Raw genomic sequence first — 55397 nt, 5'->3', positions numbered from 1 at the left:
CCGCCTTCTCCAGCACCGGGCCGGCGCCGTGGAACTCGACGTAGCGTTTCCGGATCAGGCCGCTGACCGTGGTGAAGTCGCCGACCGCGCTGACCGATCCGAGGCGGGCGCTGGCCGCCAGGTCCCGGGTGCCGGCCACCCCGTTGGCCTGCGGCGCCCAGTCGAGCAGGTTGCCCTCGCGGTCGACGGCGGCGAGTTTGCCGCGGGCCACCGACCCGTCGGTGCAGATGCCGCGGGCCCCGTTGTTGGTGGTGGTGCAGGCGGCGTCGAAGTGGCCGCCGACGTAGACGGTGCCGTCCAGCACGGTGATCGCCTGGGCGTCGCCGTCGAAGACCCGGGTCCAGCGGGTGCGGCCGTCCCGGTCGTAGGAGACGGCCCGGCCGCCCTGCCCGCCGAGCGCCGCGTACACCCCGTCGTCGTCGGCGGCCAGCGCGAGCACCTGGGACACCGGTTTCGGCAGGAAACCACGGTCCAGTTCGCCGGTGACCGGGTGGACGGCGGTGAGCCGCAGGCTGGAGCTCACGGCGTTGGTCTTGTGGAAGCTGCCGCCGACGTAGATCCGGTAGTCGCTGACGGCGATCGCGTTCACGGTGTCGTCGGTGGCCGGCTGCCAGAAGGTGTCGAGGTTCCCGGTGGCGGCGTCGAAGGCGGCCAGGTTGGCCCGGGGCACCCCGTCGACCGCGGTGATCCGCCCGCCCAGGTAGATCCGGCCGTGCCCGGCGGCGATCGCGCTGGGCTGGCCGAGCACGGTGTGGCGCAGCGCGGTGACCCGGCCGTCGACGCCGTCCAGCCCGGCCACCGCGTCCCGGGGCTCGCCGTTGATCACGTCGAAGTCGCCGGCCGCGTAGACGACACCGTCCGCCACGGCCAGGGCGCGCACGTTGGCGTCGGCGGTGGGCCGCCAGTCCAGCAGTTCACCGGTTCGGGCGTCGAAGGCGGCGAACCGCGTCCGCGGCGAGTTGCGGCCGTTGACCGAGGCGAGGGTGAAGTTGCCGCCGACGTAGACGGTGTTCCCGGCGTAGGCGACCGCGTACACCGGGCCGTTGAACGACGGCGACGAGGACGGTTCGGAGGACACGACTTCGGCGTACGCCGTATCCCCGGCGGCGGCGACGATCGTGGCGACCGCGGTGACCAGCACACGGCGCAGCGCTTTCTGCAAAATTCTGGGGATGTCTGCCACAACTGGGACTAACTCACGAGATCCGCAAAAGTGGCGGCGGGACTATGCTCCCCCGTACGCCATCGAAGGGTTTGAGTATGTCGCACCGTCGCCGCATCGCCTTGGCCGTCGCGATCCTGCTGCCGCTCGCCGGTTGTGACGGCATCGAGATCGACGTGCCACCGGGTTCGGTGCCGGTCCCGGTCAGCATCGCGCCGATCCCGTCGGCCTCCGCCGGGCAGCCGGAATATGTGTGCACGGCCGTCTACCGGACGCTCACCGAGGGCGCGGTCCGGCTGGCCGAGTTCACCGTCAACGAGGACGCCGAGGGGCTGAAGAAGCAGTTCGCCGCGATGGCGGCCGAGATCGCGGCGGCCGGCGAGAAGAGCACCGACCCGGCGCAGCGGGCGGCGGTCGGGGAGATCGCCGACGCGCTGACCGAGGGCGCCCAGCGGCCCGACCCGAAGGGTTTCCTGAACGGCGAGTTCGCCACCATCGGCCAAAAGCTCGACGGGACGTGTGCTTAAGCGCGGAATCCCTGGATGGTCAGGGCGGCGAACCGGCGCGAGTCGGCCGGGCGCAGGCCGCCGTTGGCCCGCAGCACCAGGATGAAGTCGTCGACGGTGAAGTCGGCGCGCAGCTTTCCGGCGGCCTTGGCCCGGGCGGCCAGGTCGGCGACACCGAGATAACCCTGCTCCAGCACGGTCGCCCGGTCGACGGCCTGTGGGTACGCCGCGAGGAACGCCGCCGTGAACCCGCGGTCCCGGGCGTGCAGGTCGAACATCTCCTCGACGAGCCGGCACAGGCCGCGCCAGGCGTCGGTGTCGGCGACGGCCCGTTCCAGCACCACCTCACAGGCCCGGGACTGCTCCTCGAACGCCTCGACGACCAGCGACTCCTTGGTCGGGAACCGCCGGTAGAGGGTGGCCGGGCCGACGTCGGCCCGCCGGGCGATCTCCCGCATCGGCACGTCGAGGCCGCCCTCGGCGAACAGCTCGCGGGCCGCGGTCAGGATCCGCTCCCGGTTGTCGCGGGCGTCCGAGCGGAGCGTCTGAGTCATCTTCACCGTCACGGCTCTCACTTTAGCCAAGTGGACGGGGCGTTCCGGATAGCGTGCCGGGCATGAGAGCACTGCAGTTCTTCGAGTACGGATCCGCCGACGTGCTGCGGGTCGCCGAGATCCCCGAGCCGCACCCCGGCCCCGGCGAGATCCGGATCGCGGTGCGTTCCTCCGGTGTCACCCCGGCCGACTGGAAGCTGCGCTCCGGCGCCTTCCAGCAGCTGATCCCGCTGACCCTGCCGCACACCCTCGGCATCGACGCGGCCGGCGTGGTCGACGAGATCGGCGACGGCGTGACCGGGGTCGCGGTGGGCGACGAGGTCTACGGCATGGCGAGCCTGGAGCGGATGGGCGGCGCCAACGCCGACTTCGCGATCCTCACCCTGTGGGGGCCCAAGCCCGCGGCATGGAGCTGGGACGAGGCCGGCGGCGCCGCGGGCAACACCGAGACGTCGGTACGGGTCCTCGATCTGCTGGCGATCGGGTCCGGTGACACCCTGCTGATCGAGGGCGCCGCCGGCGGGGTCGGCAGCATGGCGGTGCAGCTGGCCCGGGCCCGGGGCGCGCGGGTGATCGGCACCGCGAGCGCCGGCAACCACGAGTTCCTCGCCGGGCTGGGCGCGACGCCTGTCACCTACGGCCCGGGGCTGGCCGGCCGGCTGGACGGCCCGGTCGACGCGGTGTTCGACTGTGCCGGCTCCGGATCACTGGCCGAGCTGGTCGCGATCGCCGGCGGGCCGGCGCGGGTGGTGACGATCGCCGACTTCACCGGCGCCGAGCACGGGGTGCGGATGTCCCGGACCGGTGGACCGGGCGCCGAACCGCAGTCCCGGGACGCGCTGACGATCGCCGCCGCGGTGCCCGGCCTCACGGTGCCGCTGGCCGGGGTGTTCGCCCTGGAGGACGCCGCCGGGGCGCACCGGCTCAGCGAGACCGGTCACGTACGGGGGAAGGTCGTTCTGAGGTCTTCGCCACCAGTGTCCTGAGGTCGTCCTCGGTGATCTCCTCCAGCAGGAAGACCACCCGGTAGACCACGTAGCCCAGCCGGGCGCGGGCGGTGACCGGATCGCCGGTCACCGCCGTCAGCGCCTGCTCCCACGGGTGCAGGATGTCGCGCAGGTCGGCTCGCCCGGCCTCGCCCCGGCTGCTCATCGCGGCGGCCACCACACTGGCGTCGCCATAGCGGGTCAGGGCGGTGACCAGGGCTTTCAAGATTTCAAGATCATCTGCTGGTACGTCGTCCGGGGCCAGCCGGTCACGGACCGCGTCGGTGACGACCGCCGCCTTGTTCGGCCACCAGCGGTAGAGCGTCATCTTGGCCACACCGGAACGCTCGGCGATCTTCTCCATCGTGACCCGGTGGTAGCCGATCTCGATCAGCAGCTCCTCGGCCGCGGCCAGTGCCGCCCGGTGTGCCTCGGGGTCTCGTTTCCGGCCGGCCATCGGTTCCCTTCACCGTCATCGCGCGAATCACAGGGTCCTTATACCTGTACGAGACGTACCGTACAGGTATTGCTTCTTCCAGGGGGACCGTGATGGCACGACTGACAGGCAAGACCGCACTGGTGACCGGAGCCGCCGGCGGCATCGGCAAGGCGACCGCCCAGCGCTTGGCGGCCGAGGGCGCGACGGTGATCGTCGCCGACGTACAGGACACGCTCGGCAAGCGGACGGCCGAGGAGATCGGCGGGCTCTACCTGAGCCTCGACGTCACCAGCGAGGCCGCGTGGGAGCGGGCGGTGGCGACCGTGCGGGAGACGTACGGTGGGCTGGACATTCTGGTCAACAACGCCGGCATCAGTGACCGGGACGTGCTGGAGAACACCGATCTGGCGACGTACGAGAAGGTCGTCGCGGTCACCCAGACCAGCGTCTTCCTCGGCACGAAGGCGTTCGCGCCGCTGCTCAAGGCCGCACCGGCCGCCTCGGTGGTCAACATCAGCTCGATCTTCGCCGCGTCCGGCGGGTTCGGCGCGTCGCCCGCCTACCACGCCGCCAAGGGCGCGGTCCGGACGCTGACGAAGAACATCGCCATCGAGTGGGCGCCGCTCGGGGTCCGGGTCAACAGCGTGCACCCGGGCTTCATCGAGACACCGATGATGGGCGACACCGACCGCACGCCGCTGGTGGAGGTGACCCCGCTCGGCCGGGTCGGCCGGCCGGAGGAGGTCGCGAACGCGGTGCTGTTCCTGGCCAGTGACGAGGCGTCCTTCGTCACCGGTTCCGAGCTGTACGTGGACGGCGGCTACATCGCCCGCTGAACGGCTGTTTTCAAGAGGCGATGGACTTTTCCAAGTCCATCGCCTCTTTCATTCACTTCGCGTTACACCGCATCCAGTTGAAGTGGTAGATCGTCTGGATGCTGCCGTCGGTGGAGTCCATCGTCAGATAGCTGACGTCGGTCGACGAGCCCCGGGCGACCCGCAACTCGGTGTTGATGTTGAGGTTGCGCTGCTCACCACAGGGGCGGTAGACCTGTGAGGCGATCGGGACCTCGTCGGTGATGAGCCAGTTGTCGTCCAGCGGCGCGCCGATCGCGTGGTTGGCGTAAGCGCCGACCGTCATGCCCTGGAAGTAGTAGTTGGCCCGCTGCTGCGCGGTCGCGCCGGACCGCAGGTAGCCGTAACCGCGGTAGTCCACCTTGGCGATCGCGAAGGTGAAGCCGGCCGGGGCGTTGACCGACACGTTGAGCTGGCAGTTCTTCCGGTTCTCGGTCACCGGGATGTTCGGGCCCGCCTGGGCGAGGTAGGCGCTGTAGATCGCGGTGAACGCGGAGTTGTCCGGCGAGATGGCCACGTCGGCGGTGCCCGGGGCGCAGCCCGAGCCGGCCATCGCTACCAGCTGGATGGTCATCTGACCGGCCGGCGGCGGGTCGACGATGACGATGACCGCCTGGGCCGGCGTCGCGGCCAGCAGCGATGACGCGAGGAACGCCAGCACCACGCAGCCACGGGTTAACAAACTTCTCATTTTTATCCCCTTCGGGATCGGGAACGGTCGGCTCAAGCTATTGATGCACTTCAATAGAAGTCAACAGCTGTAAACGTCGATGGGGGATTTCTTGCCGCCGTACGGTAAAGAGGAATGCCGGGCAGGAACCCGACAAATGCCGCGCACGATGTCCTTTTGCGGAGGTTTGGCCGGCCGTTTTTCCCGAGTTCCTAGATCAATAGCAATTCATACTTGTGAATGTCGGATGGCCGCCACTACGGTGGTCGCCGATGCGCCCGTTCCCCTTTGGAAGGACCCCCATGAAAAGCAGCAATCGTGTGCTCGCGGCCGTGCTCGGCGCGGCCCTCGCGCTCCCACTCGGCGCCGCTCCGGCCCAGGCCGCCCCGGCCATCACCGTCGAGGTGATCGCCGCCAACGGATCCGGCTGCGCCCCCGGCACCGCCTCGGTCGTGCCCAACGCCGACGGCACCGGCTTCCGGGTCCGCTACCGCGACTTCACCGCCTCCGCCGGCGGCAGCGCCGACATCGTCGACCGGCGCAAGAACTGCCAGCTCGGCGTCCTGGTGTCCATCCCCGACGGCTGGACCATCGCGATCGCCTCCGCCAACTACCGCGGCCGGGCCGCCCTCAAGTCCGGCGCCACCGCCCTGCAGCGCACCAGCTACTACTGGCAGGGCGCCTCCGCCACCGAGCGCAAGGACGTGACCTTCACCGGGCCGTACAACGGGCTCTGGACCACCTGGGACGTGGCGCCGGTGATGACGTACGCGGAATGCGGCTCGCAGAGCGTCCTCAACGTCAACACCGAGCTGCGGGTCGACGCCGGCACCTCCACCTCCACCAGCACCATGTCGATGAGCAACACCGAAGCCGATGTGGAGACCCTCTTCAACTACAGCGTCTCCTCCTGCTGACGACTGCCCCCACCCACGTCCCGCATTCCACCCCCGGCGCCTTGCGATCCGCCACGACACGGCCGCACCATGGTCGCTGACATCACTGGCGGGGCGTCGGGGGGAGGAACCGGTGAGCGTCCACGGCGCGCAGTTCGGCAACAACAACACCCAGAACAACGATTTCAAGATCATGCTCAATGGCGAAAAGGTTCTGGTCGGTTTCACCGAGGAGCTGGAGAACACCCCGAAAGATCGTTCCTTCGCCACGGCAGCGCTGGAAGCCGCGGCGATCCCCCTGGCCACATCCGGTGCGAGGCTGGGCTCGAATCTGACCGCCCGGCAGTACCGCGATCGGATGAAGGAGATCCAGAATTACGTCTTCGTGGTCGGCCTCCGCTACGGACAGCGGGTTTGGGGAAGGCCGTGGAAATCGTATCCACAACTCGGGATCGAGATAGCTCGCCGGAGCGGCAAGCCATACCTGATCATCCTCATCAGCGGGAACGGCAACTTTTCCCGGGCAGATGACTTCAACGCCGGGGACACGAGCGAGAAGCACCGGCAGAATCTCTTGCGGGACGCTCTCCGGGAGAAGCACAGCCCGGTCGTGGTCGACAGCGTGGCGGAGCTGGAGACCGAGATGAGGAAATTCCTCCAGAACCCGCAAACCGGATCGCGGTCACGACCACGGCTGCACGGCGATCACCCGCTGGCCATCGCCGTGCTGCTCGGTGGCGCCGGATTCGCGGGACTGTGGCAGTGGGCCGGCCAGCCGGTGGGCCAGGCCGCCCTCGCCGCCGGACTGGCCGGATTCGTGACGTTCATGGGTGGCCGGAAATGGTCAGGCTGAGCCCAGCACCTGGCTCATGATGTTGCGCAGGGCCTGACTGTTGCTGCTGCTCTCGGCCGCCTGACCGGAGACGCCGCTGCAGTTGGCGTACTGTTCCAGCGCCGCGGCCCCGTCCCGCTGCTGCTCCGCGGAGTAGATGCCCGGGTCGTAGTGGATGGTGTGCACCGGCACGTCCACCCTGTTCTTCTTCAGATGGGCGCAGACCGCGGCGTCGGAGATCCCGTCGTTCCAGTCGTTGACGCCGTCACTGAGCACGATCAGCACGTCGAGGGTGCCGCCACCACCGCTCGCGTGCCGGGCCGCGACCCGGTCGTACAGGTCCCGGACGGTGGTGTGCACACTCGACCGTTTCGTGAGCGTCTCGTCCCTCGGCGCGGAGCCCAGCCGGGCCGCCTCCGCCGCCCAGCCCGTTCCCACGTCGGCGAGGTCCCGGATCGACCAGTACGGGCTGCGATGGCTCTCCGTACCGGCGAACTGGAAGATCTCCACCTGGTCGGTCGGCCGCATCAGCCCCACCCCGTCGGCCACCGCCCGGGTCGCCTCCCGCAGCCGCTCGTCCCGCATGCTGCCGGAGACGTCCATCGCGATGGTGATCCGGCGCTTCGACCGCAGGTCCAGCCAGCGCCGCACCATCTCGGACCGCACCGTGCCGTCCGGCAGCGGCAGCGAGACGACCGCGGTCTCCCCGGGGCGTGCCGGTGCGCAGCCGACCGACCCGTTGCCGACCGGGGAACGGAACCCGGCGTCGCAGAGGACGTTCCAGTTCTTCATCACGTACGACAGGAAGTGCTCGGCAATGGCCTTCTCGTCGTCTCCGGCGGTGTCCAGCGGAACCCAGGGGTGATCGGCCACGATCGACTCGGCCATCCCGGACGGCCCGACCGGATGGATCGCCACCAGGGGCACCTCCGGTTTCCGCCCGGTCTGCCGGCTGTCCAGGTAACGCGGGAACAGTCCGTCGTTGAACCCGTACACCATCTGCTCCTGCACCATGATCATGGTGTTCGCCGGGATGTTGGCGCTTTGGTTCCACCCGCGCAGGATCTCGACGGAGTCGTTCAGGAAACCGCCCTTGGCCGCCGACTGCACGGTCCGCACGAACCCGCTCAGCGACGGCAGCCCCTCGGCGGTCAGAGTTGCCGGAGCCAGTTCACCGTCCCCGGCGGCGGCCGCGGCGTACGTCAGGAAGGTGGCCATCGCCCCCGACGTGGACGTCCGCGGATTCTCCTGGGTGTAGAACAGGTCGTCGCCGAGCGCGTCCATCGCCTGCCGCCAGGTCGGCGGCCGGTCCAGCCAGCCCAGCGGCCCGGCGGTCGCCTCGGTCATCGCCAGCACCAGCGGGCTGGCCGCCAGCGAGCGCACCGGACGCTGGCCGTAACCGGATCTGCTGTCCAGGTCGAGCTGCTCCAGCCAGACCACCGACGACGGCGCCCAGACGTGCGCCGACCTGACCGCGGCCCGGTCGGCCTCGCTGATCGCCGCGTCCTGGTGATCCGGATCGGCCAGCAGCTCCTCGGCGATTCCCGAGGAGACCTTGTGCACCCTGATCTCCCCGCACCGGATCTCCGGGTCGTGAGCCGCCGCGTTGTACCGGTCGGCGAGGGTGGCGAGCGGCCCGGCCTTCTCCGTCGAGGAGACCACGTTCACCGTCACCGGGTCGGCGCAGACCCTCAGCTCGGGCACCGTGTCCAGCGGGTGGACGAGCAGGGCCAGCACGATGACGATCACCCCGAGTAGCGGGCCCAGAATCCGCCGCCATCGTTCGTACCAGCCGGACATCCCCGTCACCGCCCCGAATCCGCTTCCCGCGTGACCGGCGATGGCGCGACATCGCCGGGATTCAGAAAGCCGCCGCATCGCCCGGCTTCAATCCGCGAGGTTAACAGTCCGGGCCCGCCCCGAAAGCGTTCCGCCCCGGCGAGTTCACCGCCCCGGCCCGGCGCCGGACGTAGGCTCGCCCCTATGACCGAGAGGCCGATTCGCATCGGACTGCAGCTGCAGCCACAACACATGGACTACGCCACCATCCGCCGCACCGCCGCCGAAGCGGACGAGCTGGGCGTGGACATCCTGTTCAACTGGGACCACTTCTACCCGCTGTACGGCGAGCCCGACGGCCTGCACTTCGAGTGCTGGACCATGCTCGCCGCCTGGGCCGAGTCCACCAGCCGGGCCGAGATCGGCGCCCTGGTCAGCTGCAACAGCTACCGCAACCCGGAACTGCTCGCCGACATGGCCCGCACCGTCGACCACATCTCCGGCGGCCGCCTCATCCTCGGCATCGGCTCCGGCTGGTTCGAACGCGACTACACCGAATACGGCTACGAATTCGGCACCGCCGGCGGCCGCCTCGACGACCTCGCCGTCTCCCTGCCCCGCATCGAATCCCGCTGGGCCAAACTCAACCCGAAACCCACCCGCGACATCCCCGTCCTGATCGGCGGCGGCGGCGAGAAGAAGACCCTGCGCCTGGTCGCCCGGCACGCCACCATCTGGCACAGCTTCTCCGACGCCGAAACCCTCGAACGCAAACTCGGCGTCCTGCGCGGCCACTGCGAGACCATCGGCCGCGACCCGGCCGAGATCGAGGTCTCGGTCGCCTCCAGCCCCGACACCCGCGAGAAGATGTACGAACTCGGCGCCCGCCTGTTCACCATCGGCGTCGGCGGCCCCGAACCCGACCTCACCGAACTCCGCGAGGCCCTGACCTGGCGCGACAAGCGCAACGGCTAGTCACCTCGGCTGGGGTGGGCCGGAAGATTCAGCCGGGGGAGATGTCCGGCCTCAGTGCTCGGATCGAGTCAGCGGAAGCAGGTGACCCGCTGACTCGCCGGGTACGGGCTCTTCTCTGCTGGAGAAAGCCGGCCTGGTTCGTCCCGAAGCGCAGTTGGGCGGGAAACGGGGTGCCCGAGCGGGAATGGCACAGAGATGATTGAGTCTTGAATATTTGCTGGTCAATGGGGTGCGCCGATGTTGGTATGGTGCCAGATCACGGCGGCCAGGGCGAGTAGGCGTTGATCGACGCGGGCGAACAGGCCGTCGTGGCGTCGGGCACCGTGTCGTTCCAGGGAGAGCCGGCCTTTCCGGGTCTGGAAGATCGACTCGATCCATCGGCGGGCTCGGAGCAGGGCCTTCTCTGCGGGGGTGCGTACGGCGTCGGCTGTGGCGTTGGCGCGTTTCGGGCGTACGAGGTGGATGTCCTGCCGGTCGCAGAACCGGTCGAACTCCGGGCTGGCGAACCCGCGGTCGGCCAGGATGACCTGCCCGGTGGTGATCAGTGTTGATGTCAGCTGTCACGAGCAGACAACGACACCCTTCTCCATGTCGATACGTCCGCACGCCAGAACGTACATCCACCAGCAAATACTCAAGACTCAATCAGCTAGCCTCGCCGGGTGACCGACGAGCTGCCGCACTACTGTCTCGCCTTTCCCGGCCCGCTGCGCGACAAGCTGGTCGCTGCTGTGCTCGATGGGCGCAAGACCAGCACCACCGGCCTGCTGCAGGACTACGAGGTCGAGCCGGAACCGCTGCCCGCCGTGGGTCAACGCTCGGCCTTGATCGACTCGGCCGGCCAGCCGGTCGCCGTGCTCGAAGTGACCGAGGTTCGTATCGCCCGGGTCGGGGACGTCGACCTGGCGCACGCCATCGACGAGGGTGAGGGCTTCACGACGGTGGCCGAGTGGCGTGCGGGCCATGAGACCTACTGGCACAGCGAGGACTACCGCGGCTGGCTGGGGGATCCGGCCTTCACGATCACCGACGACACCCAGGCGGTGCTCGAACGCTTCCGCGTCGTGACGCGCCTCTGAGACCGGCGATCCGGAGTTCACGTTTCAGGCCAGGGCTCACGGCCACCTGGGACGTCGATCGTGCGGTCACCCGCACCGTCCTCGCCGGCGAGCACCCGCCCACCGCGGCGAGCCGAAGCCGCTCGGGTTGTGGTGATTCAAGGTCGACCGGTGCCGGCCGGCGGTTTCGGCATCGAGCGCACGTTCCGCCTCGGCGCGGGACGCGCTGATCGCCGATCTTGGCTTGCCGGGTTCTCCGACGTGTGCGCCGTGCGCCGGTCGGGGGCGGTTGCTGAACGGGAAACGTGTGCCGGTCGGAAGGCCGGCACACGTCTCACACAGCTCGCCGGGGGAGGCCGGCGGTGGGCTTCTCCGCCGTCCGGACCGGGGAGAGCGAATGCGTGGATCACGGCCGAGGACGGAGGCCGGTGAGTCGCGCTGACCGGACGGCGCAGAATCGAAGGCCATCGTTGCAGCCGTGTTGCGAACACGCAACAGGGTGTTTCAGGCCGGCACCGCGGCTTCGGCGGGCGCCTGTTCAGAGGTCGCCGCCGGGATCGCCGCGTCGCGGGGCAGGAACGTGGCCACCAGGGCGCCGGCCGCCAGGATCGCGGCGCCGGTCAGTACGCCGGGGACCGCGCCGTCGACGAACTCCTGCGGGCCGGCGAACCCGCCGAACGTGCTGAACACCGACGACAGCGCGGCCACCCCGGCCGCCACCCCGAACTCGCGGATCGTGTTGTTGGTGCCGGATGCCACGCCCCGCTGCAGGTCCGAGACGCTGGCCAGGGTGATCGTGCTGATCGGTGCGAAGGTCAGGCCCATGCCGACACCGGCCAGCAGGAACGCGCCGACGAACTCGGGGTAGGTGGCGTCCGGTGACAGGATCAGGCCGATCCAGAGCATCCCGCCGGCCAGCAGCACCTGACCGGCGACGACCAGGTTGCGCACGCCCAGCCGGGCCCCGAAGATGCCGGCCAGCGGCGCCACCACCATCGGCGCGGCGGTCCACGGCAGGGTGCGCAGCCCGGACTCCAGCGGGCTCAGCCCCTGGGTCACCTGGAAATACTGGGCGAGCAGGAAGACCGAACCGAACGCGCCCGCCGAGAACGTCAGCGACACCGCGTTGACCAGGCTGAACGAGCGGGACCGGAAGAGGGTCAGGGGCAGCATCGGCGTCCGGTTGCGGGCCTGCCAGACCAGGAAACCGGCGAGCAGCGCGACACCCGCGCCCAGCATCACCGGCACCCGGCCGGTGGTCCAGCCGCGCTCCGGGCCGTCCACGATGCCCCAGATCAGCAGCAGCATGCCGGAGGCCGACAGCAGCAGGCCGAGCGGGTCGAGACGGCGGGCCCCGCCGCGGGAGTCGTCGAGCACCACCGCGGCCAGGATCAGCGCGCCGACGCCGATCGGCACGTTGACCCAGAAGATCCAGTTCCAGGTGAGACCGTCGACGACCGCGCCGCCGACCACCGGGCCGACCGCGACGCCGAGGCCGGTGATGCCACCCCAGATGCCGACCGCCGCGTTGCGCAACCGGTCCGGGACCGCGCCGGCCAGCAGGGTCAGCGACAGCGGTGCGATGGCGGCGCCGCCGATGCCCTGGATCGCGCGGGCCGCGGTGAGCTGCCACGGCTCGGTGGAGAGGGCGGCCGCGGCGGAGGCGGCGGTGAAGAGGGCGATGCCGGCCAGGTAGACCCGGCGGCGGCCCAGGCGGTCGCCGAGCGCGGCGGCGGTGAGCAGGAAGGCGGCGAACGGCAGCGTGTACGCGTTGACGAACCACTGCAGGTCGGAGATGGACGCGCCGAGCTCGGTGCGGATCACCGGCAGCGCGGTGCTGACGACCAGGTTGTCCAGCGCGCCCATGAAGGCCGGGATGCCGACGGCGGCGATCACCAGCCCGAAGGGGCGGTGCTTGGTGGTGGCCACGAGTTCCCCCGTAAGTTGTTATCGACTGATAACTAAACACGGTAAGCATCGACTGATAACCTGTCAACATGGTCCGCACCCGCCTCACCGCTCCGGAACGTCACGCCCAGCTGGTGGCCGCCGCCGTCACCGCCTTCGCCGGGGGCGGTTACGCGGGCACCACCACCGACCAGGTGGCCAGGCTGGCCGGGGTCTCCCAGCCGTACGTGATCAGGCTCTTCGGCTCCAAACAGGAGCTGTTCCTGGCGACCGTGCGGCACGCCGGCGACCGGGTCGGCCGGATCTGGCGGGACGCGGCCGCCGAGGACCCCACCCTGGCCGGGCTGGGCGCCGCCTACAAGACGCTGCTCGACGAGCGTGACCTGCTGGTGGTGCTGCTGCACGGGTTCGCGGCCGGGTCCGACCCGGGGCTCGGCGACGCCGTCCGGCGCTGTTACGGCGAGCTGTTCCAGCTGGTCCGGGAGCTGACCGGGTGCACCGCCGAGGAGGCCCGCGACTTCTTCGCACACGGCATGCTGATCACCGTGCTGGGGGCGATGCGGGTGCTCGGCCCGGAGGCGGTGCCCCCGGACCCGTGGATGATCGACCTGCTGCGTGCCCTGCCGTACCAGAAATAGCGGTTGGAGCCGGTGAAATCCGTCCGGGCGCGCGGCGACGCCGGGACGGTGGCCGGACCAGGTCTCAGATGTTGTGCCTGGTGTAGACGGGCTCGCGCCAGCCCAGCATCGCCTCGGTCATCCGGACCGCGTCGTAGTGGGCGCGGACGTCGTGGACCCGCAGGATCCGGGCGCCGTGCAGGATCGCGAAGACCGCGGTGGCCAGGGTGCCGGCCAGCCGCTCCTGCTGGGGGCGGTCCAGGGTCTCGCCGATGAAGTCCTTGTTGCTGAGCGCCGCCAGCATCGGGTAACCGATCGCCGCGATCTCGTCCAGCCGCCGGGTCAGTTCGAGGGAGTGGTGGGTGTTCTTGTTCAGGTCGTGACCGGGATCGATGATGATCTGGTCCGGCCGGACGCCCCGGGACAGCGCGAGCGCCACCCGGTCCCGCAGGAACGCGCCGACCTCCTCGGTCACGTCGCCGTAGCGCGGGCTCGGGTAGGCGGTCCGCGGCGCCGCCAGGCTGTGGCAGATCACCAGCTGAGCGTCGGTGCCCACCACCGCGTCGGCCATCGCCGGATCGCGCAGCCCGGACGTGTCGTTGACGACCCCGGCGCCGGCCTCGATCACCGCGCGGGCCACCTCCGGCCGGAACGTGTCGACCGAGACGACGGCCAGCCCTCGGGCGGCCTCCACCACCGGCATCACCCGGTCGAGTTCCTCAGCCGCGCTGACCTCGGGCCCGGGCGCGAACGGCACCCCGCCGATGTCGATCCAGTCGGCGCCCTCGTCGGCGGCCCGTTCCACCGCCTCGGTCGCCTTCGCCAGCGCGAACGTGCGGCCCTTGTCGTGGAAGGAGTCGGGCGTGCGGTTGACGATCGCCATCACCACGATCCGGCGGGAGAAGTTGTAGGTCCGGCCGCCGATGATCCGCTCGCTCACGAACACCGACCCTAACAGCAGCGTTTGCCCCGCTCATCCGTGGGAACCGGGGCGTCATGAGGATCGGATACAAGCTCGCGGCCGAGGCCTTCGGCCCCCAGGAACTGGTCCGGCAGGCGGTACGCGCCGAGCAGGCCGGGTTCGATTTCGTGGAGATCAGCGACCACTTCCACCCCTGGCTGGACGTGCAGGGGCACTCGCCGTTCGCGTGGAACGTGCTGAGCGCCATCGCCGCCCGGACCGAGACGCTCGGCCTGGCCACCGGGGTGACCTGCCCGACCGTCCGCTACCACCCGGCGATCATCGCGCAGGCCGCCGCCACCCTGGCGCTGCTGTCCGACGGCCGGTTCACGCTCGGTGTCGGCTCCGGCGAACGGCTCAACGAGCACGTCGTCGGCCAGGGTTTCGGCAGTGTCGACGAACGGCACGAGCGTCTGCGGGAGGCGCTCGACATCATCAACCTGCTCTGGCAGGGCGGTTACCGGTCGTACGACGGACGGTATCTGCGCCTGGAGGACGCCCGGGTGTTCGACCTGCCGCCCGAGTTGCCGGCCATCGCGGTGGCCGCCGGGGGCCCGCGTGCCGCCGAACTGGCCGCCACCCACGGCAGCGGGCTGTTCGCCACCGACCCGGACGCCGAGCTGGTGAACACGTTCGTGGAGAAGGGCGGCAAGGGGCCGCGGTACGCGGAGGTGGCCGTGGCGTGGGCGCCGGACGAGGAGGCGGCCGTCCGGGAGGCGCACCGCACCACCCGCTGGGCGGTCACCGGCTGGAAGGTGATGGCCGAGCTGCCCAACCCGGTCAACTTCGAGGCGGCGTCGGCGACGGTCACCGAGGACGACATCCGCGCCAACTTCGTCGTCGGGCCGGATCCCGCGGCGTACGCGGAGGCTGTCACGTCGTACCGCGAGGCCGGTTTTGATCATGTGGTCCTGATGAACGCCGGCCCGGACCCGGACGGCTTCCTCGACTTCTTCGCCACCGACCTGCGCGGCCGCCTCACCAGCCGGTAGGTGGCGCCTCCAGGTGGGCGGCGGTGACCGCGGTCATCTCGTCCAGGAGTTCCGGGCCGTAACCGAAACCCTGCCCGCTGGCCCGGCGCGGGTGCGCGGAACCGCCGGGGGCGCCGCCGAAGACCGCATTGATCTTCACGGTGCCCGCCGGCAGTTCCCGCCAGGCGCGCTGGGCGTGGCTCATCGAAGCGGTGAGCACGGTGGCCGCCAGCCCGTACGGCGAGTCGGAAGCCCTGGTCAGAGCCTCCTCGAAGGACTCGACCACGGCCGTCGCGGCGACCGGCCCGAAGGTCTCCTCGCGCATCACCGCCATGTCGTCGGCGCAGCCGGTGAGGACCGTCGGCGGATACCAGGCGCCCGCCCCGGCCGGGATCTGTCCGCCGTGCAGCGCGGTCGCGCCGGCCCGGACCGCGGCGCTCACCTGCGCGTGCACGGTGTCACGCAGCCGCCGGTCGACCAGCGGCCCGATCCGTTCACCCCAGGCCGCGGCCTCGGCGGTCAGCGCGTCGGTGAACGCCTCCGCGACATCCCGGTGCACGTAGATCCGCTCGACGGCCACGCAGATCTGGCCCGAGTTCGCGAACGCGCCGAGCGCAGCCTGCCCGGCCGCCCACTGCGGATCCACCCCGGCGTCGACGATCAGCGGGTCGCTGCCACCGTTCTCCAGCAGCGCCTTCGCCCCGGTGCCGGCGCACGCCGCGGCGATCGACCGGCCGGCCGGCGTGGAGCCGACGTGCGCGACCACGTCCACCGGCGACGCGGCCAGGGCGGCGCCGACCGGGCCGTCACCGTGCACCACGTTCAGCACCCCCGGCGGTACGTGCGGGGCGACCAGTCCGGCCAGCCGCCAGCCGGTCGCCGGGGTGCGCTCGCTGGGTTTGTGGACCACCGTGTTGCCGGTGACCAGGGCCGCGCCGAGCAGTCCGCAGGCGACGGCGACCGGATCGTTCCACGGCGTGATCACCGCGACCACCCCGCGGGGACGGAACGCCATCAGGTCGATCGCCGCGTCGTCCCCGGCCAGGGTGCGGCCGCGATGGGTGGGGCCGAGTTCGGCGTACTGCCGCAGGGTGCCCACCCCGGCCATGATCGAGTCTTGCGCGTCGGCGACCGGTTTGCCCATCTCGGCGGCCATGATCCCGGCCAGCTCACCGGCCGCCGCCTCGATCGCGGTCGCGGCGGCGTGCAGCGCGCCGGCCCGGGCCGAGGGGGAGGTCCGGGCCCAGGCCGGGGCGGCACCCCGCGCGGCCCGGACCGCCGCCGCCACCTCGTCCGCGCCGGAGACCGGCATCCGGGTGACCGGGGTGTCGTCGCGGGGATCCGTGACGGTCAGGACACGTCCGGAGGTGCCGGCAGACCAACGTCCGTCGATGAACTGAGCGGCTTCATACATGCGCGCAGGCTTCCCGCGCTGCCGCCGATAAAACTTTACGGGCAACAAATATCCACTTGAGGATGACAAGTATCTTTCCAGCTCAGTGTTGATTTTGAAGCTTTCCGGAGAAGTCGGTGATCGAGCGAGTAGTCGGCCGAACCAGGGGTATCCGCCGCCCCATGCGAGTTCTCGGGATCAACGCGATCTTCCACGACCCGTCGGCGGCGGTGATCGTCGACGGACGGGTGGTGGCCGCCGCCGAAGAGGAACGGTTCAGCCGCCGCAAGCACGGCAAGCGACCGGTGCCGTTCGCCGCGTGGGAACTGCCGGAGCTCGCCGCCGCCTGGTGCCTGACCGAAGCCGGACTGCGCCCGGAGGACCTCGACGCGGTCGCCTACTCGTTCGACCCGGCGCTCTGCCGCGACGAGGTGGCCGGCGACCCGTGGGACCACCTGCGTGTCGACTACGCCCGGCGGGCGCCCGCGTTCCTGGCCACCGCGCTGCCCGGACTCGACCCGGACCGGGTCCGGTTCGTGCCGCACCACGTCGCGCACGCGGCGTCCGCCGGGCTCAGCGTGCCCGAGGACAACGCCGTCCTGGTCCTCGACGGCCGCGGCGAATCCGCCAGCCACCTGGCCGGCGCCTACCGCGGCGGGCGGCTGGAGGTGCTGCGCGGACAGGAACTGCCGCACTCGCTCGGCCTGCTCTACGAGGACCTCACCCGGCACCTGGGCTTCCTGCACTCCAGCGACGAGTACAAGGTGATGGCCCTCGCCTCGTACGGCACCCCACGGCACCTCGGCCTGCTCCGCGAGCTGGTCCGGCCCACCGGCGACGGTGGCTTCACCATCGAGCGCATCGACTGGGACGCCCTCGCCAAGAAGCGTGCCGACGGCGAGGAGATGACCGACGCCCACGCCGACCTGGCCTCGAGCGTCCAGGTGCGCCTGGAGGAGGTGATGCTGGAGCTGGCCCGGTGGACGTACCACGCCTCCGGGGGTCTGCGGACCTTGACCATGGCCGGCGGGACCGCGCTGAACTGCGTCGCCAACGCCCGGGTCGCCGCTGAGGGACCGTTCGACCGGGTGTGGGTGCAACCCGCCGCCGGGGACGCCGGCACCGCCCTCGGCGCCGCCCTGGCACTCGGCGAGGAGGTGGTCCCGTTCACCACCGCCGCCCTCGGCCGCGGCTGGACCGACGACGAACTGGAAGCCGAACTGCGGCGGGCCGCGGTGCCCTACCACCGGCCGGAATCGATCGCCGCCGAGGCCGCCCGGGTGCTGGCCGGCAACGGCATCGTCGCCTGGTACCAGGGGCGCAGCGAGTACGGGCCGCGCGCCCTCGGGCACCGCTCGCTGCTCGCCCACCCCGGCGACCGGGACACCCAGACCCGGATGAACGACGTCAAGGGCCGCGAACAGTTCCGCCCGATCGCCCCGATGGTCCGCGCCGAACGTTTCCACGACGTCTTCGACGGCGTCTACCCCAGCCCGTACATGCTCTTCGTGCACCGGGTCAGACCCGGCTGGCGGGACCGGATCCCGGCCGTCACCCACGTGGACGGCACCGCCCGCGTGCAGACCGTGCACCGCGAGGACGAACCGCTCGTCGCCGCGATGCTGGAGACGTTCGAGCAGCTCACCGGGCTGCCGGTGGTGGTCAACACGTCGCTGAACACGGCCGGTCGCCCGATGGCCGACACCCCGCGGGAGGCCCTGGAGATCTTCGGCTCGGCCCCGGTCGACCTGCTGGCCCTCGGCCCGTTCGCCGTCCCGAGGGCCACCGGGGCCGGCCGGTGATCAGCATCGTCGTCCCCACTCTCGGGCGGACCTGCCTGCGAACCCTGCTGGAGGCGCTGGGCCCGCTGCCCGCCCGGGTGGAACTGATCGTGGTGGACGACCGGCCGGACCGCGCGGTCCCGCTCGACCTCCCACCGCCGGCCCGGATGGTCGCCGGGTCCGCCGCCGGGCCGGCCGCCGCCCGCAACCGGGGCTGGCAGGCGGCGAAGCACGAGTGGATCGCCTTCCTGGACGACGACGTGATCCCCGAACCGGACTGGATCGCCCGTCTCCAGGACGACCTGCGGTCGGCGCCGCCCCGGACCGGGGGAGTGCAGGGCCGGGTGTGGGTGCCGCTGCCGTCCGGCCGCCGCCCCACCGACTGGGAACGTGTCACCGCCGGGCTGGCCGACGGCCGCTGGATCACCGCTGACATGGCCTACCGCCGGGCGGCGTTGATCCGCACCGGTGGTTTCGACGAGCGCCTGCCGCGCGCCTTCCGGGAGGATGCCGAGCTGGCCCACCGGGTTCAGCGCGCCGGTTGGCGGTTGGCGGTCGGTTCACGATCGATAGCCCATCCGGTACGTCCGGAGAACAGCGTCGTCAGCCTCCGCACCCAGCGCGGCAACAGCGACGACGCCCTGCTGCGCCGCCTGTACGGCCCCCGGTGGCGCACCCTGCTCGACATCCCGCCGGGCCGCCGCTCCCGGCACGCCGCGATCACCGCCTGCCTCGTCACCGCCGTCGCGATCGCCGCGGTCCGGGCCGTCGGCGGTCGCCGCTCCCGGGCCTGGACGGTGGCCGGAGCCGTGGCCGCCGCGGGATGGGCGGCCGGCACCGCCGAGTTCGCCGCCGCCCGCATCGCACCCGGCCCGCGGGACCGTCGCGAGGTCACCACCATGCTGCTGACCAGCGCGGTCATCCCGCCGCTGGCGATCGCCCACTGGGTGCGCGGCTGGTTCCGCTGGACGGGGGCGCGGCCGCTGCGTGACACCCCCGGCGGCCCGCTGCGGGTGACCGCCCCGACCACCGCGATCACGATCCCCGGGGGCGGGGTCCGCCGGTGAGCGGGCGGCTCTTCGACGCGGTGCTCTTCGACCGGGACGGGACCCTCGTCGTGGACGTGCCCTACAACGGTGATCCGGCGAAGGTCGTGCCGATGCCCGGCGCCCGGGCCGCGCTCGACCGGTTGCGGGCCGCCGGGTTCCGGCTCGGGGTCGTCACCAATCAGTCGGGGCTGGCCCGCGGGCGGTTCGGCGCTGAACAACTCACGGCGGTCAACCGGCGGGTCGAGGAGTTGCTCGGGCCGTTCGACGACTGGCAGGTGTGCCCGCACGGCGAGGACGACGGCTGCCGGTGCCGCAAACCCGCGCCCGGCCTGGTCGAAGCCGCCGCGACCGCGCTCGGGACCGTCGCCGCGCGCTGCGTCGTGGTCGGGGACATCGGCCGGGACATGGACGCCGCCCTCGCCGCCGGGGCCGCCGGCATCCTGGTGCCCACCGCGATCACCCGGAGCGAGGAGATCGCCGCCGCCCCTTTCCAGGCCGCTGACCTGGCCGGAGCGGCCGACCTGATCCTGGCCCACGAGGCGTTGCTGCAACCGGTGCCGGCGGGATCCCGGGGAACCGTTCTCGCGGTCCGGGCCGATTCGGTGGGGGACGTGCTGGTCACCGGGCCGGCGATCCGGGCCCTGGCGGCCGGGGCAGAGCGTGTGGTGCTGCTGTGCGGGCCGCGCGGGCGGGCCGCCGCTGACCTGCTTCCCGGCGTGGACGAGATCGTCGAACAGCGGCTGCCGTGGATCGACCCGGAACCGCAGGCGGTCGACGACGCGGAGATGCGGGCGCTCGTCGAACGGCTGCGCGGGATCGGCGCGGACGAGGCCGTCGTCTTCACCTCGTTCCATCAGTCGGCGCTGCCACTGGCGCTGCTGCTGCGGATGGCGGGCATCGGCCGGATCACCGCGATCAGCGACGACTATCCGGGGTCGCTGCTGGACGTTCGGCATCGCGTACCGCAGCAACTGCCCGAACCGGAACGGGCCCGCAGTGTCGCGGCCGCCGCGGGGTTCGCTCTTCCCACCGACGACGACGGCCGTCTGCGGGTGACCGTGCCCCCGGCGCCGCGCGGCGACCACCTGGTGGTTCATCCGGGCGCGAGCTGCGAGGCCCGGTCCTGCCCGCCGGAGAACCTGCGCGCGATCGTCGCCGCGCTCGCCGCCGACGGGCACCGGGTGATCGTCACCGGCGGGCCGGGGGAGCGGCGGCTGGCCGCCTTCGTCGCCGGGGACGCCGGGCACGACGCCGGCCCGATGACACTGTCCGGCCTGGCCACGCTGATCGCCGGCGCGGCCGTCCTGATCACCGGGAACACCGGCCCGGCCCACCTGGCCGCGGCGGTCGGGACACCGGTGATCAGCCTGTACGCCCCGACCGTGCCGTACGGACGCTGGGGGCCCTACCGGGTTCCGGCCGTCCGCCTCGGCGACCCGGCCGCCCCCTGTCGCGACACCCGGGCCACCCGCTGCCCGGTCCCCGGTCACCCCTGTCTGTCCGGGGTCGGCCCGGACGACGTCCGCACCGCGGTACGCCTGCTCGGCGTCACCGTCCCACGACCGATCCACGGCGAGGTGGCCGCGTGAACATCCTGATCTGGCACGTGCACGGCTCCTGGACGACCTCGTTCGTCCAGGGCAAACACCGGTATCTGGTGCCGGTCAACGACTCCCGCGACGAGTGGGGCCGCGGCCGGGCCCGGACCTTCGACTGGCCGTCCTCGGTGGAGGAGACCCGGCTCGACCTGATCGGCGACGTCGACGTGGCGATCGCGCAGCGGCCCGGCGAACTCGATCTGATCCCGCCGCACGTGCCGGTGATCTACGTCGAGCACAACACCCCGAAGGGCGACGTGCCGAACACCAGGCATCCGCTCGCCGACCGGGACGACGTGCTGATCGTGCACGTCACCGACTTCAACGACCTTTTCTGGGACTGCGGGGACACCCGGACCGCTGTCGTCGAGCACGGCGTGCCCGAACCGGCCGCCCGCTGGACCGGCGAACAGGAACGTCTCGCGATCGTCACCAACGAGCCGGTCCGCCGCGGCCGGGTCACCGGCACCGACCTGTTCGGCCGGTTCACCGGTGTGGCTCCGGTCGACGTGTTCGGGATGGGTGTCACCGGGCTGGCCGGGGTCACCGTGCACGACGACCCGCCCCAGCACGAGATGCACCGGGAACTGGCGCGACGTCGCGCGTACCTGCACCTGTGCCGGTGGACGTCGCTCGGGCTGAGCCTGATCGAGGCGATGCGGATGGGCATGCCGGTGCTCGGCCTGGCCACCACCGAAGCCGTCGCCGCCGTCCCGCCGGGCGCCGGAATCCTGTCCACCCGGGTGGACACCCTGATCGAAGCCGCCCAGTGGCTGATCGACGAACCGGACGAGGCCGCCCGCCTCGGCGAACGGGCCCGCCAGGTGTCCGCCGTCCGCTACGGGCTCGACCGGTTCCTCGCCGACTGGGACCGCCTGCTGGAGGAGGAGACATGCGGATCGCGCTGATCTCGGAACACGCCAGTCCGCTCGCCGCCCTCGGCGACGTGGACGCCGGCGGCCAGAACACCCACGTCGCCGCCCTGGCCGGCACGCTCGCCGGACAGGGCCACGAGGTACGCGTCTACACCCGGCGCGCCGATCCGGTGACCCCCGAGGTGGTGCCGATGGGGGAGCGGGCCGAGGTGGTGCACGTCCCCGCCGGCCCGGCCGTCGAACTGCCCAAGGACGAGCTGCTGCCGCACATGGCGGAGTTCGCCGCGTGGCTGACCGCCGACTGGCGGGACCGGTGGCGCCCGGACGTGGCACACGCCCACTTCTGGATGAGCGGGATCGCCGCCCTGGAAGCCGGCCGGGCCTGCACGGTGCCGGTGGTTCAGACGTTCCACGCCCTGGGCACCGTCAAACGCCGTCACCAGGGCGCCGCCGACACCAGCCCGGAGCAGCGCATCGCCTGCGAACGACTACTCGGCACCAGCGCCGACCGGATCGTCGTCCAGTGCCGCGACGAGATCGGCGAACTGCTCCGGATGGGTGTGCCCCGGTCCCGGATGGTGCTGGTGCCGTCCGGAGTCGACACCGGGCGGTTCCATCCGTACGGCCCGGCCGTCCCGCGGCACCCCGGACGTCACCGGGTGCTCACCGTGGCCCGGCTGGTCCCACGCAAGGGCGTCGAGGACGGTATCCGGGCCCTCTCCGCGGTGCCCGGCGCCGAACTCGTCGTCGTCGGCGGGCCGCCACCGGAACGGCTGGCCGCCGACCCGTACGCCCGCCGGCTCCTCGCCCTCGCCGAGCACTGCCGGGTCGCCGACCGGGTGCTGCTGGCCGGTGCGGTGCCCGCCGCCGAGATGCCCGACTGGTACCGGTCCGCCGACGTGGTCGCCGCGACACCCTGGTACGAGCCGTTCGGGCTCACCCCGCTGGAGGCGATGGCCTGCGGCGTGCCGGTGGTGGCCACCGCGGTCGGCGGCCTCACCGACACCGTCGTCGAAGGCGTCACCGGCGACCTCGTCCCACCCCGGGATCCCCGGAGCCTGGCGACCGCGTTACGGCGGTTGCTGGGCGACGAGGCACGACGATTCGGGTACGCCGCGGCAGCCGCCGACCGGGCCACCGCCACCTACTCGTGGCCGCGCGTCGCGGAACGCCTCACCGAGGTGTACGCCACGGTCGGCGCCGCCCGTATGGAGGTCGCCGTATGACCGCGAACGATCCCGTCGAGCATCACCTCGGCGGCCTGATCCGGGCGCTGCTGCCGTACCGGGCCGAAGCGGTGCTGCTCGCCCGCTGGGGCGCGTACCTGGCCCGGCACCTGTCCGGCGGCGGGCGGCTGCTGGTGGCCGGCAACGGCGGCAGCGCGGCCGAGGCCCAGCACCTGGCCGCCGAACTGGTCGGCAAACTCCGCGAGGACCGGATGCCGCTGTCCGCGATCGCCCTCACCGCGGACTCGTCGGCGGTCACCGCGATCGCCAACGACTACGGGTTCGACGAGGTGTTCGCCCGGCAGGTCCGTGCGCACGGCCGGCCCGGTGACGTCCTGATCGTGTTGTCCACCAGCGGGCGCAGCCGGAACCTGATCGCCGCCGCGCACGCCGCCCGGTCGGCGGGCATGCACACCTGGGCGATGGTCGGCGAGCACCCCAACCCGCTCGCCGACGTCTGCGACGAGGCGCTGCGCTGCCCGTCCGGCGACAGCCAGGTGGTCCAGGAACTGCACCTGGTCTCGGTGCACCTGATGTGCGAGTACGTCGACCGGCACCTGCCCGGCGAGCGCCGCCTCCCTTTCGGCGCGGACCGCGACGACCTGGGGGAGATGGTGCGGCTATGAGGCTCGTGATCGTCGGCGACACCCTGCTCGACCGGGACGTCGAGGGCAGCGTCACCCGGATCGCCCCGGACGCCCCGGCCCCGGTCCTCGACGAGGAGACCACGCGGGAACGGCCCGGCGGGGCGGGGCTCGCGGCCCTGCTCGCCGCCGGTCAGGGCCACCACGTCGCGCTGATCACCGCGCTGGCCGGGGACGCCGCCGGGGCCTGGCTGAGCGAGGCGCTGACCGCGGCGGGCGTGACCGTCCACGCGCTGCCACTGCCCGGCATCACCCCGGAGAAGATCCGGATGCGGGCCGCCGGGCAGGTCCTGCTCCGGCTGGACCGGGGCGGGCCGCCGCAACCGCCCGGCGACGCCCCGATCGCGGTCCTGGACGTGCTGCGGGACGCCACCGCGATCCTGGTCAGCGACTACGGCCGGGGCATCGCCCGGCATCCGGAGCTGCGCGCGGCGATCGAGGAGGCCGGAGCCCCGGTGGTCTGGGATCCGCATCCCCACGGGCCGCCGCCGGTTCCGAACGTCCGGCTGGTCACCCCGAACGAATCCGAGGCCCGGCGGCTCGCCGGCGACGCGGGCCGGGGCTCCGGACTGTCCACCGCCCGGCGGGCCGGTCACCTGCTGCGGCAGCGCTGGCAGGCAGGTGCGGTGGTGGTCACCCGGGGCGCCGGGGGCGCGGTGCTCTGCCAGGGGAATCCGACGCCGATGGTGGTGCCGGTCCCGGCCGCGTCCGGAGGTGACACCTGCGGTGCGGGGGACGCGTTCGCGGTCGCGGCCGCCGTCGCCCTGGCCGGGGGAGCGCTGGTGTCCGAGGCGGTCCAGACGGCGGTCGCCGCGGCGAGCGCCTACGTGGCGGGCGCGCCTGATACCGCTACCCGGTCCCAGGACGGGCCTGGGACCGGACAGCTCGGGGCTGATGCCGCCGGTGCGCTCGCCGCGGCCGTGCGCGCCCGCGGTGGCACCGTCGTCGCCACCGGCGGCTGCTTCGACCTGCTGCACACCGGGCACCTGGCCACCCTGCGGGCCGCCCGGTCCCTCGGCGACTGCCTGGTCGTCTGCCTGAACAGCGACGACTCGGTACGCCGCCTCAAAGGCGACGGCCGCCCGCTGACCGGACAGGACGACCGGGCCCGGCTGCTGGCCGCCCTGGACTGCGTCGACGCCGTGGTCACCTTCGACGAGCCGACACCCGAACCGGTGCTGGCCTGGCTGCGCCCGGACGTCTGGGTCAAGGGCGGCGACTACGCCGACGGCGGCCCGGCACTGCCCGAGGCGGAGGTCGTCGGGCGCTGGGGCGGGCAGACCGTGATCGTGCCGTACCTGGACGGCCGCTCCACCACCAGGACCATCGCCGAAGCACGCGGGAGGTAACCATGGATGCGGTCATCGTCAGTGGAGGGTCCAGCGGACTGGGAGCGGCGGTCGTCGACGCGGTCGCCGAAGCCGGAGGCCGGCCGTACGTCATCGACCGGCAGCCCCCGCGGGACGGGGTGGAGTGGGCCGAGTGCGACCTGGCCGACACCCGGGCCGCGGAGGCCGCCACCCAGGAGCTGATCGCGCGGGCCGGCGGCGGTGTGGACGGGGTGGTGACCGCGGCCGGCATGGACGTGCCCGGCACCCTCGCGGACGTTCCCGGCCTGGTCTGGGACCGGATCGTGGCAGTGGACCTGCTGGCCACGGCCGCGGTGATCCGGGCCGCGCTGCCCGCACTGAAACGGTCCCGCGGCGGGATCGTGACCGTGTCGTCGACGCTGGGGATCAAGGCGGTGTCCGACGCGACCGCCTACTGCGCCGCCAAGTTCGGGGTGGTCGGGTTCACCCGGGCGCTCGCGGCGGAACTGGCCGGGCAGGTCGGCGTCACCCTGCTGATCCCCGGCGGGATGCGGACCCGGTTCTTCGACGAGCGCGAGGACCGCTACAAGCCCGGGCCGGACGCGGTGCTCAACGACCCGGCACACGTGGCCGCCACCATCGTGTTCGCGCTGCGGCAACCGCCCGGGTGCGCCGTCCGGGAGATGGTGGTCGCGGCGGAGACGGAGAGCTCGTACCCGTGATCCTCGCCCTGCGCGCGCTCGGCGTGGGCGATCTGGCGACGGCGGTGCCCGCCCTGCGCGGGCTCCGGGCCGCCTTCCCCGCCGAGACGCTGAGTCTGGCCGCCCCCACCTGGCTCGGCCCGTTGATCGCCACGATCGGGGGCATCGACCGGATCGTCCCGGCTGCCGGGCTGGAACCCCTGGCCGGGGCGCCGGACCGGCCCCGGCTGGCGGTGAACCTGCACGGCCGGGGGCCGCAGTCGCACCGGCTGTTGACGGCGCTGCGGCCGGCGGAGTTGTGGGCGTTCGCCACGGGATCTCCGGACGGGCCTTCTTGCGACGGACCTTTTTTCGACGGGCCGGCTTGGGTTGCCGACGAGCACGAGGTGACTCGCTGGTGCCGGCTGATGCGCTGGTATGGCGTACCGGCGAAAGAATCGGACCTTGATCTGGAAGTGCCGGACGTGGACATGCCCGCCGGTGTCACGATCGTGCACCCGGGTGCCGCGTCGCCGGCGCGGCGCTGGCCTCCGGAACGCTTCGCGTCCGTCGCACGGCGTCTGGCCGATGCGGGCCATCACGTCCGGGTCACCGGTTCCCCCGCCGAGCACGATCTGTGTGTACGGGTGAGCGAACTCGCTGGCCTACCCGGCGCGGTGATCCGAACCGGACTCGGCGAACTGGCCGCCCTGGTGGCCGCGGCCCGGCTGGTGATCTGTGGCGACACCGGCATCGCGCATCTGGCCACCGGGTACCGCACCCCGTCGGTGGTGCTGTTCGGCCCGGTGTCCCCGGAGCACTGGGGGCCGCCCGCCGACCGCGCCTACCACCAGGTGATCTGGCACGGCACGCACAGCGGCCGCGGCGACCTGCCCGGCCCGGTCCACCCCGCCCTGCTCGCCGTCACCGAGGACGACGTCCTCGCCGCCGCGGAGAAGGCCCGGGCCGCGGCGGTGGAGAAGGTTCGGGACGCCGCTGCGGGGAAGGCATAGGGCGCAGCCGCGGGCAACGCTCGGGACGCGGCTGCGGGAACGGTTCGGGATGTGGCTGGGGGAGGATCAGGATGCGGCTGCGGCGTAGTGACCCGGCCAAGCCCGGACTGACCAGAAACGGACGGCGTGTCGTCGATGCCGCCGGTGAACCGGTCCGGGACCGGGAGACCCTCGACCGGATCGCCGCCCTGGTCATCCCGCCCGCCTGGCGGCAGGTGTGGATCGCCCCCGACCCGCGCGGCCACATCCAGGCGGTCGGGGTCGACGCCGCCGGGCGCAAGCAGTACCTGTACCACCCGGTGTGGCGCGAACAGCAGGACCGGGCCAAGTTCGACCGGGTCCTCGAACTGGCCGAACGCCTGCCCGAGGTCCGGGACCGCCTGGACACCGACCTGACCGGCCGCGGCCTCACCCGGTCGCGGGTCCTGGCCGCGGTCGTAGGGCTCCTGGACATGGGCATGTTCCGGATGGGCGGCGCCGAATCAGCCGCCCGGGACGAGGACCCGTCGTACGGCCTGTCCACGCTGCGTCCCGAACACGTCCGGATCCGCGGCGCGGTGGCCGTCCTGGAGTTCGTCGGCAAATCCGGCGTCGAACACGAGGTGGACGTGGTCCACCTGGAGATCTGCGCCGTTCTGCGCGGCTTGAAACGCCGCCGCCGGGGTGCCGACCGGCTCTTCGCCCACTGGGATCCGTCGGCACGCCGCTGGCAGCCGGTGCACGCCGGGACGATCAACGAATACCTGCGCGAGATCAGCGGCGAGGACATGACCGCCAAGGACTTCCGCACCTGGCACGGCACGGTCCGGGCCGCCGTCGCCCTGGCCGACGCGGGCCCGCAGCCGACACCCGCGAAGCGCCGGAAGGCGGTGGCCGAGGCGATGCGGGAGGCGGCGACCTTGCTGGGCAACACGCCGGCGGTGGCCCGGGGCTCCTACGTCGACCCGCGGGTGGTCGAGGCCTACGAGCAGGGCGACGTGGCCACCCACGAGGCCGAGGTGAGGGCCCTGCTGAACGACGGCCCCACCTGACCCCGCCCACTGCACTTCCGCCTACCTCTTCCTTCCACTTCTTCCCCCACCTCCTCGCGCCACCTCCTCGCGCCACCTCCTCGCGCCACCTCCTCGCGCCACCTCCTCGCGCCACGGTCCCCCTTCGGAGCCTGCTTGCCCGCAGCCTCCCTCCTGACCCAACCGGGTTGCCTAATTGGCTTAGGTAATTCATGATGGGTTTAAGGGAAGGGGGCGTGATGGTGCGCGCGGGACTGACGACCGAGCGGGTGGTGCAGGCGGGGGCGGAGCTGGCCGACGACCTCGGGTTCGCCGAGCTGACCGCGTCCACTCTGGCCCGGCGGTTGGGGGTGAAGGTGCCCAGTCTCTACTCGCATGTCGGGGGCACCCAGGACCTCAGGACCCGGGTCGCCCTGCTGGCGCTGGCCGAGCTCGCTGACCGGGCGGCACTCGCCGTGGCCGGCCGGTCGGGTAAGGAAGCTCTGGTGGCGCTGGCCGAGTCCTACCGGGGTTATGCCCGCGAGCACCCCGGGCGATACGCCGCCACCAGGATGCGCCTGGACACAGCTACCGCGATGGCCAGCGCCGGGCCCCGGCACTCCCAGCTGACCCGGGCCATTCTGCGCGGCTACCACCTGGCCGAGGCGGAGCAGAACCATGCGGTCCGGTTGATCGGCAGCGTGATCCACGGATACATCGAGCTGGAGTCGGCCGGCGGCTTCGACCACAGCCTCCCGGACGCCACCGAGTCGTGGAACCGGGCCCTGGACGTCGTGGACATCGCGCTCCGCAACTGGCCCTGAACTGGCGAGAATCCGCCGGCGGCATGTGCCGCCGGCCTGATGGACGAGGTCTACGAATGATCACCACCCCGATCACCGAGGCGCTGCTGTTCGGTGCCGCCGAGCTGGAGACCACCGGGAGCGGTCTGCTGCCGCACCGGCTGCCGGGCTGGGCGCGGGCCCACACCGACGACCCGCAGCTGGCCATGGTCGAGGCTCAGCCCTCCGGGGTCCGGCTGCGGCTGCGCACCCGGGCGACGGTCGTCGAACTGGACACGCTGCCGACCCGGCGGTCCTACGCGGGACTGCCGGACCGGCCGCACGGCGTCTACGACCTGCTCGTCGACGGGCGGCTGACCGCGCAGGCGACCGCACCCACCGCCACCGTCATCACCGTCGACCTGGCCACCGGCTCCGCCGGGGTGGAGCCGGGCGTGCCGGGGACCGTCACGTTCGCCGGGCTCGGTGACGCCGACAAGACGGTGGAGATCTGGCTGCCGCACAACGAGGTCACCGAGCTGGTCGCGCTCCGTTCGGACGCGCCGGTCGAGCCCGCGCCGCCGGCCGGCCGTCCGGTCTGGCTGCATCACGGCAGTTCGATCAGTCACGGGTCGGACGCCGCGAGCCCCAGTGCCACCTGGCCCGCGATCGCGGCCGCCGCGGCGAACCTGGAACTGATCAATCTCGGTCTCGGCGGCGGTGCGCTGCTGGATCCGTTCACCGCCCGGGTCATGCGGGACACCCCGGCCGACGTGATCAGCGTCAAGATCGGCATCAATCTGGTGAACGCCGACCTGATGCGGCTGCGCGCGTTCGGCCCGGCCGTGCACGGGTTCCTGGACACGATCCGGGACGGGCATCCGGGCGCGCCGCTGCTGGTGATGTCGCCGATCCACTGCCCGATCCACGAGGACACCCCGGGGCCGGGCGCGTTCGACATGGACGCGCTGCGCGAGGGCCGGGTGATGTTCCGGGCGACCGGCGAACCCGCACCGGGCCTGCTCACGCTGCGGGTGATCCGGGAGGAGCTGTCCCGCATCGTCGCCCAGCGCGCCGGGCGCGACCCGAACATCCACTACCTGAACGGCCTGGACCTCTACCACGAGGGTGACGCCCCGCTGCCGGACCGGCTGCACCCGGACGCCGCCACCCATCGCCTGATCGGGGAGCGGTTCGCCTTGCGCGTGCCGGGGCTGCTGCTCTAGCGTTCCCCTATTGTGTTAAAACGTTTCACAGCCGACGCCGCGATCGTTGACGGGAACCATCCGGTCCGGTCGCTGCTGCTCCTGCTCCGTCGACGTCCCTGGCGCATCACCATCGCGATCGGCTCCTTCGTGCTGAAGGAGATCCCGCTGTGGATGCTGCCCGTCATCACCGCCGAGATCATCGACACCGTCGCGAAGCACGGTGACGTGGACCGGGTTCTGATCTGGCTGGGCGTCGCCGCCGTCCTGCTGGCCCAGAACTATCCGAACCATCTGATCTACACCCGCAACTTCATGGTCGTCGTACGGGACACCGGCGCGGGCCTGCGCAACGTGCTCGCGGCACGGCTGCAGAGCCTGTCGATCGGCTTCCACACCCGGGCGAGTTCGTCGATCGTACAGAACAAGGTCATCAGAGATGTGGAGAACATCGAGCTGATGCTGCAGCAGGTGGCCCACCCGCTGCTGTCCGCGATCATGGTGCTGGCCGGTGCCGTGACGATGACCGCGATCATGGTGCCGCAGTTCCTGCCGGTCTACCTGTTCACCGTGCCGCTGGCCCTGGGGGTGCGGTGGGCCGTCGCCCGCCGCGCCCGGACCCGCAACGAGCGTTTCCGCAAGGAGACCGAGAAACTCGCCGCCCGGGTCGGGGAGATGGCCTCGCTGATCCCGGTGACCCGCGCGCACGGCCTGGAGCAGACCGCGGTGTCCCGGGTGGCGACCGGGGTGGAGGGGGTCCGGCAGGCCGCGCTGCGACTGGACATGCTGAACGGCCAGGCGGCGTCGATGTCCTGGGTCAGCATGCAGTTCCTCGGGGTGGCCTGTCTGGGGCTGGCGGCGGTCTTCGCGCTGACCGGCGCCCTGCCGATCGGCCCCGGCGAGGTGGTGCTGCTCTCCACCTACTTCGCGCTGCTCACCCAGGGGCTGATCCAGCTGCTCGGCCTGATCCCGGTGACCGCCCGGGGTGTCGAGTCGGTGCGGTCGATCGCCGAGGTCCTCGAGGAGCCCGACCTGGAACACAACGAGGGCAAGGACGAGGTCACCGACGTCACCGGCCGGATCACCCTGGACGCGGTCACCCACCGGCACCCCGGTTCGGACCGGCCGTCGCTGGACGCCGTCGACCTGGACATCCGCCCGGGGGAGACGGTCGCGTTCGTCGGCACCTCGGGCGCCGGCAAGTCCACGCTGCTCAACCTGGTCCTCGGGTTCATCCGCCCGACCGAGGGCCGGATCCTGCTGGACGGGGTCGACCTGGAGACCCTCGACCTGCGGACCGCGCGGCGGTTCGTGTCCGTCGTACCGCAGGAGTCCGTGCTCTTCGAAGGCACCATCCGGGACAACGTCACGTACGGGATGGACGGTGTCACCGACGACCAGCTCCGGCAGGCGCTGGAGGACGCGTACGCGCTGGACGTCGTCCAGGACCGCCCGGACGGCTGGGACACCGTGGTCGGTGAGCGTGGCGCCCGGCTGTCCGGTGGCCAGCGTCAGCGGATCGCGATCGCCCGCGCCCTGATCCGGGATCCGCGGGTGCTGCTGCTGGACGAGGCGACCAGCGCCCTGGACCCGGAGTCGGAGAGCCGGGTGAAGCAGGCGCTGAACCGGCTGATGCGCGGGCGGACCACCCTGGTCGTCGCGCACCGCCTGTCCACCATCCGGCAGGCCGATCGCATCGTGGTCCTGGACGCGGGCCGGATCGCCGAGATCGGCACCCACGACGAGCTGCTCGCCGTCGGCGGCCGTTACGCGGGTCTCTGGAGCCTGACCACCCAGGAGGCCTAGAAGTCCATCCAGCCGTCGAGGGGCGGTCTGCGCAGGTAGGGCGCCTCGTCGTAGTCGATCGCGGTGAGCCATCGGGTGCCGGGGAGGAGCCGGTGCCCGAGGTTCCCGGTCAGCTCGCGGACCACCAGGGGCGTGTGGGCGGCGCCGAAGACGATCGCCACCTCCATGTCCTCGGCCGCGAACTCGGTGTCGATCTCGCGGATCACCCCGATCAGCAGATCGTCGCGTTCCTCGGTCGCCGGGTCACGGTCGACGACGGTGTGGTCGTGGAAGGTCAGGTCGACGCCGGTCAGCCAGTCGTCGCCGCCGCGGTACATCTCCCAGGCCAGGAACGGGGTCTCCACGTGCGCGCTGATCCGGTGCTCGTCCGGCATCCGCCGGTCCGGTCCGGCGGCCAGACCCGGCACCGCGTCCGGGAAGATCACCGGCACACCCAGCGCGCCGTAGTCGATGTCCTGGTGCACCAGATCCCGGCTGGCCCGTTGCCGGGCCAGCCGCATCGCGTTGGCGTAGGCGAGCCCGGTGGAGCTGGGCCCGTCGTACTGCTCGGCGATCACCGCCTGGGCCGAGCGCAGCCGCTGCCAGATGGCCCAGTAGTAGTCCGGGTGGGCCATGTGGATCGTCGGGATCACCACCCAGCGGATCCCGCCGGTGGGCCGGCGGAACTCGGCCACCACGGTCCGGAATCCACTGGCGCTCATCTCGGTCAGCCGCACGCCCCGAATGTAGCTACGTGATTCGAGTCCGGAGCATCTCGACGCCCGGACCGGACAGATCGGACAGTGCCGCCGGACGCCCGGTCGCGGCCATCCCCAGCGCCTCCACCGGCCCGCTGACCGGGGCGCCCTCACCCGCCGACCAGTCCAGGTCGGTGGCGGTCAGGCGCAGGCCGGCGAGCCGGCCGGGTGGCGTCAGCGCGGGCGCCGCCCCGGGCGCGGTCAGATAGCCGAGCAGGATCCGCCAGTGCTCGCGCGGGACGTCGGCGTCCAGCCCGAGCGGCCGGGCGATGTCCCGCAGGTGCACACACGTCTCGGCGAACGGGCCCATCGGGCCGACCCGCGGCGGATCCAGGCGGTCACCGGCGTGCGCCCGGAGCAGACTGATCAGTTCCGGTCGCGGCCGGCGGGCCAGCCGCCTGGTGAAATGGTCCACGGTCCGGTCGGTGTCACCCCGATAGCGGACCGACACCAGCAGGAAACGACCGAAACCCACGAGCATCGGCTGTACGAAGTGAGCCGCCATGTGCTGGACCGTCCACCCCGCCGACAGAGTCGGCACGGTCCAGGCCGTCGCGTCCAGGCTCTCCAGGAAATCGGCGATCATCAGCCGGTTCGCGCTGGTCATCGCATGGATGCCGGGGTTCATCGCAGATCCGTGGCGCGCTGCCGGACGTCCCGGTTGACACTGCGCAGCACCCGCAGCGCGGTCGCCAGGTCCCCGGCGCTGTGCTCGGCGGCCATCGCGCCCAGCCGGGCCAGCTCGTCCGCGCGGATCCGGGCGAACAGCGCCGCGCCGGCCGGGGTGGTGGCGATCAGCACCGAACGGCGGTGCGCCGGGTTCACCCGGGACTCCACCAGGCCCCGCGTGCTCAGGTCGTTGACGTGCCGCTGGATGCCCTGACGGGCCAGGTCGAGGCGATCGCCGATGTCCGGGACGGTCATCGGGCCGTGCTCGGCGAGCATCTCCAGCACGGCCCGGGTGCCGACGCTCAGCCCGTCGCCGCGCAGCGACGCCTCCACCACACGGGCCGAGTTGAGCACGAGTGGCCGGGTCTCGCGCAGCAGGGCGTACACCATGGCGCCACGGTCTTCGTCTGACATGACAACCATGATGTCATATGAATCAGATTCGATACCATCGGATTTCCGCCTGTCGGCCCGGGTCAGCGCCGTTCGTCGAAGTCCCGCCGCATCCGCCGGCCGGTGGTGAACGCCTTCCGGCTCATCCACACCCCACCGACGACGATCACCACGAGCAGAAGAAGCAGCAGCCAGCGCATCCGGGGCCTCCCTCGATTCAGTGTCCTCCGTCAATACCCATCCGGCGCGCCTCCAACAGCGTCCGGGTCGAATGGGCGACGAAGGATCCGTTCTCCCGGATGTGCGCGTCCATCCGGCGCAGCTCGTCGTGGTAGCGCTCGACCGAGAAGTCCGGCACCCACCACACACACCTGCGCAGGATCCAGACGACCGCCCCGACGTCAGAGAACTCCATCCGGCAGCGGGCCGTCTCCAGCCGCACCACGTCCAGCCCGGCGTCCCGGGCCGCCGCGGCCTCCCGCTCCGGATCCCGCCCGTGCCGGGGCACCGGCCCGAGGAACCACTCGATCAGCTCGAACGCCGACCCCGGCCCCACGTGCTGCCCGAAGTAGGTGCCGCCCGGCGCGAGCACCCGCGCGATCTCCGGGAAGTCCGGGGTCACCGGGTGCCGGCTGCTGACCAGGTCGAACTCGCCGTCCCCGAACGGCAGCGGCGCGCCCGGCGCCACCTCCACCACCTCGGCCGCGGGCAGCCGCTCGCGGGCGCGTTCGGCGTTCGGCGGCCACCCCTCGGTGACCACCATCCGGGGCGGCAGCACCGGCATCCCACCGATGATCTCCCCACCGCCGGTGTCGATGTCGAGCGCCACCCGCGCTGTCCGCAACCGATCAGCGAGCAGCCGCGCGTACCCCCACGGCGGCCGTTCCTCGGTAGCCCGCCCGTCCAGCCACCCGAATCCCCAGCCACCCACGTCCGCGGCGGCGCCCTCGGCCACCAGCTCCTCGAAATCCCGCACGCCGCAGTCTCCCGTCCCGGGACGAAAACATCATTCGATTTCCGGTACGAGTGACCGGTGACCTACTTCGCGGACCTCACGCCGTACGTCTACCTCGACGGGCGGCTGGTCATCGACACCGACTTCGGTGAGATCGTCTGCCGGCCCCGCTGCCGGGTGCTCAACGTCGGCTGGCTGGATGTGCCGCACGGCTACCGGGCCGGGGTGGCGCCCGCCGGATTCCTGGCCGCGCTGGCCGACATCATCGCCGGCCCGCGGATGAACGGCACCCGCGGCATCCACGACTGCACCCTCTGCCCGGAATCCCGTCGAACGAGGTGCCGACAGCGGAATACGCGGGCCGGCGCCTGCGGCTGGGGTTCTCGGAGATCCGGGTGCCGTCCGGCCCGCGACTGTTGTTCGCCGCCCCGACTCAGATCTGGCACTACGTGACGGTCCACGGCTACCGGCCACCGGACGCTTTCATCGAGGGAGTCCTGAACTACGACCCGGCCTGGCCCGACGGCCCCTGGGTTCCGGGCGACGCGAGACGCGAGTACTGGAAGGGCCGCCACTGACCTGGCTCGGTGAATGCCGGGTGACAGGTGGTGAGAACTGCGGGGTGGGCGGTCGAGAATGGCGGGATGAGTGCTCAGGATCTGCGTCCACTGTTCACCGCGGCCGATGCCGCCGAGACCAGGGCGGCCCTCGCGTTGCGGCCGGTCGAGGTCGCTCCGGGGCTGGCGCTCGACGCGGACACGGCCGGACTGCTGCGCGACGGTCTCGGCCGGTACGACATGGAGATCCGCTGGATGGCCCAGCTCGACGACGCCGGGGTGCTGCGGCTGTGGCGCTCGTGGACCGGGATCCAGGTGTACGAGGCCCGCGTCACCGGCGACGTCGTCACCGACCTGCGGGTCGAGGACCATCCGGAGCGCTACCGCGGCCCGATCGAGGACGAGCCGGAACTGTTCGAGCGCGTCCTGATCACCTGTGTCCGGCACCTGCGCTACTTCCGTGCCGGTCACACCCCCTACGGCCCGTCCGCGTCGGCCGGCCCGGAACCCGCCCCCTGGCCCTGAACCGAGGCGGTGACCCCAGCGTCGGCCATCAGCAGCGCCAGCAGCCGCATCTCGGTCGCGGTGCCGGTGACGTCCGCGGTCAGTCCGTTCAGGGGAATGCCCCACGTCCGGAGAACCCGCATCGCTGCCAGCCGGTTCGTGCCCCCGGACAGTTGCAGGCGGTGGGTGCCCTCGTCGGCCAGCAGAGCGCGGCGGACGTCGGCCGGCGTCTCGTCCCGGCCACACTCCAGAACCGGGCCGGCCGGGCACGGATGGTGGACGTCCCAGTGCAGGCGGCGGCCGGCGATCGACTGGGTGGCGAAGGCGGGGCCGGAGCAGTGGGCGCAGGAATACGGCACCGGTGTCCCGTCGGTCATCGGTGCACCTTAAACCGGGACCACCGCGTCCGGCCCGGCGGTCGTGGGTCGGTCCGGTGTTCCGCCTGGCTCGCGGGACGTCACAGGGCTTCGGTCAGGCGTACCGAAGAAATCATGTCCTTGATCCAGTCGACCGCGACCTGGGCCTGCGCCGGCGGCCCGGTGTGCAGGCCGTTGATGATCAGCCAGATCCGGTCGGCCATCAGGGCGTCGCCGCCGATGCCGGTGACCAGGGCGTCCAGTTGGGCGCGGGCGTCGGCCAGGAAGGTCAGGGCGACCATTGCGGGCTCGTCGCTCTCGCCGGGGAACTCGGTCAGATAGTTACGGAACGGGCAGCCCCGGTAGCCGGGGCGGGTCACCGAGTCGGCGATCTCGGTGACCAGCGCCATCAGGCTGTCGGCCGGGCCGTCCGCCCAGCGCAGCGCCTCCCGGATGGTGCGCTCGCGCTCGCGGCGGGCCAGCGTCAGGTAGGCCGCGGCCAGCTCGGCCTTGCTCGGGAAGTGTTTGTAGAGCAGGTTCTTGCCGCACCCGGCGACCTCGACGACCTGGGCCATGCCGACGGCGCGGACGCCGTACTCGTAGAAGAGCCCGGCGGCCGCGGTGAGAATCGTGTCCCGGGTTCCCGGGGCGGGCGCACGTGCCATGACCTCACTTTAACCGGACATTTCGTAGCTTGCCCGATTCCAGGTTCAGGATCCGGCCGACCAGGTCCAAACCCTCCGTCCGATGCGCGATCACCAGCACGGTCCGGCCGTCGGCGGCGCCCAGCAGATCGGCCATCAGTTCGCGGCCGCCCTGCTCGTCGATGCCCTCGGTGGGCTCGTCCAGGATCAGGATCGCCGGGTCGGCCAGCAGCGCCCGCGCCGTCGCCAGCCGCCGCCGCTGCCCACCGGAGATCGTGCCGCCGCCGGTCCCCAGCCAGGTGTCCAGTTCCAGCCCGCCGAGCCCGACCCGCTCCAGCACCTCCCGGAGCCGCTGATCGGTCGCGGCCGGCGCTGCCAGACGCAGATTTTCCCGTACGGTCGACGCGAACACGTGCCCGGTCTCCTCGCCGACGAGAACCGCCCGCCCACCGGTCGCGACCTCCCCGGCACGGGCGGCGAGCAGCCCGGCGACCACCGCGGCGAGTGTCGACTTCCCGCAGCCGGACGCCCCGGTGATCGCGGTCCGCTCGCCGGGCGCGAGGTGCAGATCGAGCCCGTCCAGCACCGGCGCGCGCCCGGGATCCCATCCGGCGACCAGCCCGTCGATCCGTACCTCGCCGGCCGGTGTCCCGGCGGTGCCGGTCGCCGGGGTGCCGCCGGCCGGTGGGGTGTCCCCGATCGCGGTCAGCGCGGCGACCCGGCGTTCGGCGCCCGCGGCCCGGCGCCGGGCGGTGGCGGCCTCCGGCAGGCCGACGATCGTCTCGCCGAGCACCACCGCGCCGAGCAGCAGCACCGCGCTCCACTCGGCGGACAGGTCACCCCGGCCGAGGACGATCGCGATCCCGGCGACCGCGGCGCCCCACCCGAGGTGGGCGATCGCCGCGGCGAGCCCGGCCCATCGGGCGGCCCGCGCCTCCAGGTCCGCGAGGGCCCGGCTCCGCCGTGCGGGCACGTCCGGGCGCCCGCCGCCCGCGCCCAGTTCCTCGACCCCGTCGACGGTCTCGACCATCGCGTCCCGCAGCGCCGAGCGGGCGGCGCCGGTGGCCGCCTCCTGCCGGTCGGCGTGCCATCCGGCCACCGCCGGGGCCAGGATCCCGGCGATCAGCAGTCCCGCCGCCAGGGCGACGGCCGCGTCCGGAACCAGCAGGGCCACCACGACCAGGCAGACCACCCCGGTCACCACGGCCGAGGCCACCGGCAGCCGGCCGCGGAGCAGCCCGTCGACCCGGGCGTCCACGTCGTCGACCAGCCGGGTCAGCAGATCCCCGCGCCGGTGCAGCCGGGGCCCCGGGACGTGCGGGATCAGGTCCGCGAAGACCCGGGCCCGCCGGCCGCCGAGCCGGGCGAACGCCACGTCGTGGGCGACCAGCCGTTCCAGGTAGCGCAGCAGCGGACGGGCCACCGCGCTGCCCCGGACCAGCACCACCGCGGCCGACAGGCTGAGCACCGGCGGCAGGCTCGACGCCCGGACGAGCAGCCACCCGGCGGCGCCGGTCAGCAGGATCCCGGCCAGGGCCGATCCGGCCCCCAGCGCGACCGCGATGCCCGGCCGCCGGAACCAGGCCCACCGTTCGGTGGCCACACCACTCACCGGCGCGGCGTTCACGGTGGTGCCGGACCCGGAGGCGGCGACGGTGCTCCCGGTGGTGCCGGACCAGGACGGGAGTTCGCCGGGAGTGCGGACGGTGGCGGTCACCCGGCCACCGATCGGGATGCCGGTGGCCGGCGGGTCCAGGTCGACGATGCGGTCGGCGGAGGCGAGCAGGGCCGGCCGGTGCGCGACGACCAGGATCGCGCAGCCGAGGGCGGCGAACTCCCACAGCCGTTCGATCACCAGCTGTTCGGTGGCCGGGTCCAGGTGGGCGGTCGGCTCGTCGAGCAGCAGGGTGACCACCGGCGCGGTGGTCCGCTGACCGGTTCCGGACAGGGCCTGTCCGGCGCGGTGCAGCAGCACGGCCAGGGCCAGGCGCTGGCGCTGCCCGGCGGAGATGCCGGCCACCTGCTCACCGAGGGGCGTCTCCGGGGTGATCTCGCCGGCCAGCCCGGTCAGGCGCAGGGCGGCGCGGACCTGGTCGCCGGTGGTGCCGGCCGGGAAGGTCTCGGCCACGGTACGCGCGTGCGGCAGCGCCGGTCGTTGCGGCAGGTGCAGGGCCCGCCCGACGGCCACCGCACCGGTCCCGGCCGGGTGCAGTCCGGCGAGCACCCGCAGCGCGGTGGTCTTCCCGGCGCCGGACACACCCCGGAGGGCGACCGTCTCCCCGGCGTGGACGGTCAGTTCGTCCAGCCGGACCGCGTCGACGGCGGCCCCGGGGTAGCGGGCCCGCAGCCCGGTGACCCGGACCCCCCACCGCCCGTCCCGCTCACTGAACACCCGGGATCCGGCCGCGGTCCCCGGTGCCCGGTCCTCGGCCGCGGGGGGATCGCCGGCGGTGAGGACGGTGTCCACGTCGGCGATCACGGCGGTGGCGTCGGTGGAGGCGTGGTAACGGGCCGCCATCTCGCGCAGCGGCCGGAACGCCTCCGGGGCCAGCAGGATCACCAGCAGGGCGGGGCCGAGCGCCATGTCCCCGGCCGCCACCCGCAGTCCGGCCTGGACCGCGATCAGCCCCACCGACAGGGTGCCGACCAGGTCCAGGGCGGTGGACGAGAGGAAGGCGACCCGCAGCACCCGCAGGGTCGCCGCCCGGTGCCGGTCGGTCAGGTCGGCGATGACCTCGGTCTGGCGCTCGGCCCGGCGGTACATCTTCAGCGTCGCCAGGCCGCGTACCACGTCCAGGAAGTGGCCGGCCAGCCGAGCGTCGGCCGCCCAGCGCTGTTGGGCGCGGGCCTTGGTGGCCCAGCCGATCAGGGCGCCGAGCACCGGGATCAGCGGCAGCGTGAGCAGGGCGATCACCGCCGACGCCGGGTCCACCACCGCCATGATCACGACGACCGCCGGGGGCAGCAGCACGCCGAGGACCAGGGCGGGCAGGTAGCCGGAGAACCACGGCCGCAGCGCCTCCAGGCCGGTGCCCAGGACGGTGCTGAGCCGGCCGGGCCCGAACGCCGCCACCCAGGCCGGGCCGCGGGCGACGATCCGGTCCAGCAGGGCGCGCCGGAGTTCGTCGGTGACCCGGGCCGCGGTGCGCCGGGCCACCACCTGTTCCGCCCAGGCGAGCAGTCCCCGGAGCAGAAAGGCCCCGGCCAGCAGCCCGATCGCCCCGCTCCGGTCCGGGTACCCGACGATCAGGGTGAGCGCCACCGCCACCGCGATCGTCGCCGCCGCCTGTCCGGTACCGATCAGGGCGAGCAGGGCGACCCCGGATCGGCCGGTGCGGGCGTGCCGCAACAGCCGGGGGTCGACCGGCCCGCGGGAGAGCCGGGGGCCGGCGACCGCCGCGGGATCGGGTGCGGGCGACGGCGTGACGGTGGGCGGCGGGATCACGCTGGTCACGACGCGACTCGTTCACTGGCGACCCGACGGCGGAAGACCCAGTACGACCACAGTTGGTAGACGATCACCCCGGGCAGGATGAGCACGCCCGCGACGGTCAGCAGCTTCAGCGCCTCCGGACCGGACGCCGCCGACTCACGGGTCAGGGACCAGGCCGGGTTCAGGGTGCTGCGCAGGACCACGTCGCCGTGCACGGTGAAGACCGCCACCACCGCGGCGGCGACCGTCACCGCCACCGCGGCGAACGAGGTGCCCTCACGGGAGCGGCGGGCCTGCAGACCGGCGATGAAGACGATCGCGGCGGCGGCCAGGGCCAGTCGGTTGCCGGTGCTGATGCCGAGCAGCAGCAGCGCCACCACACTGCCGGTCGCGGTGTGCCGGGCGACGTCGCGGGCGCGGCGGCGGACCGGGCCGGTGGTACGCAGGGCGAGGAACGTGGCGCCCAGCAGGATCGCGGCGAGCAGGGCGGCGAGCGCACCGATCCCGGCGGCGGGGGAGAGCAGTGGGCCGAGGCTGCGGGCCAGGCCGGTGCCGGTGACCTCGCCGTCGGCGCGCAGCGCGAGCCCGTCGACGAGGATGCCGAGGACGGCGCCCCAGAGCAGCACGATGCCGCCGGAGCTGTACGCGAGCAGCAGGTCGGCCCGGCGCCGCCAGGACGGCGAGTCGTGTTTGCCGCGGAACTCCAGGGCGCATCCGCGGATCGCCAGAAGCAGCAGGATCAGCACCATCGGCAGGTAGAGGGCGGACATCAGGGCGGCGTACCAGTCGGGGAAGGCGGCGAACGTGACACCGACGGCGGCCACCAGCCAGACCTCGTTGCCGTCCCAGAACGGCCCGACCGTACGGACGATGGCTCCGCGCTCGTGCTCGTCCCGCCCGAGGACGGGGCCGAGGACACCGACGCCGAAGTCGAAGCCCTCCAGGACGAAGTAGAGCACCCAGGCGAGAACCAGGACCGCGAACCAGAACGTGATCACCGAGTGCTCCTAGTAAGAGGGGACGGGATCCGAGTCCGCGGAAGCCTTTTCGACAGGCGCCAGCGGCTGACGGGAGAGGTGGACGACGAGGCGGTACCAGACCAGCGCCAGCAGGCCGTAGACGAGCGTGAACCCGGCCAGCGACGCGATCACCTCGGGGCTGGTCAACCCTGGGGAGATGCCGTCCTCGACCTTGGAGATGCCGAACGCGAGCCACGGCTGCCGGGCGGTCTCGGTGAAGATCCAGCCGAAGGTGTTGGCGGCGGCCGGCAGCACCGGGGCGATCAGCACGAACCGGCGCAGCCAGCCGGGGGTGCCGGCGCCGGGCTGCAGGAACCGGGGCAGCAGCGGCACCCGCCGGGTGGTGTCCCAGGTGGACCAGAGGTGGTAGGCCGCGAGGGCCATCCCGAGCACTCCGGCGCCGATCATCAGCCGGAACGTCCAGAACGCGACCGGGATCATCGGGACGTAACTGCCGGGCCCGTACTGCGCGGTGTAAAGGGCCTGAAGGTCGTCGATGCCCTGGACGGTGCCGCTGAACGAGCCGGTGCCGAGGAAGGACAGCAGGCCGGGGATCTCGATGCTGAAGAACGGCCGGTCGTGGCCCAGCTCGCCGATGGCGAAGACCGAGAACGGCGCCGAGGTGGTGGTCTCGTAGAGGGCTTCGGCGGCGGCCATCTTCATCGGCTGCACCGCGGTCATCACCTTGCCCAGGTGGTCACCGCTGATCGCGGTCACCATCCCGCCGATCAGCATCGCCCACGCGCCGACCCGGGACAGGGTGAGAAACGCCCGGTCCGCATGGGTACGCCAGATCCCGATCGCCATCAGCAACCCGCTGCCGGCCATCGCCGCGCCACCCATGGTGTGCGGGAACGCGGCCAGGACGACCTCGTTGGTCATCAGGTCGAGGAAGCTGGTCAGATGCGCGCGCCCGGTGGACGGGTCCAGCGCGTACGCGATCGGGTTCTGCATGAACGAGTTGGCGGCCAGGATGATGTACGCCGACAGCAGCGTCCCGACCGCGACGACCACGATGGTGGCCGCGTGGATCCGCCGGGGCAGCCGGTCCCAGCCGAAGTACCACAGCGCCAGGAACGTGGCCTCGAGGAAGAACGCGAGCATGCCCTCGATGGCGAGTGTCGGCCCGAAGACGTCGCCGTAGAACCGGGCGAACGCGCTCCACCCGAGCCCGAACTGGAACTCCTGCACCAGCCCGGTGACCACGCCGACCGCGAACGTGACGATCAGCAGCTTGCCGGTGAACTTGGTCAGGTGCAGGTACTTGTCCTTGCCGGTGCGCATCCACGCGAGGTGGAAGCCGGCCGCGGTGGACGACAGGCAGATCGACACCGGGACGAACAGATAGTGGTAGATCGTCACGACCGCGAACTGCAGCCGGGTCAGATCGAGCACGTCCATGGGAACCCCTCTACGACGATTCGTAGTAGATACTACGACGCGTAGTACGACGCGTTGAAGTAGAGTGGCGTACATGGCAAGGAACGACCTCGAACGCGAGGTCATGGCGAAACTGTGGGACGCGGGTGAGGCCCTCACCGTCCGGCAGGTGTTCGAGCTGCTCAACCGCGATCGCGATTTGGCGTACACGACAGTCATGACCGTCCTGGACCGGCTCGCCAAGAAGGGCCTGGTGATCCAGCGCAAGGACGACCGCGCCTATCGGTACGCCCCGGCGCAGACCCGCGAGGAGATGACCGCGGGTGTGATGCTCGACGCGTTGAGCGCCACCCCGGACCGGGACGCCGCGCTGGCGTACTTCGTCGGCCGGCTGTCACCCGAAGCGTTGACCGCCGCGATCGAGAAGGCCCGTAACATCGAGCGGTGACCGCCCTCCTGCTCGGCGCCCTCGGGCTGACGCTCTCCCTGCTCGCGCCGAAGCTGCTGGCGACCGCCCGCTGGACCGACCGGGCCCCGGTCGCCGGAGTGCTGCTGTGGCAGTCACTGACGCTCACCGCCGTACTGTGCGCGCTGGGTGTGGTCCTGGCCGCCCCCGAGGAGGCGTCCCGCGCGGCCGGAGCCCGGCACCCGGAGACCGTCGCGGCCCTGCTGTTCTCCCTCGCGGTGGCGGCGACCATCGTGATCCGGCTGATCGTCTCGCTGGTCAAGGTCACCTCCCGGGCCCGGGCCCGGCGGGACCGGCACCGGATGCTCGTCGACCTCCTCGATCGGGTGGAACGTCACGACGGGCTGAGCGGCGGCGAGGTGCGGATCCTGGAGGCGCCGCTGCCGCTGGCCTACTGCGTGCCCGGCCGGGATCCGCGGGTGGTGCTCAGCGACGGGGTGCTGAAGGTGCTGGACCGGCCGCAGGTCGACGCGGTCCTCGCCCACGAGCGCGCCCACCTGCGGCACAAGCACGAGCTGGTGATGGAGTCGTTCACCGCGTTCTACCAGGCCGTGCCCGGCCCGCTGCGGGACAAGGCGCCGCTGGACGCGGTGCACCTGCTGCTGGAGATGGTCGCCGACGACGCGGCCCGGCGGCGTGCCGGCTCCGGTCCGCTGCGGGCCGCCCTCGAACGGCTGACCGACGCCGTCCCTCTGGCGGAGGAGGTGACGGCCGACCCGGAGGGTGAATCCCGCCGCCGCCGACTGGCCCGTCTGGAGGGTCCGGTGGCCAGTTCGGTCGCTCTCACGGTCGCCGGAACCGCCGCCGCGGCCGGTCTGCTGGTGTTACCCACAGTGATACTCGTCGTCCCCTGGTTGGCGAGGGCCCTGGACGCGTGGCCTTTTCAGTGACCCTGCGCAGTCGCAAGGGTGCACAAGGTTCCGTACTTCAGTTGCCGTCTTGATCCGAGTACGGTGGTCCCCGGTCCGATCAGCCCCCCCATCGGTCACCCGGCCGATCTGGACGGACCACCGCCTAATCGCACACGTGCGTACCGGGGAACCGAGCATTTGGGGTGCAGCCATTCACTGGCCGGGCAGACTTCCCGCCCGAACCCGTCAGCTAACCCGGTCGGCGGCTGAACGGGAAGAAAGGACAACGTTCCTGACGTGAAGCGCATGCGCAACCTGCTGGTGGCCGTGGTGGTCACCGTGGGCATCGTCGTCACGGGGCCGACCGCCGCCTTCGCCACTCCCTCGCCCGGCCAGGTCGAGGATCAGATCGACGAGGCATGGAACAAGCTCGAGCCCGTCATCGAGGACTGGAACGGCAACCGCACCAAGCTGACCAAGCTGCGCAAGCAGCAGAAGTCGCTGGCGCAGACGCTCGCCCCGCTGCAGAAACAGGTGGACGCCGCGATGGTGGAGGTGCGCGGACTGGCGACCGACGCGTACATCCAGGGCCCGCCGAGCGTGGCGAACGCCATCCTCACCGGTGACCCGGACGGTCTGGCCGACAAGCTCACCCTTCTCGACCAGCTGACCAGTAACCGGAAGGCGTCGATCGAAGAGGTCTCCAAGCTGCGGGACAAGTACGCGGCCGACAAGACCTCGGTCGACAAGATGGAGTCCGAGATCGCGGTCCGGGACACCGATCTCAGTGGCAAGAAGGTCGCCATCGAGAAGGAGATCAAGAAGCTCCAGAAGCTCCGGATCACCGCGTACGGCGACTCGGACGCGTCCGACGGCCCGCTGCGCACCGGCCCCTGCCCGGTCGACTACACGAACGACAAGGGTGGCCGTGCCGCCCAGAAGGCGTGTGACCTGATCGGGCTGCCCTACGTCTTCGGCTCCAACGGCCCGAACAGCTACGACTGCTCGGGTCTCACGCAGGAGGCCTGGGGCTCGGTCGGCGTCCATCTCGAGCACTACACGAAAGACCAGTGGACCAGCGGGAAGTCGGTGTCGGCGAGCGAGCTGAAGCCGGGCGACCTGGTCTTCTACTGGTCCGACGTGCACCACGTCGCCATCTACATCGGTGGCGGCATGGTGGTCCACGCGCCGCACACCGGGGACCACGTGCGGATGGCGACCATCGATCGGGGCCCGATCGCCGGTTACCGCCGGCCCGCCTAGATCACAACCTCCGGGGGAGACCGCCGTCGCTCACTGACGGCGGTCTCTTTTTCTTTTCTTGTACGCCGCCGTAAAGCCCCGTGGCCACGACGCGAGCCCGGCGGCCCGTCACGGCCGCCACGCGGCCGCCGGGCCCGGGCGGTCCGTTCCCGGCCCGCCATGGTGCTCCAGCAGCCGCCGCAGCAGCCCGGCGAGCTGCTCCCGCTCACCCTCCGACAGTGGCGCCAGCAGCTCCGCCTGCACGCCCGCGACCCGCACCCCCAGCTCGGCCGCCCGCTCCCGCCCCGTTTCGGTCACGGTCACCACGTTGCGCCGCTTGTCCGCCGGATCGGGCGACCGCCGCACGAACCCACCCGACTCCAGCTCGTTCAGCGCCCCGACCAGGTCACTGAGGTGGATCCCGGTCCGCCGCCCGAGCGCCGCCTGGCTGGCCGGCCCGCCGGTGATCAGCGAATCCAGCAGCCGGAAGTGGTGACCCCGGGCCCCCGAGCCGGCGAACCCCTCGGCGACCAGCCGCTGGGCGTGCAGCGAAACCTGGGTCAGCAGCCAGCTAGGTAGATGATCCACCCGCCGAGAATAGCATTGGACGGACTAACGTTTATGTTACTAACGTTAGTCGCATGAATGATATTCGTGTGCCGCAGTCCGAGTTGGACGACCTGACCGACCGCCTCGCCCGCACCCGCTGGCCCGCCGGAGCACCCGGCGACTACGGCATCACCGTCGACCGGGTGCGGGCGCTGGCCGACCACTGGCTGCGTTTCGACTGGCGGGCCCACGAGGCCGAGCTCAACACGATCCCGCACGCCACCACCGTGTTCGACGGCGACCGGATCCACTTCTTCCACGCCCGCAGCGCCGACCCGGAGGCGCTGCCGCTGCTGCTGACACACGGCTGGCCGGGCAGCACCGTCGAGTTCCTGGACGTGATCGGCCCGCTGTCCGAGCGCTTCCACGTGGTGGCGCCGGCGATCCCCGGCTTCGGGCTGTCCGGTCCCACCACCCGCCCGTGGGGTGTCCAGCGGGTGGCCGGGGCCTGGGCGCGGCTGATGACCGAGCTGGGTTACCAACGCTTCGGCGCGCAGGGCGGCGACTGGGGCTCCGGGATCTCCCGCGCCCTCGGCGTCCTCGCGCCCGACCGGGTGGTGGGGGTGCACGTCAACTACCTGCCCACCCCGGGCACCGCGGAGGGGCTGACCACGGTGGAGGAGGCGCGGCTCGCGAAGACCATGCGGCTGGCCGCGAACCGGCACCCGCATCAGGTCCTGTTCGGAGCGACACCGCAGACGCCCGCCTACGCGCTGACCGACTCACCGGCCGGTCTGCTGGCGTTCCTGGCGGAGAAATTCGATACCTGGGCGGACCCGGCCACCCCGGTGCCCGACGACCGGATCGTGGCGAACGTGGCGCACCACTGGCTGTTCCGGACCGCGGGCACGTCGGCGCGCATCGTGAAGGAGTCCGCTCCGGCGGGACCGCAGCCCCCGCTCCCGGTCCCGCTCGGTGTCGCGGTCCTCCCCGGCGACATCGTCCAGCCGATCCGGCCGATCGCCGCCCGGACCCACGACATCCACCGGTGGACGGAATTCCCCCGGGGCGGCCACTTCCCGGCCCTCGAGGTCCCCGCGCTGTTCGTCGACGACGTGACGACGTTCTTCACCGGCCGCTGACGCGGGCGCCGCGGCCGGGAGCGACGTCAGGGCTGGTTCGGGGGCATGCCGGGGGAGCCGTCCAGATCGTCCAGCTGGCGGTGCACGTGGTGGTCCAGGGCCTCGCGGTAACCGACGGCCAGCTGGCCGAGACGCTCGATCTCGTCCAGGGCGGCGGCCCGGTCGCGGGCCAGTCCGTCCATCGCGTCGGAGTGGTTGCGCTGGGCGTCGGCCTCGATCGCGCCCGCGGTGCGCCGGGCGTCGCCGGTCACCTGGTCGGCCTTGGCGCGGGCGTCGGACAGCAGCACGTCCGACTCCATCTGCGCGTCCCGGACGTGCTCCTCGGCGGTGCGCTGGGCCATCATCAGCACCCGGTCGTTGTCCGGCGACATCGCCTGCATCGGGGCGGGCGCCGAGCGGGCCTGGTCCCGGGCGCGCTCCAGCTGCACCTGCATGTCGCGGGCGTCGTGCTCGGCGCGGGACAGGCCGTCGCGCAGCTGGCGCAGCCGGGCGGTCAGCTCGACCAGCTCGGCGGCGTCACCGTTGAGCACGGTGGTCGCGGCCAGGTCGGGCTTGCCGTCGCGGCGCAGCTGGTCGGAGAGCGCGCTGTTCTCCTCGATCAGCCGGACCAGCTCCTGGCTCGCCTCGTCGAGGAACGCGTCGACCTCCTCCTCGTCGTAGCCGCGTTTCCCGATCGGCGGCCTCCTGAAGTCCATGTTGTGGATGTCAGCGGGAGTGATCGGCACAGTTTCCTCGTTTCCCGCCGGGGCCGTCCTTGTCCCCCGGCGTCGTTGACGACAGCACCATCGCCGGGCGACATTACCCAGCGCAGCGGCTGGCGGCCCTCCGGCTTCGAACGGCCGCCCGCGGAGCGTAACCGGCGGCCGCACCCCCGATGGTGTCGCCGGTACCGGATCATCCGGCGGCTCCGGCCGTATAACCGCAGGCAGGGGCTATCGGACGCGACCACCGGTCAACTTCTTGCCCAGCTCGGCCGCGGTGTGACGGGTGTCACCGAATCCGGTCGCGCTGCGAAGACCTGAACAGGAGGCGAATATCACGGTCCGCGCTCGATGAAGCTTCGATGCGACGGGGTAGCGGGTCGGCTGATCCGAGGCGGGCCGCGGGATGCGGGCATAATCGCGTGTCATGAGCGATGCCTTGATCAACAGCCTGGCGGCCGCCGTCGAGGCGCGGCCCGACGACCTCACGTTGCGGCTGCACCTGGCCGAGATGCTGGTGGCGGCCGGCCGGGGCGCGGAGGCGATCGGGCACGCCGCTCAGGTGCTGGCACGTGAGCCGGGCAATGCCACGGCGCAGCAGTTGATGACCCGCGCTCTGGGGAACCCCGCTCCGGACGTACCGCAGCAATCGCCGCCTCAGCCATCGACCACCGTGCCCGGACCGCCTGCCCCGACGGCGGAGACGCCGAAGGCGGACCGCAAGAGCGTCGACTGGGCGGCGATGGAGGGCCAGTTCGAGGACGTGGTGCCGCCGCGGTTCGCGCGGTCGGACGGCGAGCCGGACCCGGTGCGCGGTCACGAGGACCGGTACTTCGACGTGGAACGCTCGACGGTGACGCTCGCCGACGTCGGTGGCATGGCGGACGTGAAGAAACGTCTCGAGGTGTCGTTCCTGGGCCCGCTGCGCAACCCGAAACTTCGCACCCTGTTCGGCAAGAGCCTGCGCGGTGGCCTGCTGCTCTACGGCCCGCCCGGCTGCGGCAAGACGTTCCTGGCCCGTGCCGTCGCCGGTGAGATGGGCGCCTCGTTCATCTCGCTGAGCATCACCGACGTGCTGAACATGTGGATCGGCAGCTCCGAGCGCAACCTGCACGACCTGTTCGAGTCGGCCCGCGGCCACGCCCCGTGCGTGCTGTTCCTGGACGAGATCGACGCGCTCGGTCACAAGCGCAGCCAGCTCCAGTCGTCGATGCGGACCGTGGTGAACCAGCTGCTCACCGAGCTGGACGGGGTGGACGGCGGCAACGACGGGGTGTTCGTGCTGGCCGCCACCAACGCGCCCTGGGACGTCGACGCGGCGCTGCGCCGGCCGGGCCGCCTGGACCGGACCGTGCTGGTGCTGCCGCCGGACCGCGAGGCCCGCGCCTCGATCCTGGAGTACCACCTGCGGGACCGCCCGGTCGCCGGGATCGACCTGGACGCGGTCGCCGCCGCCACCGAGCACCACTCCGGCGCCGACCTGGCGCACCTGTGCGAGACGGCCGCCGAGTACGCGATGCGCGACTCGATCGCCTCCGGCGAGATCCGCATGATCAGCCAGGCGGACATGCTGGCCGCGGCGAAGGAGGTCCGCCCGTCCACCGACGCGTGGTTCAGCACCGCCCGCAACGTGGCGATGTTCGCCAACGAGAGCGGCGAGTACGACGACCTGGCCGCCTACCTCAAGAAGCGCAAGATCCGTTGAGTGCGGCCGCCCGGGCGCGCGCCCTCGCCGACGTGGGCCGCCTCGACCAGGCCGAGCGGGAGGTCCGGACCGGGCTGGTGACCACCCCGGCCGACCCGGAGCTGCTGGGCCTGCTCGCCGGGCTGCGCCGGTTGCAGGGCGACTTCGCGGGCGCCCTGGAGTTCGCCGACGCCGCCGTCGCGGTGGCGCCCGGCCAGTCGGTGGTCCACATCGAACGTGCCGAGTGCCTGCTGGCGCTGGCCCGCTGGGACGACGCCCTGGCCACCGCCCGCGAGGCGGTCCGGCTCGACCCGTGGCGCCCGGAACCGCACCGGGTGCTGGCCCGCTGCCTGACCGTGCGCAAGGACTTCGGTGGCGCCCGGGAGGCGGCCGGCCGGGCCGTCACCATCGCCCCGCACTCGGTGCCGGACCTGATGACCCTGGCCGAGGTGGAACGGCACGCCGGCCGCCGGGACGCCGCCCGCGCCGCGACCTCCCGGGCCCTGGCCGAGGACCCGGAGGACGCCGAGAGCCGCTGGATGCTGGCGCTGCTGGACGCGGAGAACATGCGGGTCAAGGACGCGATGCGCGGCCTGCGGCAGCTGGCCGCCGACCACCCGGACCGGTACGGCGCGCCCGCCCTGACCTGGCCGATCCGCGGACTGCTGGCCGGGGTGCGCCGGGGCCTGCTGGCCGGGCTCCCGCTGGTGGCCCTGCTCGCCCTGGGCAGCGCCTGGTGGGCGCCGTCGATGCTGCTGTCGAGGGCCGCGGCGGTGGTGATGGCGCTGGTGACCGCCGGGCTGGCGGTGCGGGTGCTGGTCCCGGCCGGCCGTCTGCCGTGGATCTGTCTGGGCCTGCTGCCGGCCCGGACCCGGCGGGCGGTCGCGGTCGGCCTGGTCGCCGCGAGCACGTCGGTCCACGCCCTCTGCTGGTACGCCCTGAACCCCGGATGGCTGATCCTGGCCCTGTCGGCCGGGCTGCTGGCCCTCCTTCTCGCCGCCGGAGCCGCCGAATGAGAGCCGTCCTGTTCGACCTCGACGACACCCTCGTCGACCAGGTGACCGCCGCGCGGACCGCCGTCGTCGGGTGGGCGGCGGCGCACGGTATCGACGATCCCGGTGTCCACGAGCGGTGGGCCGCCCTCTCGGAGCCGCATTACGCCCGCTGGCAGCGCCGCGAGATCACCTTCCAGGGGCAGCGGCGCGGGCGGGTGCGGGAGTTCCTCGGCCGGGACCTGACCGACGCCGCGGCGGACGAGCTGTTCGCCGGCTACCTGGAGCGTTACGAGGCCGGCTGGGTCGCGTTCGACGACGCCCTGCCCACCCTGCGCCGGTTCCGGGACGCCGGCCTGACCGTGGCGGTGCTGACCAACGGCGACGAGGACCAGCAGCGGGACAAGCTGGAGCGGACCGGTCTGGCCGGCGCGGTCGACGTGCTCGTCGCGTCGTCGGCGCTGCCCGCCGGTAAGCCGGACCCGCGCGCCTTCCGGCACGCCGTCGATCTGCTGGGTGTCGTGCCGGAGCAGGCCGTGATGATCGGCGACTCACTGGAGAAGGACGTGCGCGGGGCCCTGGCCGCCGGGCTGTCCGCGATCCTGCTGGACCGGTCCGGTGCCCACCCGGACGCGGGTGTGCCGACGATCCGGACATTGGACGAGGCCCCCACCGCGATGCGGTGAGGGCCTCGTCGTCGTACTGGATTACGCGGCGGCCTTGTACAGCGCCTCCGGCGTGACCGCGCCGGCCAGAACCCGGCCGTCGTCGGTGAGCAGCACGCTGAACAGCGAGCCGCTCAGCAGCCGGCCGGTGCCCCAGGAGCCCTTGACCTGCTGGAACGTACCGAGGAAGTCCTCCGCCATCTTCGCGGCGTCGGCGGCCTCGGCCGAGTCCTTCTTGGCGTCACCGGTCAGCTCGGACAGCTCGGCCTTGGTCGGACCGCCCTCGGTCACCAGGATCGTCGTCCAGCCCTCGCCGACGACCTTGAAGCCGTCACCGCCCTTGCGGGCCTCTTCGAGGGCCTTCTCGGCCTCCTTGACGTCCTTGGTATCCGGCTTGCCCTTGTGCTCCAGGGCGTCGGCCGGGGCCTTGGACTCCTCGATCTTCGCCCCGGGCGGCGGGTTGAACGTGAACTGCTCGTCCGCCGGAACCTCGAAGCTGATCTGCTCGAACGCCACCCGGAACGCGGGCTTGGTGGTGTTCTTCGCGTAGACGTCGACGCGCAGCGGGATGTGCTCCTCCGCGTCGATCGCCAGCCGCACCTGGCCGACCAGGGACGCGGTGTCCTTCGGGCTGAGCACCAGCTCGTAGGCGTTGCGCCCGGCCACCTGGGCCGCGCCGGTCGTGGTGACCGCCGTGGTCGGGTCGATCGCCGCGAGCGCCGCGTCGGCGGCCTCCTTCGGCGTGGTCGGCAGCGCGCTGGCCGACGTCTCCGGCTTCGCACCGGGCTTGTCGGCCGGCAGCTTGAAGTGGGAGCCGGTGTTGGCCTTGCTCTCCCACACCCAGACGTCGGTGCCGTTACGGATGACGTCGGTCTCGCCGCTCGAACCGAGCAGCGCGAACCGGGCCTTCTCCTCACCGGCGTACCACACGCGGGCCGTGTTGCTTCCGGCGATCAGGCTGGTCAGCCCGGCGTCGCCGTTGCCCTGTACGTTCCCGAGCAGCCCCGCGATGCCCGGCAGCCCCAGGTCGGAGCTCTGCACCACGGTGCCGGAGAGCCCGGTCACGTCGGCACCCTGCAGGTCGACGAGCAGCTGAGCCGCGCTGCGCTCGGGCAGTCCCGGTTCGGCGTTCGCCACGATCGTTCCGGCCGCCGCGCCGCCGCCGATGACCACGAACGCCGCTGCCGACGGAACCAGCCAGCGCATCGCGGGCCTGGACTTCAATACGGACACGATGTCCACCTCCCGAATCTCTGCGTCCCATCGTGCAGCGGTTCGCCTGTGATCCGGCTGAGAGCAACCCCTAGGGGATAGCCTAAAACGGACAAAAGGAGAAGACCGATGATTACGTACGAGGGACGTGAGCTGCCCAAACCCGGCGAGGAGGTGTTCGACCAGGGCCTCGGGTTCGATCTCGGGACGATGCGCCGCCGGCAGGTTCTGCGGGCGTTCGGGCTCGGTGCGGTCGCGTTCGGGCTGAGCGGCTGCGGGGACACCGACTCGACCACGACGCCCTCTGCCACCAGCGCCACGACCAGCACGCTGCAGGAGATCCCGGACGAGACCGCCGGCCCGTACCCGGGTGACGGGTCCAACGGCCCCAACGTGCTGACCGAGAGCGGTGTGGTCCGCAGCGACATCAGGTCCAGCTTCGGTTCCGCTTCCGGGAAAGCCGACGGCGTGCCGATGACGATCACGCTGAACATCAAGGACCTGACCAGGTCGGCGGCGGCCTTCGCGGGGGTGGCCGTCTACGCCTGGCACTGCGACCGGGACGGGAACTACTCCCTCTACTCCACCGGGATCACCGGCGAGAACTACCTGCGTGGTGTGCAGGTCGCCGACGACACCGGCGCGGTGACCTTCACCAGTATCTTCCCGGCCTGCTATTCCGGGCGGTGGCCGCACGTCCACTTCGAGGTCTACACCGACCAGGCGAGTATCACGTCGTCGTCGAATGCCATTGCCACCTCGCAGGTGGCGCTGCCCAAGGACGTCTGCGACGAGGTGTACAAGCAGACCGGGTACGAGAAGTCGGTCACCAACCTGGCCCAGGTCTCGCTCGACTCCGACAACGTGTTCGGCGAGGACTCCGGCGAGCTCCAGCTGGCGACCGTCACCGGCAACGTGTCGAGCGGGTTCGCGGTGTCCCTGGACGTGGGGGTGGACACCACGACCACACCGTCCGGGGGAGGAGACGCGCCCAGCGGAGGTGGCGGGCCCAGCGGCGGACCCGGGGGAGCGCCGCCCAGTGGCGGACCCGGCGGAGCGCCGCCCAGCGGCGGCCCCGGCCCCGGGGGTGCGCCGCCGAGCCGCTGAGAACCTCCTGAGAGGCGCTTATCGAAATCATGGAGATCGTGCCAAGGTGTGGGGGTGCGGTTGCTGGTGGTGGAGGACGAGGCGCGGCTGGCCGCTGCGCTGCGGCGTGGCCTGCAGGCCGAGGGTTTCGCGGTGGACGTCGCCGCCGACGGACAGGACGGTCTGGAGATGGCCCGCCACGGCGGGTACGACGCGATGATCCTCGACGTGATGCTGCCGCGCCTGTCCGGGTACCGGGTGGTGCGGCAGCTCCGGGCCGAGCGCCACTGGCTGCCGGTGCTGATGCTGAGTGCCAAGGACGGCGAGTACGACCAGGCCGACGGGCTCGACTGCGGCGCCGACGACTACCTGACCAAGCCGTTCTCGTACGTGGTGCTCCTCGCCCGGCTCCGGGCCCTGCTGCGCCGCGGCGCCCAGGCCCGCCCGGTGGTCCTCGCCTTCGGTGACGTGGAGCTGGATCCGGCCGAGCGCCGGGTGCTGGTGGCCGGTGAGGAGGTCACCCTGACCGCCCGCGAGTTCGCCCTCCTCGAATACCTGATGCGCCGCCCCGGCCAGGTCGTCTCCAAGACCGAGCTGCTCGACCACGTGTGGGACGCCAGCCTGGAGACGGCGCCGAACGCGGTCGAGGTCTACGCCGGCTACCTGCGCCGCAAGATCGGCCGGGACCGGCTGGAGACCGTCCGCGGCGCCGGGTACCGCCTGGCCATCGTCACCCCGGGTGACTAGATGCTGGACCGCCTCAAGGGGCTGAGCCTGCGGGCCCGGCTGCTGCTCGTCTCCGCCGCCGGGCTCACCCTGGGCCTGGCCGCCGGCGGAGTGCTGCTGGTGACCGTCCTCGGGTACGCCCAGATGCGCTCGGTGCAGAGCGAGCTGATGACCACCGCCCGCGGCGTGGCGGCCCTGGTCGACCAGAACTCGCTGCCCAACCCGATCCCGGTCACCCCCGGCGTGCAGGTCCAGGTGATCGACGCCGACGGCACCGTGCGGTCGGTCTCGGCCACCGCCGACCGTCTCGTCCCGATCCTGTACCGGCAGGAACTCGACGGCCTGAAGGACGGCGAGAGCCGCCGGATCGCCGGTGAGCGGATCGGTTACCAGGGCGAGGCGCGGGTCGTCCAGATGACCGCCGGCCCGCCGACCGCCCCGCTGCGGATCCTGGTCGCCCGCTCCACCGAGCAGGTCACCCAGAGTGTGCACATCCTGCGGATCACCCTGCTGATCGGCTTCCCGCTGCTGATCATCCTGCTGGCGCTCGGGCTGTGGCGGGCGCTCGGCGCCGCGCTGCGCCCGGTCGACGCGCTGCGATCCGGCGCCGAGGAGATCACCGGCGGCACCCGGGCCGGGCGGCTGCCGGTGCCGGCCGGTGGCCAGGACGAGATCCACCGGCTCGCGGTCACCCTGAACGACATGCTGCACCGGCTGGACTCGGCGCGCGCCCGGCAGCGGGCGTTCGTCGCCGACGCCGCCCACGAGCTGCGCAGCCCGCTGACCAACATGCGCACCGAGCTGGAGGTGGCCCAGCACCTGCCGGACGACACCGACTGGCCGGAACTCGCCGACGACCTGCTCGCCGACGTCCAGCGCCTGTCCCGGCTGGTCGACGACCTGCTGCTGCTGGCCCGCTCGGACGAGGGCGTGCTCACCACCCGGCTGGAGGAGATCGACCTGGCCCAGTTCGTCGGGGAGGCCGCCGAGCGCTATCCCGGCGTCACCTTCGACGACCCCGGTGTCCCGCTGACCACCCACGCCGAACCGGACGCGCTGGCCCGGGTGATCACCAACCTGCTGGACAACGCGGAGCGGCACAAACGGTCGACCGTGTCGATCAAGGCGTTCGACGCCGGGACCGCCCTGATCGTGGAGGTCACCGACGACGGGCCGGGCATTCCGGAGGCCGATCGGGAACGCGTCTTCCAGCGGTTCACCCGTCTCGACGACGCTCGGGCCCGCGATGCGGGCGGTTCCGGGCTCGGCCTCGCCATCGTCAGCGAGCTGGTGCGCAGGCATCGCGGTTCGGTCACCCTCAGCGACGCCCACCCTGGGCTCCGCGTGGTGGTACGTCTCCCCAAGTAGCCATCCGGCGGGCCTTTCGGGGCTGAAGTCCGGATCATGCTGACCGTGTCCTGCTGGCCGGCGTGTTCGCGGCGGCCGGACCGGCGACGGCGCACCCGCTCGACGTCTACCTGCAGTCGGCGTATCTGACACCGGGGCCGGGCGCGATCACCCTGGACCTCGCCCTCTCGCCGGGGTGCTGGTCGCTCCGCCGGGCGCCGCCTACCAGGTGAACGCGCTGATCGACGGGACCTGCCGGTGGTGCTCGGTGCCCAGTACCGGGCCGCGGACCAGCGGCAGAGCCGGATCACGTACCGGATCGGGGCTTTTGTGGCGGTGCGGGCGGCGGCTGAACCGGAACCACGGGCGGTGGTCCCCACCGGCCGCCTGACCGGTCTGCTCAGCCTGCCGTCGCTCCCGGTAACCGCCGTTCTGGTGGCGCTGGTGCTGGCCGCCCTGCTCGGCGCGCTGCATGCGCTGACTCCCGGGCACGCCAAGACGCTGCTGAGAGTTCTTCAGTCCGCTCTTCCGCAGCCGATCAAGCGTGTCGAGCAGGTCTGGTTTCTTC

Annotated in this window: 57 protein-coding genes, 1 pseudogene and 1 riboswitch (1 of these 59 running past the window's edge); of the genes and pseudogenes, 37 read left to right on the top strand and 21 right to left on the bottom strand. The window is 72.1% G+C overall.

Annotated elements, in window-relative coordinates; translation table 11 throughout:
• Positions 1-1183, bottom strand: partial view of a LamG-like jellyroll fold domain-containing protein gene (locus Aco03nite_RS23520; RefSeq protein WP_203797890.1) — the 5' portion only. 671 nt of this gene lie to the left of the window's left edge; the window shows 1183 of its 1854 coding nt (coding positions 1-1183); the start codon lies at positions 1181-1183; the stop codon falls past the left edge of the window.
• A gap of 77 nt (positions 1184-1260) precedes the next feature.
• Between Aco03nite_RS23520 and Aco03nite_RS23515 the strand changes: the two genes are divergently transcribed.
• Positions 1261-1689 carry a hypothetical protein gene (locus Aco03nite_RS23515; protein ID WP_203797887.1) on the top strand — a complete coding sequence of 143 codons (429 nt, stop codon included), beginning with the start codon at positions 1261-1263 and terminating at the stop codon, positions 1687-1689.
• Here Aco03nite_RS23515 and Aco03nite_RS23510 read toward each other — a convergent pair.
• A complete protein-coding gene (locus Aco03nite_RS23510) occupies positions 1686-2234 on the bottom strand; it encodes a TetR/AcrR family transcriptional regulator (RefSeq protein ID WP_239145371.1) in 549 nt (182 codons plus the stop codon). The two genes, Aco03nite_RS23515 and Aco03nite_RS23510, sit on opposite strands and share 4 nt — an antisense overlap.
• 50 nt (positions 2235-2284) lie before the next feature.
• Here Aco03nite_RS23510 and Aco03nite_RS23505 point away from each other — a divergent pair, with 50 nt between their 5' ends.
• Positions 2285-3208 (top strand): NADP-dependent oxidoreductase, encoded by a 924-nt coding sequence (locus Aco03nite_RS23505; protein ID WP_203797886.1) that lies wholly within the window; start codon positions 2285-2287, stop codon positions 3206-3208.
• Here the strand turns inward: Aco03nite_RS23505 and Aco03nite_RS23500 are convergent.
• Complete coding sequence (locus Aco03nite_RS23500; RefSeq protein WP_203797884.1) at positions 3147-3665, bottom strand: TetR/AcrR family transcriptional regulator; 519 nt, start codon at positions 3663-3665, stop codon at positions 3147-3149. The two genes, Aco03nite_RS23505 and Aco03nite_RS23500, sit on opposite strands and share 62 nt — an antisense overlap.
• A gap of 92 nt (positions 3666-3757) precedes the next feature.
• Here Aco03nite_RS23500 and Aco03nite_RS23495 point away from each other — a divergent pair, with 92 nt between their 5' ends.
• Positions 3758-4483, top strand: coding sequence for an SDR family NAD(P)-dependent oxidoreductase (locus tag Aco03nite_RS23495; RefSeq protein WP_203797883.1), 726 nt, complete (start codon positions 3758-3760; stop codon positions 4481-4483).
• A gap of 52 nt (positions 4484-4535) precedes the next feature.
• Here Aco03nite_RS23495 and Aco03nite_RS23490 read toward each other — a convergent pair whose 3' ends face one another.
• On the bottom strand, positions 4536-5192 hold the full coding sequence (locus tag Aco03nite_RS23490; RefSeq protein ID WP_203797882.1) for a DUF4360 domain-containing protein: 657 nt from the start codon (positions 5190-5192) through the stop codon (positions 4536-4538).
• 281 nt (positions 5193-5473) lie between these two features.
• Between Aco03nite_RS23490 and Aco03nite_RS23485 the strand changes: the two genes are divergently transcribed.
• Both Aco03nite_RS23485 and Aco03nite_RS23480 read left to right on the top strand, forming a co-directional pair.
• Positions 5474-6088, top strand: coding sequence for a DUF4360 domain-containing protein (locus tag Aco03nite_RS23485; protein WP_239145370.1), 615 nt, complete (start codon positions 5474-5476; stop codon positions 6086-6088).
• A 112-nt stretch (positions 6089-6200) separates the two neighbouring features.
• On the top strand, positions 6201-6920 hold the full coding sequence (locus Aco03nite_RS23480) for a DUF4062 domain-containing protein (RefSeq protein WP_203797881.1): 720 nt from the start codon (positions 6201-6203) through the stop codon (positions 6918-6920).
• Here the strand turns inward: Aco03nite_RS23480 and Aco03nite_RS23475 are convergent.
• The gene (locus tag Aco03nite_RS23475) at positions 6912-8699 is read right to left on the bottom strand and encodes a vWA domain-containing protein (protein ID WP_203797880.1); all 1788 of its coding nucleotides are present in this window, start codon (positions 8697-8699) and stop codon (positions 6912-6914) included. The genes Aco03nite_RS23480 and Aco03nite_RS23475 overlap by 9 nt on opposite strands.
• A gap of 183 nt (positions 8700-8882) precedes the next feature.
• Between Aco03nite_RS23475 and Aco03nite_RS23470 the strand changes: the two genes are divergently transcribed.
• Positions 8883-9653: an LLM class F420-dependent oxidoreductase gene (locus tag Aco03nite_RS23470; protein WP_203797878.1), complete on the top strand. Its 771-nt coding sequence runs from the start codon at positions 8883-8885 to the stop codon at positions 9651-9653.
• A gap of 221 nt (positions 9654-9874) precedes the next feature.
• Here the strand turns inward: Aco03nite_RS23470 and Aco03nite_RS54755 are convergent.
• A pseudogene (locus Aco03nite_RS54755) lies at positions 9875-10198 on the bottom strand (transposase family protein); the annotation flags it as partial.
• Between the two features lie 117 nt (positions 10199-10315).
• On the opposite strand from Aco03nite_RS54755, the gene Aco03nite_RS23460 reads away from it, so the two are divergent.
• On the top strand, positions 10316-10732 hold the full coding sequence (locus Aco03nite_RS23460; RefSeq protein ID WP_203797876.1) for an ASCH domain-containing protein: 417 nt from the start codon (positions 10316-10318) through the stop codon (positions 10730-10732).
• Between the two features lie 483 nt (positions 10733-11215).
• On the opposite strand, the gene Aco03nite_RS23455 is transcribed toward Aco03nite_RS23460, so the two are convergent.
• Positions 11216-12640 (bottom strand): DHA2 family efflux MFS transporter permease subunit, encoded by a 1425-nt coding sequence (locus Aco03nite_RS23455; protein WP_239145369.1) that lies wholly within the window; start codon positions 12638-12640, stop codon positions 11216-11218.
• A gap of 68 nt (positions 12641-12708) precedes the next feature.
• Here Aco03nite_RS23455 and Aco03nite_RS23450 point away from each other — a divergent pair, with 68 nt between their 5' ends.
• A complete protein-coding gene (locus Aco03nite_RS23450) occupies positions 12709-13257 on the top strand; it encodes a TetR/AcrR family transcriptional regulator (RefSeq protein WP_203797875.1) in 549 nt (182 codons plus the stop codon).
• Between the two features lie 64 nt (positions 13258-13321).
• On the opposite strand, the gene folP is transcribed toward Aco03nite_RS23450, so the two are convergent.
• Entirely contained in the window at positions 13322-14119 is a 798-nt protein-coding gene (folP, locus tag Aco03nite_RS23445) for a dihydropteroate synthase (RefSeq protein ID WP_203798216.1), read from the bottom strand.
• Between the two features lie 113 nt (positions 14120-14232).
• Between folP and Aco03nite_RS23440 the strand changes: the two genes are divergently transcribed.
• On the top strand, positions 14233-15189 hold the full coding sequence (locus Aco03nite_RS23440; RefSeq protein ID WP_203797874.1) for a TIGR03557 family F420-dependent LLM class oxidoreductase: 957 nt from the start codon (positions 14233-14235) through the stop codon (positions 15187-15189).
• Here the strand turns inward: Aco03nite_RS23440 and Aco03nite_RS23435 are convergent.
• Positions 15176-16582 carry an aldehyde dehydrogenase family protein gene (locus tag Aco03nite_RS23435; RefSeq protein WP_203797873.1) on the bottom strand — a complete coding sequence of 469 codons (1407 nt, stop codon included), beginning with the start codon at positions 16580-16582 and terminating at the stop codon, positions 15176-15178. The two genes, Aco03nite_RS23440 and Aco03nite_RS23435, sit on opposite strands and share 14 nt — an antisense overlap.
• 161 nt (positions 16583-16743) lie before the next feature.
• On the opposite strand from Aco03nite_RS23435, the gene Aco03nite_RS23430 reads away from it, so the two are divergent.
• The 13 genes from Aco03nite_RS23430 (at position 16744) to Aco03nite_RS23370 (ending at position 31519) form a co-directional block, all read left to right on the top strand.
• Positions 16744-18363, top strand: a complete 1620-nt coding sequence (locus tag Aco03nite_RS23430; RefSeq protein ID WP_203797871.1) for a carbamoyltransferase family protein — start codon at positions 16744-16746, stop codon at positions 18361-18363.
• Complete coding sequence (locus Aco03nite_RS23425; RefSeq protein ID WP_203797869.1) at positions 18360-19409, top strand: glycosyltransferase family 2 protein; 1050 nt, start codon at positions 18360-18362, stop codon at positions 19407-19409. Before Aco03nite_RS23430 ends, Aco03nite_RS23425 begins: the two co-directional genes overlap by 4 nt.
• Positions 19406-20980, top strand: coding sequence for an HAD-IIIA family hydrolase (locus tag Aco03nite_RS23420; RefSeq protein WP_239145367.1), 1575 nt, complete (start codon positions 19406-19408; stop codon positions 20978-20980). Before Aco03nite_RS23425 ends, Aco03nite_RS23420 begins: the two co-directional genes overlap by 4 nt.
• Positions 20977-21897, top strand: a complete 921-nt coding sequence (locus Aco03nite_RS23415; protein ID WP_203797867.1) for a glycosyltransferase — start codon at positions 20977-20979, stop codon at positions 21895-21897. The genes Aco03nite_RS23420 and Aco03nite_RS23415 overlap by 4 nt, the downstream gene beginning before the upstream one ends.
• Positions 21882-23090 (top strand): glycosyltransferase, encoded by a 1209-nt coding sequence (locus tag Aco03nite_RS23410; RefSeq protein ID WP_203797865.1) that lies wholly within the window; start codon positions 21882-21884, stop codon positions 23088-23090. Before Aco03nite_RS23415 ends, Aco03nite_RS23410 begins: the two co-directional genes overlap by 16 nt.
• Complete coding sequence (locus tag Aco03nite_RS23405) at positions 23087-23716, top strand: D-sedoheptulose-7-phosphate isomerase (RefSeq protein WP_203797863.1); 630 nt, start codon at positions 23087-23089, stop codon at positions 23714-23716. Before Aco03nite_RS23410 ends, Aco03nite_RS23405 begins: the two co-directional genes overlap by 4 nt.
• A complete protein-coding gene (locus Aco03nite_RS23400) occupies positions 23713-25083 on the top strand; it encodes a PfkB family carbohydrate kinase (RefSeq protein ID WP_203797861.1) in 1371 nt (456 codons plus the stop codon). The genes Aco03nite_RS23405 and Aco03nite_RS23400 overlap by 4 nt, the downstream gene beginning before the upstream one ends.
• A 2-nt stretch (positions 25084-25085) precedes the next feature.
• The gene (locus Aco03nite_RS23395; RefSeq protein ID WP_203797859.1) at positions 25086-25766 is read left to right on the top strand and encodes an SDR family oxidoreductase; all 681 of its coding nucleotides are present in this window, start codon (positions 25086-25088) and stop codon (positions 25764-25766) included.
• Complete coding sequence (locus tag Aco03nite_RS23390) at positions 25763-26737, top strand: glycosyltransferase family 9 protein (RefSeq protein ID WP_203797857.1); 975 nt, start codon at positions 25763-25765, stop codon at positions 26735-26737. Before Aco03nite_RS23395 ends, Aco03nite_RS23390 begins: the two co-directional genes overlap by 4 nt.
• A gap of 71 nt (positions 26738-26808) precedes the next feature.
• Entirely contained in the window at positions 26809-27768 is a 960-nt protein-coding gene (locus Aco03nite_RS23385; RefSeq protein ID WP_203797855.1) for a DNA topoisomerase IB, read from the top strand.
• 218 nt (positions 27769-27986) lie between these two features.
• Positions 27987-28550 carry a TetR/AcrR family transcriptional regulator gene (locus Aco03nite_RS23380; protein ID WP_203797853.1) on the top strand — a complete coding sequence of 188 codons (564 nt, stop codon included), beginning with the start codon at positions 27987-27989 and terminating at the stop codon, positions 28548-28550.
• Between the two features lie 56 nt (positions 28551-28606).
• The gene (locus Aco03nite_RS23375; RefSeq protein ID WP_239145366.1) at positions 28607-29734 is read left to right on the top strand and encodes a GDSL-type esterase/lipase family protein; all 1128 of its coding nucleotides are present in this window, start codon (positions 28607-28609) and stop codon (positions 29732-29734) included.
• Positions 29735-29746: 12 nt separating this feature from the next.
• Positions 29747-31519, top strand: coding sequence for an ABC transporter ATP-binding protein (locus Aco03nite_RS23370; RefSeq protein ID WP_239145365.1), 1773 nt, complete (start codon positions 29747-29749; stop codon positions 31517-31519).
• Here the strand turns inward: Aco03nite_RS23370 and Aco03nite_RS23365 are convergent.
• From Aco03nite_RS23365 to Aco03nite_RS23350, 4 genes are all read right to left on the bottom strand, one after another.
• A complete protein-coding gene (locus tag Aco03nite_RS23365; RefSeq protein ID WP_203797849.1) occupies positions 31516-32235 on the bottom strand; it encodes a hypothetical protein in 720 nt (239 codons plus the stop codon). The two genes, Aco03nite_RS23370 and Aco03nite_RS23365, sit on opposite strands and share 4 nt — an antisense overlap.
• 13 nt (positions 32236-32248) lie before the next feature.
• Positions 32249-32884: a maleylpyruvate isomerase family mycothiol-dependent enzyme gene (locus tag Aco03nite_RS23360; protein WP_203797847.1), complete on the bottom strand. Its 636-nt coding sequence runs from the start codon at positions 32882-32884 to the stop codon at positions 32249-32251.
• Positions 32881-33339: a MarR family winged helix-turn-helix transcriptional regulator gene (locus Aco03nite_RS23355; protein WP_203797845.1), complete on the bottom strand. Its 459-nt coding sequence runs from the start codon at positions 33337-33339 to the stop codon at positions 32881-32883. The genes Aco03nite_RS23360 and Aco03nite_RS23355 overlap by 4 nt, the downstream gene beginning before the upstream one ends.
• A 196-nt stretch (positions 33340-33535) precedes the next feature.
• Complete coding sequence (locus Aco03nite_RS23350) at positions 33536-34294, bottom strand: methyltransferase domain-containing protein (RefSeq protein WP_203797843.1); 759 nt, start codon at positions 34292-34294, stop codon at positions 33536-33538.
• A gap of 57 nt (positions 34295-34351) precedes the next feature.
• Here Aco03nite_RS23350 and Aco03nite_RS55050 point away from each other — a divergent pair, with 57 nt between their 5' ends.
• The 3 genes from Aco03nite_RS55050 to Aco03nite_RS23340 all read left to right on the top strand — a co-directional run bounded on the left by Aco03nite_RS55050 (position 34352) and on the right by Aco03nite_RS23340 (position 35355).
• Complete coding sequence (locus Aco03nite_RS55050) at positions 34352-34726, top strand: DUF7919 family protein (protein ID WP_310381041.1); 375 nt, start codon at positions 34352-34354, stop codon at positions 34724-34726.
• Entirely contained in the window at positions 34612-34851 is a 240-nt protein-coding gene (locus Aco03nite_RS23345) for a DUF7919 family protein (RefSeq protein ID WP_203797841.1), read from the top strand. Before Aco03nite_RS55050 ends, Aco03nite_RS23345 begins: the two co-directional genes overlap by 115 nt.
• A 66-nt stretch (positions 34852-34917) precedes the next feature.
• Complete coding sequence (locus Aco03nite_RS23340; RefSeq protein ID WP_203797839.1) at positions 34918-35355, top strand: hypothetical protein; 438 nt, start codon at positions 34918-34920, stop codon at positions 35353-35355.
• Here the strand turns inward: Aco03nite_RS23340 and Aco03nite_RS23335 are convergent.
• From Aco03nite_RS23335 to Aco03nite_RS23315, 5 genes are all read right to left on the bottom strand, one after another.
• Positions 35307-35711: a hypothetical protein gene (locus Aco03nite_RS23335; RefSeq protein WP_203797837.1), complete on the bottom strand. Its 405-nt coding sequence runs from the start codon at positions 35709-35711 to the stop codon at positions 35307-35309. The genes Aco03nite_RS23340 and Aco03nite_RS23335 overlap by 49 nt on opposite strands.
• A gap of 80 nt (positions 35712-35791) precedes the next feature.
• Positions 35792-36355 carry a TetR/AcrR family transcriptional regulator gene (locus Aco03nite_RS23330; protein WP_203797835.1) on the bottom strand — a complete coding sequence of 188 codons (564 nt, stop codon included), beginning with the start codon at positions 36353-36355 and terminating at the stop codon, positions 35792-35794.
• A 4-nt stretch (positions 36356-36359) separates the two neighbouring features.
• Positions 36360-39788: a thiol reductant ABC exporter subunit CydC gene (gene cydC, locus Aco03nite_RS23325; protein ID WP_239145364.1), complete on the bottom strand. Its 3429-nt coding sequence runs from the start codon at positions 39786-39788 to the stop codon at positions 36360-36362.
• The gene (gene cydB, locus Aco03nite_RS23320) at positions 39785-40765 is read right to left on the bottom strand and encodes a cytochrome d ubiquinol oxidase subunit II (protein WP_203797833.1); all 981 of its coding nucleotides are present in this window, start codon (positions 40763-40765) and stop codon (positions 39785-39787) included. Before cydB ends, cydC begins: the two co-directional genes overlap by 4 nt.
• Positions 40766-40774: 9 nt before the next feature.
• Positions 40775-42187 (bottom strand): cytochrome ubiquinol oxidase subunit I, encoded by a 1413-nt coding sequence (locus tag Aco03nite_RS23315; protein ID WP_203797831.1) that lies wholly within the window; start codon positions 42185-42187, stop codon positions 40775-40777.
• Between the two features lie 73 nt (positions 42188-42260).
• On the opposite strand from Aco03nite_RS23315, the gene Aco03nite_RS23310 reads away from it, so the two are divergent.
• From Aco03nite_RS23310 to Aco03nite_RS23300, 3 genes are all read left to right on the top strand, one after another.
• Positions 42261-42614 (top strand): BlaI/MecI/CopY family transcriptional regulator, encoded by a 354-nt coding sequence (locus Aco03nite_RS23310; protein WP_275415887.1) that lies wholly within the window; start codon positions 42261-42263, stop codon positions 42612-42614.
• The gene (locus Aco03nite_RS23305; protein ID WP_203797827.1) at positions 42611-43522 is read left to right on the top strand and encodes a M56 family metallopeptidase; all 912 of its coding nucleotides are present in this window, start codon (positions 42611-42613) and stop codon (positions 43520-43522) included. The genes Aco03nite_RS23310 and Aco03nite_RS23305 overlap by 4 nt, the downstream gene beginning before the upstream one ends.
• Positions 43523-43633: 111 nt before the next feature.
• Positions 43634-43763, top strand: a riboswitch (cyclic di-AMP (ydaO/yuaA leader).
• 26 nt (positions 43764-43789) lie between these two features.
• Positions 43790-44746 (top strand): C40 family peptidase, encoded by a 957-nt coding sequence (locus tag Aco03nite_RS23300; RefSeq protein ID WP_203798207.1) that lies wholly within the window; start codon positions 43790-43792, stop codon positions 44744-44746.
• A gap of 108 nt (positions 44747-44854) precedes the next feature.
• On the opposite strand, the gene Aco03nite_RS23295 is transcribed toward Aco03nite_RS23300, so the two are convergent.
• The gene (locus Aco03nite_RS23295; protein WP_203797825.1) at positions 44855-45313 is read right to left on the bottom strand and encodes a MarR family winged helix-turn-helix transcriptional regulator; all 459 of its coding nucleotides are present in this window, start codon (positions 45311-45313) and stop codon (positions 44855-44857) included.
• A gap of 53 nt (positions 45314-45366) precedes the next feature.
• Between Aco03nite_RS23295 and Aco03nite_RS23290 the strand changes: the two genes are divergently transcribed.
• Positions 45367-46416, top strand: coding sequence for an epoxide hydrolase family protein (locus Aco03nite_RS23290; protein ID WP_203797823.1), 1050 nt, complete (start codon positions 45367-45369; stop codon positions 46414-46416).
• Positions 46417-46442: 26 nt separating this feature from the next.
• Here the strand turns inward: Aco03nite_RS23290 and Aco03nite_RS23285 are convergent, their stop codons facing one another.
• Complete coding sequence (locus Aco03nite_RS23285) at positions 46443-47141, bottom strand: DivIVA domain-containing protein (protein ID WP_203797821.1); 699 nt, start codon at positions 47139-47141, stop codon at positions 46443-46445.
• A gap of 403 nt (positions 47142-47544) precedes the next feature.
• Here Aco03nite_RS23285 and Aco03nite_RS23280 point away from each other — a divergent pair, with 403 nt between their 5' ends.
• From Aco03nite_RS23280 to Aco03nite_RS23270, 3 genes are read left to right on the top strand one after another with little or no spacing between them, the layout of a single operon-like run.
• Complete coding sequence (locus tag Aco03nite_RS23280; protein ID WP_203797819.1) at positions 47545-48822, top strand: ATP-binding protein; 1278 nt, start codon at positions 47545-47547, stop codon at positions 48820-48822.
• The gene (locus Aco03nite_RS23275; protein ID WP_203797817.1) at positions 48819-49817 is read left to right on the top strand and encodes a tetratricopeptide repeat protein; all 999 of its coding nucleotides are present in this window, start codon (positions 48819-48821) and stop codon (positions 49815-49817) included. The genes Aco03nite_RS23280 and Aco03nite_RS23275 overlap by 4 nt, the downstream gene beginning before the upstream one ends.
• Positions 49814-50479: an HAD family hydrolase gene (locus Aco03nite_RS23270; RefSeq protein ID WP_203797815.1), complete on the top strand. Its 666-nt coding sequence runs from the start codon at positions 49814-49816 to the stop codon at positions 50477-50479. The genes Aco03nite_RS23275 and Aco03nite_RS23270 overlap by 4 nt, the downstream gene beginning before the upstream one ends.
• Before the next feature lie 21 nt (positions 50480-50500).
• Here the strand turns inward: Aco03nite_RS23270 and Aco03nite_RS23265 are convergent, their stop codons facing one another.
• On the bottom strand, positions 50501-51691 hold the full coding sequence (locus Aco03nite_RS23265) for a LolA family protein (protein ID WP_203797813.1): 1191 nt from the start codon (positions 51689-51691) through the stop codon (positions 50501-50503).
• 108 nt (positions 51692-51799) lie between these two features.
• Here Aco03nite_RS23265 and Aco03nite_RS23260 point away from each other — a divergent pair, with 108 nt between their 5' ends.
• From Aco03nite_RS23260 to Aco03nite_RS23240, 5 genes are all read left to right on the top strand, one after another.
• Positions 51800-52777, top strand: a complete 978-nt coding sequence (locus tag Aco03nite_RS23260; protein ID WP_203797811.1) for a peptidase associated/transthyretin-like domain-containing protein — start codon at positions 51800-51802, stop codon at positions 52775-52777.
• A 54-nt stretch (positions 52778-52831) separates the two neighbouring features.
• Positions 52832-53503: a response regulator transcription factor gene (locus Aco03nite_RS23255; protein ID WP_203797809.1), complete on the top strand. Its 672-nt coding sequence runs from the start codon at positions 52832-52834 to the stop codon at positions 53501-53503.
• Positions 53504-54850, top strand: a complete 1347-nt coding sequence (locus tag Aco03nite_RS23250) for a sensor histidine kinase (protein ID WP_203797807.1) — start codon at positions 53504-53506, stop codon at positions 54848-54850. It abuts the gene before it with no gap.
• 62 nt (positions 54851-54912) lie between these two features.
• Positions 54913-55062: a hypothetical protein gene (locus tag Aco03nite_RS23245; protein WP_203797804.1), complete on the top strand. Its 150-nt coding sequence runs from the start codon at positions 54913-54915 to the stop codon at positions 55060-55062.
• Between the two features lie 25 nt (positions 55063-55087).
• A partial coding sequence (locus Aco03nite_RS23240) for a hypothetical protein (RefSeq protein WP_203797802.1) occupies positions 55088-55397 on the top strand: 310 nt, incomplete at its 3' end.

Origin of the sequence: Actinoplanes couchii (genome assembly GCF_016862075.1) — a bacterium.
Classification (GTDB): Bacteria; Actinomycetota; Actinomycetes; order Mycobacteriales; family Micromonosporaceae; genus Actinoplanes; species Actinoplanes couchii.
Note: the sequence above shows the minus strand (reverse complement) of the source record. Positions and strands in the feature narration are given on the sequence as shown.

What these genes read in the sequence shown, in the direction of transcription:
- Aco03nite_RS23515 (WP_203797887.1), top strand. Translation starts at nt 1,261, where the DNA reads ATGTCGCACCGTCGCCGCATCGCCTTGGCCGTCGCGATCCTGCTGCCG.
- Aco03nite_RS23505 (WP_203797886.1), top strand. Translation starts at nt 2,285, where the DNA reads ATGAGAGCACTGCAGTTCTTCGAGTACGGATCCGCCGACGTGCTGCGG.
- Aco03nite_RS23500 (WP_203797884.1), bottom strand. Translation starts at nt 3,665, where the DNA reads ATGGCCGGCCGGAAACGAGACCCCGAGGCACACCGGGCGGCACTGGCC.
- Aco03nite_RS23495 (WP_203797883.1), top strand. Translation starts at nt 3,758, where the DNA reads ATGGCACGACTGACAGGCAAGACCGCACTGGTGACCGGAGCCGCCGGC.
- Aco03nite_RS23490 (WP_203797882.1), bottom strand. Translation starts at nt 5,192, where the DNA reads ATGAGAAGTTTGTTAACCCGTGGCTGCGTGGTGCTGGCGTTCCTCGCG.
- Aco03nite_RS23485 (WP_239145370.1), top strand. Translation starts at nt 5,474, where the DNA reads ATGAAAAGCAGCAATCGTGTGCTCGCGGCCGTGCTCGGCGCGGCCCTC.
- Aco03nite_RS23475 (WP_203797880.1), bottom strand. Translation starts at nt 8,699, where the DNA reads ATGTCCGGCTGGTACGAACGATGGCGGCGGATTCTGGGCCCGCTACTC.
- Aco03nite_RS23470 (WP_203797878.1), top strand. Translation starts at nt 8,883, where the DNA reads ATGACCGAGAGGCCGATTCGCATCGGACTGCAGCTGCAGCCACAACAC.
- Aco03nite_RS23450 (WP_203797875.1), top strand. Translation starts at nt 12,709, where the DNA reads ATGGTCCGCACCCGCCTCACCGCTCCGGAACGTCACGCCCAGCTGGTG.
- folP (WP_203798216.1), bottom strand. Translation starts at nt 14,119, where the DNA reads ATGGCGATCGTCAACCGCACGCCCGACTCCTTCCACGACAAGGGCCGC.
- Aco03nite_RS23440 (WP_203797874.1), top strand. Translation starts at nt 14,233, where the DNA reads ATGAGGATCGGATACAAGCTCGCGGCCGAGGCCTTCGGCCCCCAGGAA.
- Aco03nite_RS23435 (WP_203797873.1), bottom strand. Translation starts at nt 16,582, where the DNA reads ATGTATGAAGCCGCTCAGTTCATCGACGGACGTTGGTCTGCCGGCACC.
- Aco03nite_RS23430 (WP_203797871.1), top strand. Translation starts at nt 16,744, where the DNA reads ATGCGAGTTCTCGGGATCAACGCGATCTTCCACGACCCGTCGGCGGCG.
- Aco03nite_RS23410 (WP_203797865.1), top strand. Translation starts at nt 21,882, where the DNA reads ATGCGGATCGCGCTGATCTCGGAACACGCCAGTCCGCTCGCCGCCCTC.
- Aco03nite_RS23405 (WP_203797863.1), top strand. Translation starts at nt 23,087, where the DNA reads ATGACCGCGAACGATCCCGTCGAGCATCACCTCGGCGGCCTGATCCGG.
- Aco03nite_RS23400 (WP_203797861.1), top strand. Translation starts at nt 23,713, where the DNA reads ATGAGGCTCGTGATCGTCGGCGACACCCTGCTCGACCGGGACGTCGAG.
- Aco03nite_RS23395 (WP_203797859.1), top strand. Translation starts at nt 25,086, where the DNA reads ATGGATGCGGTCATCGTCAGTGGAGGGTCCAGCGGACTGGGAGCGGCG.
- Aco03nite_RS23385 (WP_203797855.1), top strand. Translation starts at nt 26,809, where the DNA reads ATGCGGCTGCGGCGTAGTGACCCGGCCAAGCCCGGACTGACCAGAAAC.
- Aco03nite_RS23380 (WP_203797853.1), top strand. Translation starts at nt 27,987, where the DNA reads ATGGTGCGCGCGGGACTGACGACCGAGCGGGTGGTGCAGGCGGGGGCG.
- Aco03nite_RS23375 (WP_239145366.1), top strand. Translation starts at nt 28,607, where the DNA reads ATGATCACCACCCCGATCACCGAGGCGCTGCTGTTCGGTGCCGCCGAG.
- Aco03nite_RS23360 (WP_203797847.1), bottom strand. Translation starts at nt 32,884, where the DNA reads ATGAACCCCGGCATCCATGCGATGACCAGCGCGAACCGGCTGATGATC.
- Aco03nite_RS23355 (WP_203797845.1), bottom strand. Translation starts at nt 33,339, where the DNA reads ATGTCAGACGAAGACCGTGGCGCCATGGTGTACGCCCTGCTGCGCGAG.
- Aco03nite_RS23340 (WP_203797839.1), top strand. Translation starts at nt 34,918, where the DNA reads ATGAGTGCTCAGGATCTGCGTCCACTGTTCACCGCGGCCGATGCCGCC.
- Aco03nite_RS23335 (WP_203797837.1), bottom strand. Translation starts at nt 35,711, where the DNA reads ATGACCGACGGGACACCGGTGCCGTATTCCTGCGCCCACTGCTCCGGC.
- Aco03nite_RS23330 (WP_203797835.1), bottom strand. Translation starts at nt 36,355, where the DNA reads ATGGCACGTGCGCCCGCCCCGGGAACCCGGGACACGATTCTCACCGCG.
- Aco03nite_RS23315 (WP_203797831.1), bottom strand. Translation starts at nt 42,187, where the DNA reads ATGGACGTGCTCGATCTGACCCGGCTGCAGTTCGCGGTCGTGACGATC.
- Aco03nite_RS23310 (WP_275415887.1), top strand. Translation starts at nt 42,261, where the DNA reads ATGGCAAGGAACGACCTCGAACGCGAGGTCATGGCGAAACTGTGGGAC.
- Aco03nite_RS23300 (WP_203798207.1), top strand. Translation starts at nt 43,790, where the DNA reads ATGCGCAACCTGCTGGTGGCCGTGGTGGTCACCGTGGGCATCGTCGTC.
- Aco03nite_RS23290 (WP_203797823.1), top strand. Translation starts at nt 45,367, where the DNA reads ATGAATGATATTCGTGTGCCGCAGTCCGAGTTGGACGACCTGACCGAC.
- Aco03nite_RS23280 (WP_203797819.1), top strand. Translation starts at nt 47,545, where the DNA reads ATGAGCGATGCCTTGATCAACAGCCTGGCGGCCGCCGTCGAGGCGCGG.
- Aco03nite_RS23270 (WP_203797815.1), top strand. Translation starts at nt 49,814, where the DNA reads ATGAGAGCCGTCCTGTTCGACCTCGACGACACCCTCGTCGACCAGGTG.
- Aco03nite_RS23260 (WP_203797811.1), top strand. Translation starts at nt 51,800, where the DNA reads ATGATTACGTACGAGGGACGTGAGCTGCCCAAACCCGGCGAGGAGGTG.
- Aco03nite_RS23250 (WP_203797807.1), top strand. Translation starts at nt 53,504, where the DNA reads ATGCTGGACCGCCTCAAGGGGCTGAGCCTGCGGGCCCGGCTGCTGCTC.